Source organism: Streptomyces sp. NPDC006512 (assembly GCF_040611935.1).
In the GTDB taxonomy this organism is placed as follows: domain Bacteria; phylum Actinomycetota; class Actinomycetes; order Streptomycetales; family Streptomycetaceae; genus Streptomyces.
On sequence record NZ_JBEXPG010000004.1, the window covers coordinates 57,672 to 111,056 of the forward strand.

Genomic DNA, 53,385 nt, shown 5'->3' on the forward strand with positions numbered 1-53,385 from the left:
GGATCACCCGGGCGTCGCGAACGCGAACCGCACGTCCGTGAGCCGTTCCGACAGCTCCCACAGCCTGCGGCCGGTTTCCCCGTCGGCCGCCGCCGGAGCCGTCTCCACCCGCGTCGGGCCTCCGCGCAGCTCGGCCGTGCCGTCGGGCCCGATGAACTGCCCGCCCTCCACGTCCGGGGCCGTCGCCGCGTACAGCTGGGGCAGCGCGCCCCGGTCCGGGGACTGGGCGAGCGGGGTGAGGACGCGGCCGAACAGCAGCTTCACCAGGCCGACCGGGCCGTTCGTCTGCAGGTTGGTGGCGGCGTAGCCGGGGTGTGCGAGCACGCTGCGCACCGGGCTGCCGGAGGCGGAGAGCCGTCGGTGGAGCTCCTGCCCGAAGACGGCGTTGGCGAATTTGGACTGGTTGTAGAACCTCATGGGCGCGTAGGCGCGTTCGCCGGAGAGGTCGTCGAAGTGCAGGCGGCCCCGCCGGTGGTTGGCCGAACTGACCGTCACCACCCGGGGCCGGTCGCCCGCGGACAGCAGGTCGAGCAGCAGTCCGGTGAGCGCGAAGTGGCCCAGGTGGTTGGCGGCGAACTGGATCTCGTGGCCCTGGGCGCTGAGCGTGCGGGGCGGTGCCATCACTCCGGCGTTGTTGACGAGGAGGTCCAGCCGGGGACGGCCCGCGCGTACTTCGCGGGCGAAGGCGCGGACCGACTCCAGGTCGGCGAGGTCGAGGCGGAGGACCTCCAGGCGGGCGTCCGGCTGCCCGGCGGTGATCTCGGCGGCGGCCCGGCGGCCCTTCTCCAGGTCGCGGACCGCGAGGATCACGCGGCCACCCCTGCTCGCGAGCGCCCGTGCCGTGGTCAGCCCCAGGCCGCTGTTGGCTCCGGTGACGACGGCGACCCGGCCGCTCTGGTCCGGTATCCGTTCGGCGCTCCAGCTCTGATGCGGTGTCATGCGGCACAGATTGTCGAATGTGGCACTTGGTGTCAAGGATGCTGCTGAACGCCATCTGAGGCATGGGGGTACGATGAGCCGGTGACCTCCCGCCCCGACCTCTCCATGGCCCAGCGCAAACGCCTGCTCGTCTCGAACGAGCTGACCGAAGCGGCACTGCAGTTGCTGGCGCTGAAGGGTTTCGACGTGGTCACGATCGACGAGATCGCCACCACGGCCGGCGTCTCCAAGCGGACGTTCTTCCGCTATTTCGCGTCCAAGGAGGACGTGGTCGTCCAGTTCCTGGCCGACATGGGCGCGGGCATCACCGCGGAACTCGCGGCGCGTCCGCCGCGGGAGCTGCCGTCGGTGGCGCTGCGGCACGCCGTCTCGGTCCCCCTCGGCGCCTGCGGCGACCACTCCGACCGGGCACTTCCGGTGGTGCGGCTGATCCTGCGCACACCGGCCCTGCTCGCCCGCTTCCTGGAGCGCCAGGCCGAATGGCGCGACGGCCTGACGGTGGAACTGGCGCGCCGCCTGGAGCTCGATCCCGAGGCCGATCTCTACCCGCGGCTGGCCGCCGGAATGGCGCTGACCGCCTTCGACGCCGTGCTGCACCGGTGGAGCTCCGGCGACGGGGACGAGGACCCGGCCGCACTGGCCGAACGGGCCTTCGCGATGATGGCACCGGCACTGGACGCCCGGACGAAGTGACCCGTACCGGCACGGACACAGCACGCGGTCAGTTCCGCGCGCCCCGGCGCGCGACCTCGAAGGAGTCGGAAATGAAGCGAAACGCGAACGGCGCGCACGACGCGGACGGCACGAGCCGCACCGCACTGATCGAGGACCTGATGGGCCGTTTCCCCCACGTGCCCCGGGAAGCCGTGATCAAGGAAGACCTCCTGCGGGGCGGCATGGCTTTCGACGAGTCAGCGCTCAGCGGCACCGCCGACGGCGGCAGCGGCGACGTCAAGCCGAAGTCGTACTTCATCTTCTCCTTCGACCACCGCACCCTGCCGGAGCTCGGGGCGGCCGCGCTCAACCGGCCACCCGAGGAGGTCGTGCTCACCGGCGGCCCGTACGACCTGCGCCGCACGGTCGTGTCGGTACGGGTCAACCCGGACTCCCCGTACGTGGTGCGGGGCGGCGAGGACGGCACGCTCGGCCTGTACCTGGACGGCGCGCGGATCGCGGACGTCGGCCTGCCGCCGATGCCGGAGTACTACCGGCACAAGCTGTCGAACGGCAAGTCGGTGATGGAGGTCGCGCCGACCATCCAGTGGGGCTACCTCATCTACCTGACGGTGTTCCGGGTGTGCCAGTACTTCGGCGCCAAGGAGGAGTGCCAGTTCTGCGACATCAACCACAACTGGCGCCAGCACAAGGCGGCCGGCCGCCCCTACACGGGCGTCAAGCCGGTCGAGGAGGTGCTGGAGGCCCTGGAGATCATCGACCGGTACGACACGGCGGGCGCCTCCAAGGCCTACACCCTCACGGGCGGCTCGATCACCTCCCAGGTCGCCGGCCGCGACGAGGCCGATTTCTACGGCCACTACGCGAAGGCCATCGAGGAGCGCTTCCCCGGCCGCTGGACCGGCAAGGTCGTCGCCCAGGCACTGCCCCGTGACGACGTGCAGCGCTTCCACGACTACGGCATCCGGATCTACCACCCGAACTTCGAGGTGTGGGACCGCCGGCTGTTCGAACTGCACTGCCCGGGCAAGGAGCGCTACGTCGGCCGCGACGAGTGGCACCGCCGGATCCTGGACTCCGCGGAGGTGTTCGGCGCCCGCAACGTGATCCCCAACTTCGTGGCGGGCATCGAGATGGCCGAGCCCTTCGGCTTCACCAAGGTGAGCGAGGCGATCGATTCGACCGCCGAGGGGCTGCGGTTCTTCATGTCGCACGGAGTCGTACCGCGGTTCACCACCTGGTGCCCGGAACCGACGACGCCGCTCGGCAAGGCCAACCCGCTGGGCGCGCCGCTCGAGTACCACATCCGGCTGCTGGAGACGTACCGGGCGACGCTGGAGGAGTTCGGCCTGAGCTCGCCCCCCGGCTACGGCCCGGCCGGTCCCGGCCGCGCGGTGTTCTCCGTCAGCTCGTTCATGGACAGCCTGGAGGGGCTGGAGGGCGAACAGGCCTGACGCGTGCGGGAGGGCCCGGCCCCGTCGCATCCTGCGACGGGGCCGGGCCCGTTCCGTGCTACGGCTTCATCTCGTAGGCGCCGGACAGCGCCTCGACGCGCGCCCAGACGCGGGCCGAGCGGTCGGCGTCGACGACCGGACGGCGGACCGCTCCGAGCGCCCAGGTCTGCTGCTCCCCGGTGGCGGAGTCCTTGCCGTGCAGTTCGACCGCGTGCGCGGAGAAGTCCCGGACGAGCACGGCGAACAGCTCGTCGAGGACGTCCTCGTCCAGGTCCGTCAGGCGGGCCTGCTCCAGGATCAGCTGGCCGTGGACGACCAGCGCGAAGAGCTGGCCGACGGCCAGGAGGAGGTCGAGGTCACGGCTCTGCTCCTCGCCGGGGGCGGCGGTCGTGACGAACTCGCACAGCGCGTCGGCCTGCTCGCGGAATCGGGCGACGTTGGGCAGCGCGGCGTACGCGTCGAAGGCGGGGCGCCAGTCGTGGAAGCGTACGGAGCCGAGGCCGCGGGCGGGGCCCTGGCGGAAGAGGAAGTCGTCGTCGGCCGCGTCGAGGCGGGTAGGGACGGGCGCGTACTCGGCCGGCTCCAGCAGGTGGTTGCGCATGAACTTGAGGATCAGGGCGAGGTTGACGTGGACCGTGCCCTCCAGCTTCGGCAGGCCGCGGATCTCGACGGCCGCCTGGGCGAAGTAGGTGTCCTTCTCGAAGCCCTTGGCCGCGATGACGTCCCACATGAGGTCGATGACCTTCTCGCCCTCGGTGGTCACCTTCATCTTGGTCATCGGGTTGAACAGCAGGTAGCGGCGGTCGTCGGGGCCGGCGGAGCGGAAGTAGTCGACGGCCCGGTCGCTGAACAGCTTCATCCCGACGAGGCGGACGTAGGCGTCGGCCAGCTCCCGGCGCACGTGCGGGAAGGCGGTGACGGGACGGCCGTACAGGACGCGGTTCTGCGCGTGGGTGACGGCCTCGTACATCGCGTGCTCGCAGATGCCGATCGAGGCCGTGCAGAGGTTGAACTTGCCGACGTTGACGGTGTTGAGGGCGGCGTCGAAGGCCGCGCGGCCGGTGTGCAGGACGTCATCGGCGCCGACCGGGTAGTCCTCCAGGCGGAACTCGCTGACGTACTTGGAGGAGTCGACGACGTTCTTCACGAGCCGGTACGCCGGGTGGCGGCTGTCGGCGGCGAAGAACACGTAGCCGTCGGCGCCCTCCACGTCGGTGCGGCGGCCGAAGACGGAGACGAGTCCGGCGGCGTTGCCGTTGCCGATGTAGTACTTGGAGCCGGTGGCGCGGAAGCCTCCGTCGCCGTCCGGGGTCAGCAGCATGTCGGTGGAGTAGATGTCGGCGCCGTGGGTCTTCTCGGACAGGCCGAAGGCGAACACCTCGCCCTCGGCGAGGAGTTCGGCGGCGCGGCCGCGGGCGGCGGCGTTGTCGCTCTGCCAGACCGGGCCGAGACCGAGGATGGTCACCTGCCAGGCGTACCAGTAGTCCAGGCCGTAGAAGCCGAAGATCTCGTTGAGGGCGGCGATCCGCGCGGTGTCCCAGCGCTTGTCCGTCTCCTGCGGTCCCGCGGCGGACGCCGGGGTCAGGAAGGCCGCGAAGAGGCCCTCCTTCGCGGAGAAGGCGAGGAAGTCGGCGAGCCAGGCACGGGAGCGGTAGTCCTCGATCAGCCGGCGCTTGCCGCGGTCCTCGAACCAGTCCACGGTGGCGCGCAGCAGCCGGCGGGTCTCGGGGTCGAAGTGCGCGGGGTCGTAGGTGTGCGGGTTGAACAGCAGCGGGTCGGTCATCGGTGTGCGCCTTTCGGGTCGGGGGTCGGGGTGGGGACGCGCGGGCGGCTCAGTGCTCGGCGAGCCGGTGGAGCGTGGCCAGTACGTCCTCCAGCCAGGCGAGCTGCATCCGCTCGTAGGCGATGCCGCCGCGGAGCACGACGTGCTGGAGCTCGCGGCCGGGGTCGGTGCCCTCGGGGGCTTCCGGGCCGGTGAAGTCGCGCCGCTCGCCGGCGAGGTAGTGCGTGAGCCGGTCGGCGTGCGCCCGGTGGTGCCGTTCCACCTCGCGGATCAGGGCGGCCGGGTCGTCGAAGGCCGCGCCGCGGATCTTCACCGCGAGCTCGTGGCGGACGGTGTCGGGCTGGATCGGCTCGCACAGCCAGGCGGAGAGGGCGCTCCGGCCGGCGTCGGCCACGGAGTACTCCTTCTTGTCCGGCCTGCCCTGCTGGGGCACCTCGCGGACGTCGAGCCAGCCGTCGCCCTCCATGCGCTTGAGCACGCGGTAGATCTGCTGGTGGGTCGCGGTCCAGAAGTAGCCGATGGACCGGTCGAAGCGACGGGCCAGCTCGTAGCCGGAGCCCGGCTGCTCCAGCAGGGAGACGAGGATCGCGTGCTCAAGGGCCATGCCCCGAATCTTTCTATGCAACTCGTTGCACATACAAGCGGCACTGCCCGGGTGAGACGCGGCTCACGACGACGAAGGCCCCCGCCGGCTGCCGGCGGGGGCCTCGAAGGGGGAAGGCGGGGAAACTCAGTAGGAGTTGCGGGACACCTTGAGGATCTTGCACTCGATCTTGTCGGACGCCTTCGCGGACCGGGCGACCTCGTAGCCGAGCACGCCGGCCGTGTCGTCGGTGTACTTCTGGCCCGGCGCGAGGTTCTGGCCCAGCGAGGTCAGGTCGGCCTTCTTCTGGCCGTTGACGAGGATCTCGCCCTCGACGAGGTAGGTGTACCGGCGGTCACCGCTGTTGACGTAGTCGACCGCGACGTCCAGTTCCTTGATGTCGTACTCGCCCGTCTGCACCTTGCAGCTGGTGACCTTCACGTCCTGGGTGATGTCCGGGTCCTTGCCGGCCGTGGAGGTGTCGCCGGGCTTGCCCTGGGCGTCGGGGGCGACCGAGGCGGAGTCGTAGCTCTTGTCCAGCTCCTTGCCGACCTCCTCGGCCGCCTCGCCCACCAGCACGGCGCACCCGCCGAGCAGGAGGAGACCGAGGACGGTGGGGATGCCGCAGCCGAGGGCGACCTTCTTCCCGGTGCTCATGCCCGGCTTCGGCGGGGGCGGGAACTGCTGGCCGTAGGGCTGCTGGGAGTGGCCGTAACCCGGCTGCTGGGGCGTGGACATGCAAGGACTCCTGGGGACGCGATGAAGAGCGGCGCTCAGCTTAAACAAAATGTTGAAGTTCCCCCTGCCGTACTCAGAGAGTGAGACGGCCACCTACAACCGGTCACGGGCCGCGTCACCCGAACGGACGCGGCCGGGTGTCAGGAGTCCGCTGCGCCTTGGAGGCTGGTGGTGCGTCCCGTTCGGGCGCTCCGCCGCATGAAGGAGCTTCTCGTGGCACAGCAATCGCCTTCCACCCCTCCCGTCGGCGCTCCGCGCGGCCGGGACGTGTACGACAGCCGGAGCGCATGGGCGTCGGGCGGCACCATGTTCGCCGGCGTCCTCCTCCTGGTGGACGGCGTCCTCGGCATCATCAAGGGCATCGCCGGCATCGCCGAGGACGACGTCTACACGAGACTGGGCGACTACGTCTTCAAGTTCAACGTCACCGCCTGGGGCTGGATCCACCTGATCCTCGGCATCGTCCTCGTGGTGGTCGGCGCCGGACTGCTCAAGCACGCGCTCTGGGCCCGTGCGACGGGCGTGGTGCTGGCGGCCATCAGCATCATCATCAACTTCATGTGGCTGCCCTACACCCCGGTCTGGGCGATCATCTCCATCGCCCTCGCCTGCTTCGTCATCTGGGCCCTGTGCAGCGACTCCAGCCGGTCCCGCTCCGCCGCCGCCTGATTCGGCACCTGACCCGCCCCCGGCCGCGCGCCGGGCCGGGCCGCCCCCGACGGGAAGAACGGCCCGCCGGGGGCGCCCGCCGTTTCGTACGCCGGGCCGATGGGCTAGGTTCCGTGTCGTGACGGAGGATCTGGGGCGGGTGCTGGCCGGGCGGTACCGGCTTTCCGGGTTACTCGGCCGGGGCGGCATGGGTACGGTCTGGCGCGCCCACGACGTACAGCTCGACCGGGAAGTGGCCGTCAAGGAACTCCGCCTCCCCGAGGACCTCGACGGCGACGCCCGGGATTCCTGGATAGCCCGGCTCGACCGCGAGGCGCGCGCCGCCGCGCGGCTCAAGCACCACGGCGTCATCACCGTCCACGACCGGATCACCAGCGACGACGGACGTCCGTGGATCGTCATGGAACTGGTCCACGGCCCCTCCCTGGGCGATCTGATCGCCGCACGGGGACCGTTGCAGCCGGACCAGGTCGCCCACGTGGGCCTCCAGGTCCTGGCCGCCGTACGCGCCGCGCACCGCGTCGGCATCACCCACCGCGACATCAAGCCCTCCAACGTGCTGCTCGAAGGCGAGCGGGTGGTCCTGACCGACTTCGGGATCGCCGTGGTCGAGGGCGACGCGACCCTGACCCGGTCGGGCGCGCTCATGGGAACCCCGGCCTTCATGGCCCCCGAGCAGGTGCGCGGACTCCCGGCGACCGCCGAGTCCGACCTGTGGTCGCTGGGCGCGACGCTGTTCAACGCCGTGGAGGGCAGCCCTCCGTTCCCCGGCAGCACGGCCGGGGCCGTCCTCGTCGCCGTCGCCACCGAGGAACCCGCCCCCGCCGTACACGCCGGGCCGCTGGCCCCGCTCCTGGCCGGCCTCCTCCACAAGGACCCCGCGCGGCGGCTGTCCGCCGAGGCCGCCCACGGACTGCTCGCCGGACTCGCCCGCGACGCGCAGCCGCTCACACCGCTCTCCGCGCCGCCGCCCGGTCCTCCCGTACCGCCCACGGAGCGGCTGACGGACGGCGCCGGCCACGACGACCCCGCGTACGGGGAACCCGCGCGGGAGCCGTGGGCGGGCGGGCGCCGGCCCGACGCCCACGCGCCCGACGCCCGGCAGCCCGACCGCAGGCGGACGTACCGCCTCGGCGCGCTGACGTCGCTCGTGACCGCCGCCGTCATCGCCGTCCCCGCGTGGATCCTGTGGCCGGACTCCTCCGGCGGCACCGGCTCAGGTGCCACCGGCACGGACGCCCGCGGGAAGGGCGCTTCGGCGCCCGCGAGCCCCACCCCCTCGACCGGCCCGTCCTCCCCGGCTCCGGTGCGCACACCCGAAACCCCCGCGTCCTCACCCCCGCCGCCCACCCGCACCCCTTCGCGCCCGGCCCCGTCCCTGCGCACCCCCATGGACCGCGCCGCCATCGACCGGGTCTTCGAGGTCTACATGAACGGGCTGCAGGACCAGAACATGACCGAGCTGCGCCGGGGCACCTGCCCGCGGCTGCGGTCCACGCTGCTCGGATTCGTCCTCAACGACCACTTCGTGGACCGCTGGACGCTCCTGCCGTACGAGATCCCGCCGTTCGTGGACCAGCTCAGCGTGGAGGCGAAGGTCACCCGGCGCGACCTGGAAACCGGGCAGCCGGCGGGCGACGTCCTCTACCAGTGGATCATCGAGCGCGACGCCGAGCAGAACTACTGGGTCTGCGGCTGGCTCAACGGACGCTAGTGCCGTGACCGGAAATGGCCGTGAAAGGGCGACCTGCCCTGGCGGGCGCGGGTGGTCAGCCGAGAGCGGGGGTCGCGAGGTCGAGGATCAGCAGGTTCCCCCAGTCGTTGGTGAAGGTGGCACGCATGCCCTCGTAGCGCACGCTGACGAACGGGTTGGAAACGAACATGACGGCGACCCACCGCAACGACGCGTCGGCGTTGAGACGGGCGAGGTAACCGATGTTGCCCATCCCGCCACCCCCGCCGGACATCCATCCTGATCCGTCCGGCAGCGGGCGGCCCTCGAAGTTGGTGTTCACCTCATCGGTGTTGTGCTCCTCAAGGGCCTGGGCCACGTCGAACGGCCCTCCGATACGAAAGGGAATCAGCTGCCCGGCATCCGGGTGGTACGCCCCCGGGCCGTCGACGTGCAACTCCAAGCCCGTGTCGTCCGGCCGGTACAGGCCGTCGCACAGCGGCATTTCCCCGGCTTTCCAGAGCCCCTCGACCAGTCCCATGACCCACCCCACCGTCCGTCACCAAAGCCCCGGAGCCTGACTGCGCGCGGCCGCCCATGGCCACGGCCGGGTCAGACGTCGTCCCAGGCCATCGAGCTCATCCTCCAGCCTGCGGGCGTGCGGACGAACTGGGTGGTCTTGCGGCCGGAGCCCTCGAACCATTCCCCGTCGAGGAAGCCGGACTTGCGGTACTCGCTGAACCGGTGCGCGATCGACTGGAAGATTTCGGTCCGCTCGGCGACCTCCCATTCCCGGAACTCCGTGAGCGTTCCGTCGGTGAGGATCTTCTCCCGCGGCCCGATGAACCCGTCGAGGTCGTAGACCACGGGCCCGTCCCCCGCGTCCACGTTCTTGATGATCATCCCCTGCGGGATGAACACCTCCCGGACCGCGTCGAGCCGCGGCCGGACACCGCCGACGGTGGTGAACGCGCCGAGGAACGTCCGCATCAGCGCGTCGAGTTCGGTCTTCACGTCGGACACGGACACGGGTACCCCTCCCACGGATGAAAAGCCTCGCACCGATCTTCGCCCACTCCCCCGCACACCGGCAACGCCCCGTCCGGCAGGGCTTCTCACCGCACCCGCCCAGGTATCCGAACGCATTCACTCCATCACTTTCCGTAAGAATCGCGGGTGATTTGGTGCCCCGTGGGCAGATATGGCCCATGGACTCGGACATGCCCGGATGGCTGCGGCGCCTGATGCGCCGCCTCGTTCCCACGGCGGGCGGCGGCGGAGCGTCGGTCTTCACACCGCGCCGCGCCCCCGTCTTCACCGCCGACTTCGCCTCTCCCGCCCAGTGGGTCGCCGGACGCTCGTGGGCGTATCCCGACGGAGGCCCCGTCAACCCGCGCGACAACAAGCTCGACCACCTCACGGCCGACCCCGCCTACAGCCGCAGCGGCGTCTTCAGGGCGACGCTGCGCCCCGACGGCAACTGGGACAGCGGCCTGCTCACCACCGAGGGCAGCGACGAGGGCTTCATGGTGCGCACCGGCGACGTGCTGGAAGCCCGGGTGAAACTGCCCGTGGAACGGGGGGCCTGGCCCGCGATCTGGACCTGGCGGGACGGCGGCCAGGAGATCGACGTCTTCGAGTACCACCCCGACAACCCGGACCTGCTGGAGCTGTCCAACCACGTCCGGGAGGGGCACCGCTACCACCGCGACCCGTCGGTGCGGCCCGGCGGGTGGGTGGACCTGAAGGTCGAGTTCGGGCGGAACTCGGTCGTCTGGTGGGTCAACGGCGCCCGCGTCTTCGGCGACGGCAGGGGGGTGGGGCGCAGTTGGCGGGCCTACCTCATCGTCAACCTGTCGGTCTGCGCGGGGAGGTACCACCCGGCTCCGGACCCCTCGGCCACGGAGATGTCGTACGAGGTCTCCCAGCTGAGGGTGTACCGGCCATAAGGGGGTGTAGCGGCGTCGGGGCGCGCACCGGCCGTCAGGGCGCGCCGGGTGCTCCCACCAGCCGGGCGACGGCGTCCGCGAAGCGTTCCACTCCACCCGGGGCGTAGGTGAGGAAGAGGTCGGGTTCGATCAGTTCCAGTTCCATCACCACCGGGTTGCCGTCGGCGGCCCGCACGAGGTCGACCCGGGCGTAGACGCGGGGAACGCCCGCCGCGGCGAGGGCGGCCTCGGCCACGTCCCGTTCGGCCGCGTCGGGTACGTGCGCGGTCAGGTCCGGGTGCGGTGTGCGGGTGTTGTCGACCCGGCCGGTGTCCGTGAGTACCGGCCCCTTGCGCAGGGCGTGGCTGAACCGCCCGTCCAGGAACACCAGGGCGCGTTCGCCGTCGGCGATCCGGTCCATGTACGGCTGGACCATGGCCGTTTCGCCGGCCGCCTGGAGGGCGCGTACGTGCGCCCTGGCGGCGTCGCGCTGCCCGGGGGTGTAGCGGGCGCTGTTGCGGGCGCCCGCCGACACCGAGGGTTTGACGACGACGTCACCGTGCCCGGGCAGGTCGACTTCGTCGCCGGGCGCGATGAAGCGGGTCGGTACGGTCGGCACCCCGAGGGCGGCGAGTTCCCTGAGGTACCTCTTGTCGCTGTTCCAGCGCACCACCCGGGCGGGGTTGTGCAGGGAGGTCACCGCGTCCACGCGGTCGGCCCAGGCCAGGAACTCCGCCAGCCTCTCGGTGTACTCCCAGGTGGAACGGATGATCACGGCGTCCTGGGCGGCCCAGTCGAAGCCGGTGTCGTCCCAGCCGGCGGCCGTCGCGTCGATCCCCCGCGCCCGCAGGGCCGCGACCAGCACGGGCAGTTCGGTGTCGTGGGCGCTGCCCGACCGGTCGGTGGCGAGGGCGACCCGCCGCGCGGGCGGCCGGCCGTGCGGGGGCGGGGAGGATCCCGCGTTGTCGTTCACGGTGTCGGCCGTCCCGTTCGTTCGTCGTCCGAGGAGGATCCCGTCCATGGTCGCACCCGCGGCCGTACGGCGGTCAGCCCAGGTCGAGGACGAGGTCGGCCCGCTCCCGGCCGGCGGCGACGAGCCGGGCGTTGGCCTCGTCCGAGCGGGCCACCCAGTCCCGGGCGCGGGCGGGGGTCTTGCCGTGGCGCACGTGCCGGTCGACCAGCCGGTCGACGCGCAGGGCGTCGTCGGGGGCGAGGTACCACGCCTCGTCGAGGAGGGGCCGGATCCGGGCCCACTGCCCCGCGTCGTGCAGCAGGTAGTTCCCCTCGGTGATCACCAGGGGGACGGCCGGGGCGACGGGGATGCTCCCGGCGACCGGTTCCTCGATGGTGCGGTCGAAGGCGGGGGCGTAGACCGTGGTGCCGTCGGCTTCGCGCAGGCGGCGCAGCAGGGCGACGTACCCGGACGCGTCGAAGGTGTCGGGTGCTCCCTTGCGGTCGGCCAGGCCCAGGCGGGCCAGTTCGGCGCCGGCGAGGTGGAAGCCGTCCATCGGCACGACCGTGGCGAGTGCCGGTCCGAGGGCGGTGGCCAGCCGCTCGGCGAGGGTGGACTTTCCGGCGCCCGGGGGTCCGGCGATCCCCAGGATCCGGCGGCCGCCGCGGGCGGCGAGCGCCCGTGCCCGGTCCGTCAGCTCCGTCAGCTCGGTCGGCGGCATCGGTTCCGGGTGCGTCGTGTCCACACGTGCATCTTGCCCGACCCGGTGCCGCGAACGGGCGCCGGGCGGGCGGGGGTGGTTGCCGCCGGGGCGGGCCCCGGCGGTGGTGGGTTCAGTCGACGTCGAGGTAGTAGGCGCCGGCCCTCGCGTCGGCGAAGAGGGTGAACTGCACCTGGGGCACCCCCTCCACGCCGTTGATGTCCATCTCGACCGGCTCGGCGTCCACCAGGACGTACTCGCCGTATCCTTCGAAATCTCCGGGCCCGTCCGCGACCCCGATGTGGATCGGCGTTTCGTCGGGCAGGTCTGCGAGGGCTTCGCGCAGGCGTCCTGCGGTCCATACCTGCGGAGTGTGGTCGAACGTCTCAGCCATGCGCCGAGGTTAGAACCACCGGCCCCCGGGATCCCGGTACGCCGCGCCGTGCGCCGAGTGCCCCCGGCGCGCGGACACGGGTGGAACCGGTCGGTGTGACCCCGTGACCACAGGCGTGGCGGATCGTTTCTCTTCATGTCGCGCCAGGTGTACACCCCGCAAACCCCCCGCGGCGCGCGCGACAGGTGAAGGCCATGGGGGCACCATCTCCCCCGTGGCCTTCACCCCCCTGCCCGATCTGGGCCGAAGCGGCCGGTCGGTGTCTTTCCCTGCCCGGAAGTCGCGTTGCCGCAGCCCGATCGGTGCGGATCTCGTCGTGAGCCAACTACGGCCGCCCTGAGGTGAGTACCATCCGGCAGCAACACACCAGGTCTCACAGGAGAGCGAGCCGACATGGCAGACGAGTCCGACACCACGCCCATCCACAGCCTGTACGCGGAGCGTTTCGCCGCTGATCTCGAGACCAACCGCAAGGAGCAGGAGGACGTCTCCGCCCGGATCGCGGAGCTCGACGCACGGCTGAAGCAACTGAAGGCCGACGAGGACTGGCTCACCGGAGTGCAGGGCGCCGTGCCTCCGGGCGGGGTCGCGGGCGGCGCTCCGGCGGTCGGGGGCCGGGCACCGCTCCCCCTCCCCGAGGAGGCCCCGCTGTCCCGGGCCGTCCCCAAGCCCCGCCAGGCGAAGAAGGCGCCGGGTACGGCGACCCGCGCCAAGAAGGCGGCGCCCGCGGCCAGGAAGGCCTCCGGCGCCACGGCCACCGCTACGAAGCCGAAGGCCGCCGCGGCCCCGGCCAAGGCCACCCCGGTGACGAAGCCCAAGGCCGCCGCGACGAAGGCCGCCCCGGCCACCGCCGCCAAGGCCGCTCCGGCAGCGGCGGAGAAGGCCGCCCCGGCGGTCGAGAAGGCCGCCGAACCGGCGCCCGCCAAGCCGGTCAAGCCCGCCGAGCCGCCGCTGCGCGAGCTCGTCCTGGCCTTCCTGACCGGCGCCGCGGAGCCCCGCATGGTGAGCGAGGTGTCCGCCGAGCTCGCCGCGGGCGGCCGGACCACCTCCACCCAGGTGGTGCGCAACACCCTGGAGGGCCTCGCCAAGAAGGGGCTCGTCGAGAAGGAGCACAAGCAGGGTTCGGTGATGTACACCGCGCTCAAGCCCTCGGCGGACCAGCCGGCCGTCGAACCGGCGGCTGAGGAGAAGAAGGACAAGACGGCGGTCGAGGTCTAGCCGGCCCTTCCGACCCCCTGCACCGCCACCGAACCGCCCGCACCGCGCCCGCCGTTTCCCACGGTGGCGCGGGCGGGCGGTTCGGCGTTCGGGGTGCGTGCGCGGGAGTTGGCTCGGGTGCGCGGGAGTTGGCTCAGCGCGCGGACCCGTGCGGTGCGTGGGGGCGGGCCGGGGCGGCGCGGTCGGCGGGGCGGCCGGGGTCCTCGTCGGTGGCTTCGTCGGTGTCCAGGTCGGACAGGCCGGGGAAGCGGTAGGGGTCAAGCGCCCACTCGGGCGTCCGGGACGAGAGTGCGTACGTCGGTGCGGTGTTCATGGAACCTCCCGAAGGTCGTCACTGAACGTCATGACTCATCACTCTCCGCACGCGGTTGCGCGGGGGATCCCCTTCCACCCGAACGCCCCCAATGGCATCTCGTCACATCGCGGGCGCACCGGCCGCCGGACGGAAGGGCTCTGACAGGTCGTCCGAAAGGGGCACAGGGGTGAAGACGTTTCCATCATGACAGGTCAGACGGCATTTTCGTAGGACGAACGGCACAGGCGATTGCCCTTGTTTGGGTACCTGTGCGGCTTTCAGAATCTCCCTCATGAATCACACGGCGCACATCAACCACGACGCGGTACTCCGGGCCCGGGTGGCCCTCCTCGGATCGGGGGCCCTGCCCGTACGTCAGGAGGTCGCCGCCTATCGCGTGCTCGTCCAGGTGAGCCCGCTCGCGTATCTGCCCCGGCTGGTGGAGGCGTTGTACGAGTACAGCCGGCAGGAGTTCGCGGACCGGCCCGGCATAGCGCTGGCCCTCAGGGGCGAGGCCGTGTCCGCCGCGCGCCGCATGTGCGCGCTGGAGGCCGGACGGGAGGAACTGCTCGCGAGGGCGTTGACCGACTACCGGGAGCAGCTGGCGCTGACGGACCGCCGGGACGAACTCGACGCGGTGGACGAGGAGCTCAGGGCCGTGGGGCCCGCTCCCGAACGCCGGCGGCGCTGAAGGGGCGGAGGGTGGCGGTCCGGCCGGACCGCCGCCCCCGCAGGAGCGGGGAGGCGCCGGTTTGACTGATCGGGCTTCCGTTCTGAAGAGTCACGGTATGAACGAGAACCTCCTCGCCCTCCCCGTCGCCGAACAGCTGGCGCCCTCCGTCAGCCTGCGCCGGATCGGAGAGCTCCGCCTGGTCGTCGTCGACCACCCCCGCGTGCGCGCCGCCGTCACCCTCCAGGGCGCGCAGGTCGTCGGCTGGCAGCCCACCGGGGCGGAGCCGGGGCTGTGGCTCAGCGAGAACACCGCGTGGACCGTGGGAAAGGCGGTCCGCGGCGGAGTACCGATCTGCTGGCCGTGGTTCGGGCCGGCCGGCAGCCCCTCCCACGGGTTCGCGCGGACCACCGAGTGGGAGCTCGACACGTACGAGGAGTCCGCGCAGGAGGTACGGCTGACGCTCAAGCTCGTGGCGTCCGAGGAGACCCGGGCGCTGTGGCCGCACGAGTTCACGCTCCTCGCCCGGATCGTGCTCGGCGAAACCTGTGACATCGAGCTGGAGGCGCACGGCGACTACGAGACCACCGCGGCCCTGCACACCTACCTCCACGTCGGTGACATCGACGCGGTGGGCCTCCGCGACCTGGGAGAGCGGTACACCGACAACCTCGTCCACGCGGAGGGCACGGCGGAGAAGGAGCTGCGGCCCGTCGGCCGCGTGGAGCGGGTCTACACCCGGCCGGACGACCTGTCCCTGGTCCACGACGAGGGGCTGCGGCGCACCATCGAGGTGCACCACCGCCACCAGAGCGACGTGGTGGTCTGGAATCCCGGCCCGGAGCTCTCGCACTCGATGGAGGACCTCACGGACGACGGCTACCGGCAGTTCGTGTGCGTGGAGACGGCGCGCCTCGCACGCCCGCTCGTGAGCACGCCCGGCCGGCCCGCCCGGCTGGCGGTGACCCTGCGCACGCGCGCCGAGTAGCGGGGCCGATGGTTCCGGTGTGACGTGCGGGGCCGTACGCCGTTGTTCCGGGCATGGACGAACTGCTGGACGTGCTGCTCGACGGTGTGACCGAGCCGCGCCTGAAGCTGATCAGCGCGGACGAGGCCCGGGCCCTGATGGTCCTCCTCGGCATGCTGGACGACGACCGGCAGACCGAGGAGGTCCGCAGAGCGGCGGGAGAGATGCGCTCCCGCCTGGTGGCCCGCCTGGCCTGAAGCCGGGCGGGTCGGGCCGGCCTAGGGGTTCAGGCGGGTGTTGACCAGGTACCTGGCCTGTTCGGACAGCTCCTTGCGCCGCGCGTCCTCCTCCACCAGCCGCAGTTCCCCCTGGAGGGCCAGCTCGGTGCGCAGCACCGTGCTCCGGGGAACCGGCACGCGCTGCCCCGGCTTCTCGGTGAACGGCTGGAGCTCGGCGGCCAAGGCCTGGGCGTCGTCGGAGGTACCGCGGCGCAGCGAGAGGAACACCCGGGAGAGCCAGTCGGCCGGGATCTTCACCATGAAATCGTCCATGGCGTCACAACGCCTGACGATCCCGGCCCGTCACGGCAAACCACCCGTTCCGGATGAGCCGGTCAGCTGAACTTCTCACCTGACCGGTCCAGCGCACCGGCCCCGCCGCCGTCCGCGACGGTGTGCGGGGCGGTCGGATGAGCGGCGCGTGGAGCGGCACCCGGTTCACGGGAGGCGCGCAGTCCACGTACCCGTCCCTCGCACACCCGTGGCGGCCCCCGGCCGCTGTGGGGAAGGAAGTCATGAACCTGAACCATCTGAAGGCGACGACGGCTCGGCCCCGAGTGCGTTCCCGGGTCCTGCTCGCCTCCCTGGCCGCGGCAGCGGCGCTCACCGGCCAGCTGGTCGCGTTCGCGCCGGCCGCGTCGGCCGACGGTCCCGAACCGTCGGGCCAGAACACGGGACCGTCCGCCCCGGGCAAGCAGAACCCGCCCAAGGACAAGGACCAGCGGCAGGACAAGGACAAGAAGAAGCTCGCGGTCCCGCACGGGCTGCGGCAGTTCACGTCCGACAACACCTTCACCCCGCCGGCCGGCGTCACTTCGGTGTTCGTCCAGGCCTGGGGTGCGGGCGGCGGTGGCGGCGGCGGTGGCGGCGGGGCCGGCGCCCCGCTCACGGGCAGCGGCGGGACCGGTGGCGGCGGCGGTGGCGGCGGCTTCACCTGGTGCGTCGTCCAGGTCAAGCCGCTGACCGACTACGGCGTTGACGTCGGCGAGGGCGGCACCAACGGTGGCGGAGGCGCCGCCGGTGCCCCGGCCGGCCCCGGCGTCAACGGCACGGCCGGCAGCGCCGGTACGTCCACGACGCTGACCCGGTCCGGCGACAACACCGTGCTCCTCACCTCCACGGGTGGCGGCGCGGGCGGCGGCGGTGTCGGCGGCTCGGCCGTCGACGGCGCTCCGGGTACGACCGGCGCCGGCGGCACCGGCTCGTGCTCCACGGGCGGCGTGAACCGCACCGGCGGCCCGGGTACCACCGTCGGCGCCGGCGGCGGGACCGCCGACGGCATCGTCGAACTTCCCCCGGGTGCCGCGGTCGGCGGGGGCGGCGGGGCCGGCGGACCGGCCGGAGTGGCCGGGACCGACGGCCGTCCCGGCGGCGACGGCTTCGTCGTCATCTACTGGTAGTACCGCCCCTGTGCCCGCCCTCCGGCCGTCCTCGGCCGGAGGGCGGGCACGGTCACGAGTAGCATGCGGAGGCTCGGCAGGACGGTACGACAAGGGTGGGGCAGCATGAGCATGTACACGGGCGGCGAACATCACGGCCCCCCGGAGGGACCCGGGGGCCGCGCGCCGTGGCCCGGCCGCGCACCGGTGCCGCCGCCTCCGCAGGGGTATCCGTACCCGCCCGTCCCGCCGCAGGGGTACCCGTACGCGTCCGCCCCGCCGCAGGGGTACCCGTACGGGCCGGTGCCTCCGCAGGGATACCCGTACGGGCCCGGTGGCCACCCTTACGGGTACCCGCCCGTGCAGCGGCCCCGGGTGCTGACGCGGCGCCAGAAGCTGGTCCGGTTCGTCTTCAACCCCTTCTACGCCGCCCAGCGGGTGTTCCGGCCCTCCCGCCCCGACCTCGTCCCCGACCCCCTGGTGCGCAAGCTCCAGCTGTGGCGGACCCTGCTGGGCGCCGCCGCGTGGGTCGTGCTGACCCTCACGTACAAGGCGGTCAGCAGCGCCTCGGACGTCGGGAACCTCGCCAGTGACCGCCTCGAGCAGAGCTGGCACAGCGTGCTCGTACTGGTCTGCACCCTCCCGGTCGTGGTCGGTGTCTTCGTGGCCGCCTCCCGGGGCCCGGTACGGCGCGTGTACCTGCGGCGCGCCCTGCGGTCGGTCGGGGCCGTACTGGCGCTGATGGCCGCCATGTTCACGTTCGTGCTCTCGGTGGTGCCGGAGACGCAGGCGATGCGCGACTTCGTCGGCCTCCCGGGCAAGATCGCGCTGGGGGTGATGTGCGTGTGGGCGCTCGGGTTCGCCGTGTACGGCATCGGGCTGTCGCTCGTCCACGTCTTCCGCACCGCCGACATCCACGAGCTGGTACCGCCCGTCCTCGCCACCGTACTGGTGTGGGAGATGGCGCTCCTGGACCTGACCACCGGCGCCTACGACCAGGTGCCGCCCGGCGTCCGGCTGGTCTTCGTCATGGGCGCGCCGGTCACGGTGACGGTCCTGTCCGTCTGGGAGACGTACCGGCTGCACCGCTACCACCGCCTCACCCTGCGCGGGGCGCTGCGGCGCTGAGGGCCGCCGGGCCGTCGTCAGCGGGTGAGGGCGGTCGCGAGCCGCGGGTAGTGCAGTACCAGGCCGTCGTCGTCGAAGGTGATGTCGCTGCGGAAGTCACCGGACTCGTAGCGGACGACCGCGCCGGGGCCGGTGGACTCCAGCGGGGTGTAGGTCTGCCGGTTCGCGACGACCTCCAGGGCGGGGACGGACACCCAGGCCATCAGGAAGGTGTGCGGCGGGCCGGCCGGGCGGCGGTGCAGCGCGTGGCGCAGGACGGGCATGGTGTTGGTCAGCGGGCACAGGCCGAGGTCGCAGTCGAGCGCGCCGTCGAGGTCGGGGCGGTGGACGCCGTCGGCCGTCCAGCGGCCGGCGTCGTGGCGCAGGTCCAGCGACCGGACGGCGTCCGCCGTCTCGACGGTGACGGACAGGCGCGAGGTCACGTAGTCGTCGACGGTTTCCAGTGCGTACGTCACCCAGTACGGCTCCGGGTCCAGGCCGACGGCCCGCCCCCGCGCCGTGAGGCCCCCTTCGGTGAGGCGGACCCAGGTGGTGGCGTGTCCGCGGTCGGGGAGGATCTCCCAGGTGCGTACGAGGTTGCGCGTGCTCATGGGAGGAGCCTAAGCCGGGCGGGTGCGCGGGGAGATGGGCCGACGAGGTGAGCCGTGGCGTGGCTCTCCCCCAGGTGCGCCGGGGCGGCGCACCGAACGAAAAGTATGACTTCCTGTCCCGGGGGCGGATCCGGTTTCCTCCGGGGCAGAACCCCGGGGTGACCCCGCGTCCGCCCACCCGCGAAGGAGCCCCGCCCCGATGCTCCCTGGTTCCGCCCTGCTGTCCGCCGCGCTGGCGACCTTGCTGCTCGGTGTCCCCTCGGCCTCCGTGCCCGGCTCCGACGGGGAGACCGGGTCCGTCGGGAGAACCGCGTCCGCGTTCCCGCGGACCGGTCAGGGGCGGCACGAATCGGCCCTGTTCGGCATCCGCGCCGACAACAACGCCGCGGCCCAGGAGTTCACGGCCGACGGACCCCGGGTCACCCGGGTCGGGCTGTTCCTCAGCAGCGGAGCGGCGACCGGCACGGTGACCGTGCAACTGCGGACCCGGCTGGGGGACGCGGCGGGCGCGCTCGCCACGCGGACGCTGGACCTGGCGCGGCTGGGCGGGGCGGGGGCGGGCTGGGTGGAGTTCCCGCTCGACGCGCGGACCGTTCCCGGTGCGACGTACTACCTGTTCGCCCAGGCCTCGGTCCCGGCGGGAGGGGCGATCGCCTGGCACGGCACCCGCACGCCGGCGGGCGGGGCGCCGGTCAGCTGGAACTACGACCGGGCCTACTGGGGCGGCTGGGAGCCCTACGAGGCGCGGCTCGCCTTCTACGTCGACCCCACGCCGGCGGAGCGCTGCGGTGAGACCGAGCCCTGTTACGTGCCCGCCTCCGCCCTGTCCGCGCGTACGTCCGGGCTGCTCTCGAACGGAACCTCCACGGAGGCCGTCGCACCGGCCTTCGCCGTGGGGGCGCGGTACGTGGACGGCTCCAACGTCCTGCGGCTGCCGTCCGGCCGGTGGCGCTACCTGCCCCGGGGGGAGTCCGCTTCGGTGGTCGTACCGGCCGGGGACGCGGGGGCGCAGCGGCAGATCACCGAGTCCCGCAACTGGCTGGCCGCCGGGATCACCCCGGGGCGCACGGCCGCGGAACGCAGCGCGGCCGGGCGTGCGCTGCTGTCGATGCGCGCCCTGCTGCGGCCGAACGGTGCGTACGCGGCGGCCTGGGCGCCCGCCTGGCAGTACGCGTGGCCCCGCGACTCCAGCTTCGCCGCGGCGGCCTTCGCGCACACCGGGCACGAAGCCGAGGCCCTCGCGATCCTGCGCTACAGCGCCAGGACGCAGCGTACGGACGGGACCTGGGAGGCCCGTACGAAGCTCGACGGCTCCGGACCGCCCGACGCCCGCGCGTGGCAGCTCGACGCCAACGGCTGGGTGCCGTGGGCGGTCTGGCAGTGGTACCAGAAGGCCCCGCAGGACACCCGCGCCGTGCGGCTCCAGGAGCTCTACCCGATGATCCGCAGGGCGGCAGACCGTTCGGCGGCCTCCCTCGACGGGCGGGGCCTGCCGCCCGCCTCCCCGGACTACTGGGAGCTGCCCACCGGCACGGTCAACATCGGTACGGCGGCGCCGCTGCTGGCCGGGCTCAACGCCTCCGCCGACCTCGCCGGGCGGCTCGGCGAGACGGACGACGCGGCCCGGTGGAACGCCGCCGCCAAGCGGCTGTCGGCCGGGATCGCCGCGCACTTCGCGCCGCTCGGCTACCCGCGCACCCTCGACGCGCCGCAGGGCCGTGACAGCGCCGCGGCCTTCATGGCGCCCCCGTTCAACGCGGCGCCCGCCGGCCTTCCCGCCGCCCTCGACTCGACGGAGCGCGCCCTGAAGCTGCCCAACGGGGGCCTCACCCCGGGCAACGGCCCCGGGCACAGCTGGGGCGCCTACGCCTGGACGGCCAGCACCAGCTTCTTCGCGCTCGCCTGGGCGGGCCTCGGCCGGAGCGCGAAGGCGGACGGCTTCCTCGGCTGGGTGCTGTCCAAGCGGAACACCCTCGGTGAACTGCCCGAAACGGTCAACGGCTCCGGCCGGCCGTCGGCGGTGGCTCCGCTGGGGTGGACCGGTTCCCTGGTGGCGCTGTCCCTGCTCGCCCTCGACGGCAGGGCCCTGCCGACCCCTCCGCTGCGCGGATAGGCCGGTCTTCGTTCCGCCGCCGGGAGGGCGCACCCCTACACTTGTGCCGCCCGGCCGAAGGTGCCGGCTTCAGGGGAGCGAAGTCCTAAGTGAGCAGCACCAGCAGCGACGCGCCGATCTACGACCAGCTCATACGGGAGCGGGGCGATGTACCGGGCCAGGTCCGGCGGGATGCCGAGGAGATCCACCGGGCCCTGGCCCAGGTGATGGCCCGCCGTCCCTCGGCCGGGATGCCGACCTGGCGCACCCCCTAACCGAGGGCGAGTCCTTCGACGGGTTCGGCGCCGGGGAGCCTCGCGAGGAGCGGGCCGGGGACGATGAGCTTGCCGCGGCGGCGGCCGCTGCCGACGAGGACGTACGGCAGGTCCGCGACGGCCGGGTCCACCAGGAGCGGCCAGTCCGCCGGCAGGCCGAGCGGGGTGATCCCGCCGTACTCCATGCCCGTGCGCTCCACCGCGGTCGCCATGGGGGCGAAGGACACCTTGCGGGCCCCGAGGTGGCGGCGGACGGCGCCGTTCACGTCGACCCGGGCGGCGGAGGGGACCAGGCAGGCGGCCAGGGTGGTTTCCCCGCCCCGCTTGGCCGCGACGACGACGCAGTTGGCCGACGTGCCGAGCAGGTCCTGCCCGTAGTGGGCGACGAAGGCCGCGGTGTCGGCGATCGCCGGGTCGGTGTCGACGTAGACGATCTCCTCGACGGGGAGGTCCCCGGCCAGTTCGCGGACGGCTTCGGCGACCGGGAGGATCAGCTCGTCGAGGCAGTCGGGGGCGGGCCGGGCGTGGTCGAAGGGTCCGATGGGAGCGCGCATGTCCGTACGCTAACAGCGGCCGTGCGCGGGCCGGGGGCGCGGAAAGACCGGAATTCCACAAAGTGTTGACGCGGCTCTATCGGAAGCGCCTTCTCCTGACGGACGATTCGCATATCCTCCGCGCCCCCCGTCCGCCGTCAGTGCGGCGCTCCGCCGGCGCGCGGGATGCGAACCCACCCGTGTTCGTTGGGAGGCAATACGACATGGACCGCAACAGCGAGTGTCCCGACGCCGCCTCGACCGACCTGACCGAACTGACCGCGCGCCGGCCCGGAGCGCTCGGCCGCCGGGGCGTGCTGACCGGCCTGGGCGCGGCCGCGGCCGCCCCGTTCCTCCTCGGTGCCGAGCGGCCTCGGCCCGGGCCCGCGGAGCCCTCGGCACGGAGCACGTTGCTCCGGAACGCCGCGCTCGTCCTCACCATGGACCCCGCCCTCGGCGACGGCCCCCTGGGGAGCCTCGGGCACGCGGACGTCCTCATGCGGGACGGCGTCATCACCGCCGTGGGGCGGCGGTTACCGGCCCCGCCGGGCACCCGGACCGTGGACGCCTCGGGGAAGCTGGTGCTGCCGGGGTTCGTCGACGTCCACACCCACCTGTGGCAGTCGTCCATGCGCGGCGGCTGCGCGGACCGCGACCTCTTCGGGTGGCTGGCCGACTGCAACCGGGGGACCTTCTCGCGGATCACCCCGGAGGACATGTACCGCTTCGTCCGCCTCGGGGCGCTCGACTCCGTGCAGTCCGGTGTCACCACGCTCGTGGACTGGGTGGACGCCCTCCCGTACGACACGACGGTGCAGTACGTACGGGCCCTCGCGGACACCGGGGTGCGCTTCACCTACGCGATGTTCCAGGCCGAACGGGACGCGGCGCTGATCACCCGGACGAAGCGGGAGCTCATCGATCCGCTGCCGCTCGCCTCGGCACAGGTCGCCACGCACGCGGCGCGGGCCATCCAGGGACTGAACCGGCTCCACTGGGAGATCGCCCAGGACCTCGGCGTGATGCTCAACTCGCACGTCCTGGAACGCGACGAGCAGCGGGCGGACGACCCCGTGCGCACCCTCACCGACATCGGGGCACTCGGTCCGCGGCTGCTGATGAACCACGCGATCCACCTCGACGACGGGGAGCTGGACGCGCTCGCCGCCCACGACGTGCGCGTGGCGCACTGCCCGCTCAGCAACATGCGCCTGGCCTCCGGCATCATGCGGCTGCCGGAGCTGGCGCGGCGCGGCGTGAAGACCGGGCTCGGCCAGGACGGCGGCACCAACGACACCTCGGACTTCTTCGCCCTGATGAAGACGGCCCTCGGCCTCCAGCGGGCGCGGGCCCTGCGCGCCTCCGTGTTCCCCCAGGTCCACGACGTGCTGCGGATGGCCACGCTCGGGGGTGCCGAGGCGATCGGCATGGCCGGGGAGATCGGTTCGCTGACCCCCGGGAAACGGGCCGACGTCGTCGTGATCGAACCCGCCGCGCTCAACTTCGCGCCGCGCTTCGACTGGGTGAACCAGATCGTGTTCAACGGCCGCCCCGAGAACGTCGACTCGGTGTACGTGGACGGCAGGGCCCTCAAGAGCGGCGGCCGGCTCGTCGGGGCGGATCCCGACCGGGTCGTGCGGGAGGCGGAATCCGCGGCGGCCCGGCTGCGCGCCGCGTCCTGACAGGCCCCACGCGGCTTGCGCCGCCCCGGAGTCCGGGCGCGCGGGGCGGGGTCAGCGGTCGCGCGGGGCCAGGAGTCCGGCCACGAACCGGGTGGTCTTCTGCCCCGCGCGCTGCTTGATCAGGCCTTCCTTCGCCGCTCCGCGCAGGGACGCCGTGGTGGTGCGGGGGCCGGCCCCGGCCAGGGTCACGGTGATCAGGACCGGGTTCATCTGCGCGAACCCGCCGCCGACGAGCGCCCTGACCACGGGTCCGGCGGCCTGGCCGGTCGGGGGCGGAGGGTCCAGGAGGCGGCCGATGCGGGCCAGGGTCGCGGCGACGTGCCGCTCGGCTTCGGCCAGGGGCAGGTCCAGCGTCAGAACGTCCTCGTGGACGTCCTTGCGCAGGTACCGCGCGGCCAGCCTGGCACCGAAACGGCCTCCCGAGCCGCCGCCGACGGCGCCCACCGACCCCAGCGCGTCCGCGAGTATGCGGTCCTCGTCGTTCACCACGGCGACAGCGTAGCGGCCGGCCCCGTGGGCGGGATCGGCGGGACGTGCGCCGAACGAGGGCTCCTCGGCCGGGCGGACGACCTGGTTGGGCGGCCGGGGCCCCCGGCCGCTGCAAGCTGGTGGCCACCCACGAAAGGACCTGGCCCATGGCGAACGTGCGGCGCATCGTCGACGTCGAGACGCGCGAGGTGGAAGTCTTCGAACTCGTCCCGGACGAGGCGGGGCTGGAGGCGATGCGCACCGACCCCGAGGCATACGTGCGGGAGGTGCTCGCCGACGAGATCGGTCACATCAACGGCGTGTCCGTCGACGTGCACGTGCTCGGCGAACTGGCCAAGGCCACGGCCGTCTCCGGCGGGCCGTACGTGGTGCACCACACGGTCAGCGGGAAGTGGGAGTCCTGGGTCGAGGTCACCAACCCGAAGTAGGGCTGCGGTGCCGGGCGGCGGGGTGGGCCGGGGGGCCGTCACCGAGCACTGATGATCTTCCGTAAGCTCTTGGTCGACCAGGCCGCCGACCGTGCCCTCCGGCACGCGCTCAGGCGGCCTCCGGGATACCCCGGAAAGAGGTAGCGACCGAGTTGGGGAACAACGTGCACCTGCCCATGAACCGACGTCTGGCCATCAGCGCCGCCCTGCTGGCCGTGGTGGCCGGTGTGGCTCCGGCCACCACGGCCCACGCCGCACCGGCCGTTTCGGCCGAGGCCCAGGGGGCCGCGTCGGCGCTTCCCGCGCCCGATCTGGAGGCGCTGGTCCAGGCGTTGCAGAAGACGACCGCGGCCGGAGCGCCCGGCGCGATGGCCCGCATCGGCGGGGCCGGCGGCGTCCAGACCAAGACGGTGGGCGTGCGCGACACCGTCACCGGCGCGCCGATGGACACCCGGGCCCGGTTCCGGATCGGCAGCGTCACCAAGACCTTCTCGTCCGTCGTGCTGCTCCAGCTGGTGGCCGAGAAGAAGATCGAGCTGGACGCGCCGGTCAACCGCTACCTGCCCGGGCTGCTGCCGGACGACCGGATCACGGTGCGTCACCTGCTGACCCACCGCAGCGGGCTGGCCGACTACACGAACGCCATGTTCGACAAGACCGTTCCCGGCTTCGAGGCCGTCCGGAACAAGGAGTTCAGCTACCAGGACCTGGTGACGCTCTCGCTGAGCGAGCCGCGGACCACCGAGCCCGGGGTGGCGTACAAGTACTCAAACGCCAACTTCGTCGTCGTCGGCATGCTGATCGAGAAGGCCACGGGGCGTCCGGTCGCGAAGGAGTACGAGCGCCGGATCATCAAGCCGCTCAAGCTGGAGAACACCTCGTACGTCCACCCGAGCACGAAGATCAAGGGGCTGCACGCACACGGCTACCTCACCCCCGACGAGGCGGGCGCGCCGCTGGTCGACTCCACCGAACAGACCGTGTCCTGGGCGCAGTCGGCCGGTGCGATGATCTCGAACGCCGCGGACCTCAACACGTTCGTGTCCGCGCTGGTGACGGGCAAGCTCCTGGCGCCGCAGCAGTTGGACGCGATGCTGACGATGACCCCCACGGACGCGACCAACACCCGCTTCTACGGGCTCGGCCTGCGCCGCTACGACCTGTCCTGCGGCACCTCCGTGTACGGGCACACCGGTACCGTGCAGGGCTTCTACACGTACGCGTTCGCCACCCGTGACGGCAAGCGCAGCCTGACCGCGATGGCCAACACCTCGAACCGGGGTGTGGCGAACACCGAGCTCGGCGGCACGCTGGAGGCCGCGTTCTGCGGGAAGAAGCCCGCGCAGCCCACCGCTCGCGGCTTCTCCTCCGCCCCCGCGGCGTCCGCCGTGACGGCCGCCCCGGCCGAGGTGGACCTGCCGGAGCGCAACGCGCGCTGATCCCCGGCCGCCGCGGCCCCCACGGTCGCGGCGGCCGCACCGGCCCGCGTCAGGGCACGGCCAGGCGTACGGCGGCACTGACCGCTTCGAGTGCGTCGGGGCTCAGTCGCAGCTGCACCGTCTCCACGTAGTGGGCGGCGGGCCGGACGGTGGTGAGGAAGTCCGTCAGGACGTGGCCCCCGACCCCGTCGGGGAGGTGCCCGGGGAGGATCCCGTCGTCGGCCGCTTCGAAGGGGACCGCGGTGGGCCACGTGTCGGAGCCGGTCCCGATCTGGGCGACGACGACGGTGTCCAGCAGGGCGTTGCGGGTGTCGTTCGACACGACGACCCACAGGCCGCCGCGGCCCTCCTCCCCGATGGCGATGACGTCACCGCGGCGGAGTTCCGTCACAGCGTTCCCTCCTGGGCGATCACCGCGAAGCAGGCGGCGTGTTCGGCGGGCGCCGCGCGCTGGCCGGACAGGTTCTCGTGCATGTCCCGGTAGGCGGATCTCAGCTGGTGTTCCCAGGCCTCGGCGAGTGCAGAGCCGCGGACGAACCGGGCGAGTGACTGGCCGCGGTCGGCGGCGGCCAGCCGCAGGAGGGCGAGCTCGTGCTCGGTGAACGTGACGTTGAGGGAGGGCACGGGAGAACGGTACTGATGCACGGTGCACGTGTCCGGTGCCAATCAGGTCATTGCGTGCGGACCGCCGCCCGCACAAGAACTCCGCCCGCGCCGTTGACCCGGGCGGAACGGGACACTCCCAGCTCAGGGGCCCGGTTGACAGCCCCGCGGGGCCTCCCGCTGCCGTAGACATCTCCCCGGCAGGTACGGACCTGCGTACCTGTGACCGCACTCGTACGTGACCGGAAACAAGGGAGAACCCGAACCATGAAGAAGCGTTTGGTCGCCACGGCCCTGGCTTCCGCCGCCATCGCGCTCGGCACCGCGCTGCCGGCCTCCGCCGGTACGACGGACACCACCGGGGGGACCGGGACCCAGAACTGCATCAGCCGCAGCGTCAGCCGCAGCGAGGGGCACGGCTGGGCCCAGACCTGCGACGGGCGCAACGTCTCCGGCTGGATCCAGGACGACAAGGCCGACGGCCGCTGTCCCTACGTGATCGCCTACCACCACGGCGGCGGCGAGACGACCGGCCCGCGCGTCGGACCCAAGGGCAAGCGGATCGACTTCAACTTCTACGCGAACGGGAACGTCAGCGACTTCGGGATCGGCTACATGACCTGCTGACACCCGGGCCCGCCGCCGCGGGCACCGTGTGAGGGGGCGCCGCGTCGGGGACGCGGCGCCCCTGCCCGTCCGCGGCCGCGGGTCAGGGCCCCGGGGCGGGTGCGCCGGTACGGCCGAGGAGTTCGGCCAGGCCCCGTCGGGTGGCGGCCAGCACGACGCGGTCCTCGGGCCTGAGGACGTAGCCGGGGTGGAGGTCCCACACCAGGCCCGGTCCGGGGGCCGAGCCGTCGCGCGGGGCGGAGCCGAGGTCGGGGCGGCGCTCTCCCGGGGAGGTGGTGTCGAGGGCGATGACCCGCCAGGCGCCGGGGCGGAAGGACTCGGTGACCGTCAGGCCTTCGAGCCGGGGGTGGCCCGCCACGTCGAGGGCAGCGAAGAGGAGCACCCGCCGCTCGACCGGTATCGCGCCGAGGATCTGCCGGCCCATCATCGCCCCGGCGAAGGCGGGCGCGGCGAGGTGGGTGACGCTGCGGCTGCGGGTGAGCGCGGACGGGTGGGCGGTGCGCAGCGTGCGGTACACGGCGGTGGCGAAGTCGTCCTCGTACAGGCGCAGCACGGCCCGCAGGTCGGGTTTGACCCCGCGGGCGTAGAGGGCGGCTTCGAGGTTGGTGGTGTCGGAGCTGGTCAGGGCCAGCAGGGCGTGGGCCCGGTGGACGCGGGCGGCTTCCAGGACGCCCTCGTCGGTGACGTCTCCGAGGACGACGGGGACGCGCAGCCGGCGGGCCAGGGCGAGGCCGCGGGCCTGCGGGTCGGATTCCACGCACACGACGGGGATGCCCAGTTCCCGCAGCCGCGCCAGCACCCGGGTCCCGATCTTGCCGAGTCCGAGGAGCACCACGTGCCCGGACAGGCCGCGCGGGGGGCGGCGCAGGGCGGTGGCCGTGCGGAAGGCTCCGAGGGCCTCCATCGCCGCCGCGACCAGGACGGGCAGCAGGAGCAGGCCGACGAAGCCGGAGAGGATCTGGAAGACCTGGCGGACCGTCGGGTCGCCCACCGCCGGGTCGTTGATCGCGAAGATGTCGAGCAGGGTGATGTAGGCGGCGTGCAGCGGGTGGTCCCCCGTGGTGATCCAGGAGCCGACGGCGAGCGCGGCGACGGCCGCCGTGATGCCGGCGAGGGACCAGCGCAGCCTGCGGGAGAAGAGGGAGGCGACCGGGAGGGAGGCGGCGCTCAGCCGGGGCGCCGTCCGGCCGCGGCCGGTGTACGAGACGGCTTCCAGGGCCACGGTGGCGCGTCCCGTGGCGGCGGCCACCGCGCGGTCGTCGGGCAGGAGCCGCAGTCCGCGTTCGCCGCCCAGGACGGAGCTCTCGCTGCCGGCCGGGTCGTTGGTGGTCGCGGACAGCAGGGCCAGGGTGCACAGGCCCGGGTCGGCCACCTCCCCCGGGCCCGGCGGCGTGCGTTCGACCGCGCGCAGCAACAGGCCGTCCGCCTGGATCACCTTGCTGGTGCCCGCGACGGCGCTGGCGGCGAGGGCGGGGGCGGCGGTGTCCGCGTCGGACAGCACGGTGGTGGCGGAATCCGTCGCGCGGGGGCCGGCGTCCGGCCCGGCGATGATCGCCGCCTGGTCCAGGAGTTCCTCCAGGTGCTGGCCGAGCTTGCGGTTGTAGAGCCGGATCACCAGCCGCAGCCTGGGGTTGAGGCGCCTGGCCACCAGGGCGGCCCGTACGTTCCTGTCGTCGTCCTCGTAGACCAGCGCGAGGGCGGCGGCACCCGCGGTGCCCGCGGCGGCCAGCACGTCCTCGTCGGGTTCGGCCGCCCGCACGATCCGCGGTGCCTCCGGCGGCCGGTCGCCGGCCGGTCCCCGGGGCGCTCTCGCGGGCGGGACCCGTCCGAAGAGCCCCCGCCACGCCGTCCGGCCCACGGCGAGCGGCCGGTCGGCGGCGGGCGGTACCACGAGCGTCACCCGCTCGCCGTACACCTCGACGAGCTCGGCCGCGAGCCTGCGGGCCAGTCCGTCGTCTCCGCACACCACCATCGGGCCCGCCGTGTCCGGGACGTGGGTCTGCTGCTGAGTGTCCATCAGGACAGGATGCCCGGCAGGTGCGCGCCCGGTGCGTGCGGACCCGGTCGGTACGGGGCCGACGGTGCGCCGGTCAGGCCGTGTTGCCGTCGTCCTGTGCGGCGGTGGCGCAGGCCTCGTGGCCCCAGCGCTTCCCGTGCTTGGCGATCATCTCGCCCGCCGCGTAGGGCCGTCCGCACGGGCAGGTTCCGGGGAACTTGGCCTTGAGGGGGCGCGGCGCGCCGCTCTTGGCCCGGGCCGCGGAGGCCGGTGCGCCGGTCCTGGCGGTCCGTGCCCGGGCCGGGGCTCCGGTCGCGGGTGCCGGGACGGGGAAGTCCGTCCCGCCCAGGGCGGTGCCCGCGGGCTGCTGGCTGACCGCGGCGTCGCTGGCGGCCTGGTCCGCGATCGCGTTCAGGTGGTCGCCGTCCTCGCGGTGGGCGGGAACGTAGAGGAAGGTCACGTCGCGGTCGGTCAGCAGCCGGTCGATCTCCTCGACCAGCTCGCGGTTGGCGACGGGCTTGCCGCCGGAGGTCTTCCACCCGTTGCGCTTCCATCCGGGGAGCCACTGCGTCACCGCCTTCATGGCGTACTGGGAGTCCATGCGGATCTCCACCGCCTTGCCGGGCAGGATCGCTTCCAGCAGTCGCTGGAGCGCGGTGAGTTCGCCGACGTTGTTGGTGGCACGGCCGAGCGGGCCGGCTTCCCAGCGCTGGGGGTGCCCCTGGGAGTCCGCGATGACCCAGGCCCATCCGGCCGGTCCGGGATTTCCCTTGGAGGCCCCGTCGCAGGCGGCAATGATGCGTTCAGACATCCCCCGATCATGCCTCACCACCGGACCGGCCGGTGACCCCGCCGCCGGAGCCGCAGGCCAGCGCGGCTACCGTCACGCCATGAGAACGCGCTCCGGTGAACACCGGCTGACCAGGGGGAACCGATGAGGAAGGGCTGGGCGGCCGCTCCGCCACACCTCGGTGCCGTCGTGAGCCTCGCCCTGCTGACGGGCTGCTCGCCGGTGGACGAGACCCCCATCGGCCGCACGAGCGGCCACGGGACCTACCGGCCGCTGGCCGTCGTCGGCTACCCGAGCCCGCAGACGCTGGACATCGTCCAGGAGGTGGTCGGGAGGATCGCCGACGAGGACCCGGGCGAACTCACCTTCCTCGCCGGGGACCGGGCGGGAACGGCGCAGGCCAGGGCCACCGCCGAGAACTGGGTCGAGGCGTTCGGCGACGGGGCCCGCGGAAGGGTCACGGCGGACTTCTACGACGAGGGGTCCAAGCGGCAGCTGGTCGTGCTGTACTTCCACAACACCCGGCAGATCAAGGCGATCACGGTCAGCAGCTACGGGAACGCCGAACGCGGCGGCTGGCGCGCGGAGATGGACGAACCCGGCCCCGAGGAGGCCGCGGCGCCGCCGGCCCCCTGGATCCCGGCGGAGCCCGGCGGAGCGGGCTCGAAGACCCCGGTGTGACCCGGCGCGAGCCGCCCTTCGCCCGCGGCCGCGGCAACGGAGCGGCCGGCGGCGGCGCCCGTGGGACGGGTGCCGCCGCCGGCCGCCGGCCGGTCAGTAGGTGTAGCTCAGGCCCGACTTGTAGGGCGTCAGGGTCCGCTGGCTGACCACGCCGCGGTAGGTGTACCAGCCCCACTTCTTGCACATGACCTGGTAGCTCAGGGTGTTGTACGCGCCCGAACCCACGCGCACGCGCGGGTAGATGACGTTGTCACCCCAGTCACCCCCGGCCGGGCCGCTCGAATAGGCGTCCACGCCCCAGTAGACGCCGACGACCGATCCCCCGCCCGGGCAGTTCCAGCTGCCGAAGTTGACCCAGACGTTCCCCCCTGTCCACGCACTGGCCGGAGCGGCACTGAGGCCGACGACCCCCATGGCCATCAGTGAGCCGACCAGCACAGAGCGGCTCTTCCGGAGCAGCGATCCACGCATGAAACCTCCCCTGGTACGGCCGTGCGCGTTCGCGCCTGGCCGTGCGCAGCAGATTCCCATACGAGTCACAGGATTGTCTGAATTTCGGTGGAATAGAGGAAAAGTAGAACTCATGCTTGGAATGAGCCCATATATTCGAATGCGTGTGACCGGACCGGTCCCGACGGAAGGAGGTCCCGTGGACATGGACGCGGGAGACGCCCACGTGCCGCCCGGCGCGGCCCCGGTGGCGTGGGGCGGGACGCCGGAACCCGGCGCGGCCGCCCACCGGTACGGGGTCCTGCGCGTGCTGTTGGGGGCGGGTGTCGACGCCTCCCGGATCCGGGTCTTCCACGACGCGGACGACGGCGGTGCCTACTGGGTCGTCACCCCGGAGGGCGGGCGCGCGGCCGTGCTGACCGACGACACGGAGCGGTACGTCGGCCACCTGGAGGGGCCGTGGCCGTTCAAGGCCGTGTTCCTCGGCCCGGACGGGAGCCGGACGCGGATCGACCACTCGATCGACGCCCTGACGGCGCAGGTGGTCAGGTGGTGCACGGAGGCGGCCCCCGACGTCTGAGCCGCCGGGTCAGTCGGTGCGGCCGTGGTGGGCGAGGGCGGCGTGCGGGCCGGTACCCGCGGGACCGTCATGGGTGTGGTCGGTGTGGACGGTGGCGGCCGTCAGCCGGGGCACGGCGTGGATCAGCGCGTGTTCGGCGGCCAGGGCGAGTTCGTGCGCCCGGGCCACGGTGAGCCGCGGGTCGACGATGATGTCGGCCTCGGCGCGCAGGGTGTGCCCGATCCAGCGCAGCCGGATCCGGCCGGTGCCGAGGATCCCCTCCACCTGGCTCAGGGCGTGCTCCGCCGCGTCGACGAGGGCCGGGTCGACGGCGTCCATCAGCCGGCGGCAGACCTCGCGGGCCGCTTCTGCCAGGACGAACAGGATGGCGAGGGTGATGAGCAGTCCGACGACCGGGTCGGCCGCGGGCAGCCCGAGCGCGGCGCCGCCGGCGCCGAGGAGCACGGCCAGGGAGCCGAACCCGTCGGTACGGGCGTGCAGTCCGTCGGCGACGAGCGCGGCCGAGCCGATGCGCCGGCCGGTGCGGATGCGGTAGCGGGCGACCCATTCGTTGCCGGCGAAGCCGACGAGCGCGGCGGCGGAGACCGCCCACAGGTGCGTGATGTCGCGTGGGTCGAGCAGCCGGTCGACGGCCACGTAGGCGGCGAGGCCCGCGGAGGCCGCGATGGTGACGACGATGACGATCCCCGCGAGGTCCTCCGCCCGGCCGTAGCCGTACGTGTAGCGGCGGTTGGCGGCCCGGCGCCCGAGGAGGAAGGCGATGCCCAGGGGGACGGAGGTCAGGGCGTCCGCGGCGTTGTGGACGGTGTCGCCGAGCAGGGCCACCGACCCCGACAGGACGACGACCAGGGCCTGGACCGCCGTGGTCGCCCCCAGGATGGCCAGGGAGATCCAGAGCGTGCGCAGCCCGTCCCGGGAGGCCGCCATGGCCGCGTCGACCTTGTCGGCGGCCTCGTGGCGGTGGGGCCTGAGCAGGTGCCCGAGCCGGTGCCGCGTCCGGGCGGCGCGGGAGCCGCCGCCGCGCCCGCGCTGGTGCTGGTGCTCGTGGGCGTGGGCGTGGGCGTGGTGGGCGTGATCGTGGTGGTGGCCGGCCGTGTGCTTGCGCTGATTCGCCTCCATGAAGCCCACCGTGGCATACGGAACCCCTTGCGGCTATGGCCGTCGTACCCACTCTGACCAGCTGCGTTTCGCTCGCAGCTACGTCCCGTTCCCAGCCGCGCGCCCCTGGCGAGACGAAACGTCTTGCGACGGGCTGGCGGGTGGGCTAGGTTACGGGGAAGTAGGCGAGACGGAACGTCTCGCCTCGCATCTGGCCCCCATCGGAAGGAACCGCCCTTGCGCACCTCACCCGCGTCCGCCGGCACCCGCATCGTCCTGTCCGAGGTCACCAAGCGCTACGACGCCCATGTCGTCCTGGACCGCGTCAGCACCACGGTCCGGCCCGGCGAGCGGGTCGGCGTCGTCGGGGAGAACGGATCCGGGAAGTCCACCCTCCTGCGCCTGCTGGCCGGTCTCGAACCGCCCGACCACGGAGAGGTCTCCGTCCTGGCGCCGGGCGGTGTGGGACACCTCGCCCAGACCCTCGGCCTGCCGCCCACCGCCCGCGTCGGCGACGCCGTCGACCTGGCCCTCGCCGAACTCCGCGCCCTGGAGCGCCGGATCCGCGCCGCGGAGAGCCGCCTCGACCGGGCCGGCCCCGGCGAACTCGCCGCGTACGACCACCTCCTCGCCGTGTACGAGGCGCGCGGCGGGCGCGACGCCGAACGCCGCGTGGCGAGCACCCTGCGCCGGCTCGGGGAACGGGCCGCGCTCGATCCGGACCGCCGGCTCGGCACCCTGTCCGGCGGCCAGCGCTCCCGGCTGGCCCTGGCCGGGGCCCTCGCCCCGGAGCCGGAGCTGCTGCTCCTCGACGAGCCCACCAACGACCTCGACGACGAGGCCGTCGACTGGCTGGAGCAGCACCTGCGGGCCCACCGCGGCACGGTCGTCACCGTCACCCACGACCGGCTCTTCCTCGACCGCGTCACGACCACGATCCTGGAGGTGGACCACGACCGGCGCACGCTCCACCGCTACGGCAACGGGTACACGGGCTACCTCACCGGCCGCGCGGCGGCCCGGGCCCGCTGGGAGCGCACGTACGAGGAGTGGCGGGAGGAGACCCGAAGGGCCGAGCGGCTCGCCGACAGCCACAGCGGGCGACTCGCCGACATCCCGCGCAAGATGCCGCGCGGCTTCAGCGGGGCGGGTGCCTTCCGGGCCCGCTCCCGCGCCCACGGGGCGATGGGCCGGATCCGCGCCGCCCGGGAGCGGCTGCACCGGCTCGCGGAGAACCCCGTACCGCCGCCTCCGCGACCGCTGCGCTTCACCGGCCGCATCACCTCGGACCTGGGGGCGGGCACCGCTGCCGGGGCCGACGGAGGCGTCCGCGTGGACGGCGCGTCCGTACCGGGACGACTCGCGCCCGTCTCCTTCCGGCTGGACCGCGGCGAACGCCTGCTGGTGACGGGGCCCAACGGGGCCGGGAAGTCGACCCTGCTCGATCTGCTCGCGGGCGAACTGCGCCCGGCCCGGGGAGCCGTGGCCGTCCCGCCCCGGACCGGGTACCTGCGGCAGGGCGATCCCCGGGCGGGCGAGGCCCGCAGCGTCGTCGGGGCCTACGGGGAGGAGTACGCCGAGCGGCTGACGGACCTCGGGCTGCTCTCCCCCGCCGACCTGACCCGCCCCGTACGGGCCCTGTCGGCGGGGCAGCGCCGCAAGCTGGAGCTGGCCGGGCTGGTGGCGGGCCCGTTGGACCTGCTGCTGCTCGACGAACCGACCAACCACCTGGCCCCGGCGGTGGTGGAGGACCTGGAGGCCGCGCTGGCGCACTACACCGGAACGCTGATCCTGGTGACCCACGACCGCCGCCTGCGCGCGGCGTTCCGGGGGCGCCGTCTGGAACTCACCGCTGACGGCGGCGGGCGCGAGCGCGAGCCCGCCGCCTCCGGAGTCCGGCCCGCCCCGGCACCGGACTGACGCCGAGGGCGGGTTACGGAGACCGCTGCGGGCTACCGGGCCTCGTGGCGGCCGACGTTCGCGGCGACCGCGTCCTGGAGCGGCTTCAGCCGGTCGACCAGCTGCTGGTAGTCGGCCGTGCGGCCGTCGGACCACTGGCCCATTCCGACCACCATGACCCGGCCGTCCCCGGCGAAGGACTGCACCATCCCGCTGTCCGCCGGAAGGGTCGGCAGACCCGACCCGGGCGGCGGGCCCTGCGCCGCCACCTGGTAGTCGTCGAAGGCCCGGCTCAGTTCGAACACCAGCGTCACGGTGTCCTGGGGGTCCTTCATCGTGAACAGGGCCAGGTTGAACTGGTTGTCGCGCGCGTCCTTGTAGAGCGCGACCTGTTCCCCGACGCATCCCGCGCTCGCCTCGATGAGGCCGGCGAGCCGCGGCCCCATCGCACCCGGTTCGGGGCAGGAACCCAGCGTGGCCGCGCCCACCTTGGTGTAGGTGCCGCCGGCTCCGTCCGGTACCTCGGCCGGGAAGGCGTCGGCCAGCGGGATCATCGGGCGCCCCGCGGCCTCGTGCGTCGGCACGGCGGCGGGGGCCGCCGGTGCGGCGGCCGGCTTCCCGGTGTCCCGGCCGTCCTCGCCCGAGGGGGAACCCACGAACCGCAGGGCGAGGAAGGCGAGGCCCGCCACCGCCAGGCCCAGCGCGGCGGCACCCGCCCCCAGCCGTTTGCGCGCGGGAGCCACCGGCTCGTGCGGCGCGGCGCCCCCTGCGGACACCTCGCTCAGCAACGCGTTCCACCTGTCGTCGTCCGGTGCGTTCCCGCCCGGCGGTATCTGATCGTTCTGCGGCACGGTGGCACCGTAGCGATCTCCGCCACCGAACAGAACAGCCGCAGGTCACAGCCTCATCACTATGCGAGCCGAGCAGCGGCGGCGTGTGCAGTGGGGGACGGAGGCTGCCACGGCTGTGATCGCTACTTGGACGTCGTCCCTCGGCGTCCGGCTGTCGTCGCGGGGGTGGCGGCGCTGTTCAGGCAGTGGTCGAGGAGTGCGCGTATGCGGGGGACGGGCAGCGATGGGTTGGCCGCAGCGCCCTCCGCGGTGCGGGGGTCGGCGAGGAGAGCCTCCAGGGCTTCCGGTTCCAGGCTCGGGTTGGCGGCGGCTGCCCGGCGCACCGACTCGTCAGGGTCGTCCAACGGGAGGTCCGGCAGGGAGGGATCGGCTGCGGCCAGGGCGCGCACCTCGGGGTCCGGGTGGCCGATGAGGTGGGTGCGGCCGGTGCGGGGGAATCCGGGCAGGGCCAGCAGGTGCGGTCGGTGGGCCGGGCGGGTGGCGAAGACGTCCAGGAGGAGGTGTTGCGGGGCCAGGGGGTGGTGGCAGGCCAGCCGGATCCGTACCTCCTCGTCGTCGTCCCGCGCGAGTGCGCTGACGAGTTCCGCGGGCAGGCCGGGCCAGCTCGCTGCAACCCGGCGGAGTACGGGTTCCTCGGACTCGGCGCAGGCGGCGAACCAGTCGGGGGACGGCTCGGTGGCCGGCTCGGTGATCGGGCAGGTGCAGTCCGGACCGTGCCCAATGACCCCGTGGATCGCCCAGAACTCGGCCCAGGTACGGGGGAAGGGGTGGAGGCGTGCGCGCATCCGCACGTCCTCCTCCAGGTCCTCCCTCAGCTCCGCTACCAGTTCCGGTCCCAGGTCGGGCCGGGCGGCGACCATCGCGCGGACCTTCGCCTCGGGGTGGCGGGCGAGCCGGGCGACGGCGTCGGCCGGAGTGTGGCGGTTCCAGGCCAGGGGGTGCACCGTGCCGTCCGCGAAGCACTGTTCGACGAGCGCGGGTGACAGGGCGCACGTGCCGAGCACGAACGGCTTGCTGTGCGAGCCGATGGACGGCAGTTTGGCTTCCACCGCTTCCGGGTCCAGCTCCCAGCTGCTCTTCCGCGCCGCTTCCCGTACGTCGGGGTCGGGGTCGTGGAGCAGTGCCTCCCGCTCTCCAGGAGTGAGCGACTGCCACCTCCAGGCGGCGCGTATGCGGAGCTCGGGGTGCTCGTGCCCGGCCATGGAGCGGTAGAAGGACAGAGGGATCTGCCGAGAGAAGCTGAGCTCCTGGGTGATCTCGTGTTCGGTGAGCATGCCGTCCTCGCCCCCGTCTTGGGCGGTCAGGAGGGTGACGAGGATGTCGTCCGGCAGCGGTCGGACCCATCGGGGGCGGGGGTGGGGGTTGGCGAGCCGCGCACGGATGATCCCCGACGGGTCCGTTGCCAAGGGGACGAGTCGCGAAGGGTCTACGTGCCGGTTACCGGCGAGCGCGCGGCGGATCCCCCTGGCCGGGTGGCGCAGGGCTGCCTCGATAGCGTCGTCGGGCAGGTCGCGGCCCTCACACATCAGCGGGCCGACCTCACCGGCCGCTCGATCCATCAGTCGTATCAGTACGTCGGAGGGCGCCGCCGGGTTGAAGGCGATGCCGCGCAGCCACGGTTCACGGAGAGAGTCGGACACCGCGTCATCCTGCCACCTCGCCGTGCACAGGCCCCCGGGCCTCGCCTAGAGGTCGATCCAGTAGCGGCGTTTGGGGCCGATGAGGGTTTCGCGGACGTCTTCCAGTTCGCCGCCGGCCCGCTCGATCGTGCGGATCGAGGCGGCGTTGCCGGGGTCGCAGGTCAGCAGGACCCGGTCCATGCCGAGCACCCGGGCCTCGTGCAGCACCGCGGTCAGTGCCCGGCCGGCCACCCCGCGGCGGCGTGCCGAGGGGCGCACGCTGTAGCCGATGTGGCCGCCCGCGTCGAGGAGGAAGGCGTTGAGGTAGTGCCGCAGGTCGATGGCGCCGAGGTAGGTGTCGCCGTCGGCGATCCACCAGTACGTGGCGTGGACGCGGCCCTGCTCGACCGGCACCGTACGGTCCGCGTAGCCCCGTAGCCGCTCCACCCAGGCGGCGAAGCCCTCCGGGGTTTCGACGTCGTCCTCGGAGCCGAGGCCGGCTCCGTCCATGTGGGCTTCCTCGCCCCATTCGGCGCGGGCGGCGAGCCAGGAGGAGTGCAGCCCGGCGGTGGGTGCGATCAGTTCGGGCATGCCCTGCACGGTAGCAGCCGGTCATCCTGCCTGGTCGCGGGGCCTTCGGGCGGCGACGGGTGCGGTGGGGTCAGCGGGCGCGCCGGGGGCCGCCGCGGTGCGGGCGACGGCGGGCGGGTGACGCTTCGGGAGCCGCCTGCGGCGAGGAGAAACCGCCGGGCACCGGGGTACGGGTCTGCTGGGCGGGGGCCGCTGCGACCGGGGCCGCGGCGGTGGTGGCGGCGGGGCGTTGCGCGCGGCCGAGGACGGAGAGGTTGCCGATCAGCGGTGCGCAGGCCTGGCAGATCTCCGCGAGGGTCCACACCTGTCCCACGGCCGGGTTGTGGACGAGGACGAGGAGCGGGGCGCCGGTGCAGGAGGCCCGGCTGTTCTCGTGGAAGGCGCATTCGGCGGCTCCGCAAGCGCACGCGGCGTTCGGGCGCACGGTGGCGAGGCGGGCGTGCGCGCGGGCGTGCTCGGCGGCGAAGCGCCGCATGGCGCCGGTGTCCTTGGACCGGGGCGGCATCCTGCAGGCCTCGACACTGCAGGTGACGGAGACGCTGTGGTCGCCGTGGCCGATCAGCCGGACGGTCCAGGTCCGACCGGGTACGCGGGATCCGGGAATCATCGTCAAGGGAGGGCCGTCCGTTCACATATGAGGTGGTGTGCCGGCTTTTCGACGTCTTCGCGTCCGGGGACGGCGGGTCTCGCGCGAGCGGCCTCGCTCCGGGAGCGGAGCGGCGAGGCGGGCGGGTCGCGAGGTGAACGTCACATCGAGGAGAAGACGGTCAGGGCGATGAGGGCACTGCGGCCGAACGGCCTCGATGTCTTTGTCGCACGCGGCCGGGCGGGCTGTCAACGGGACGTCACCGCGCCGTTCGGCCGGTCGGAGGGTGGGGCCCCGAACCGGAATGGGCCGTTCGGTGGTCTGACGAGCAGCTCGTAGCGTTTATCGTCTGCTTACTCACCGGGTCCTTTCGCGCAGGAGCACCACACCATGCCTCACCTCATACGTCGCCCCCTCCGGTCGGCGGCCCTCGCCACCGCGGTCCTCCTGGCCGTGCCCGCCCTGGCGGCCTGCGACGGAGACCCGAAGGCCAAAGCCGACCCGAAGCCCTCCGGGTCCGCCGCCCCGAGTGCCGCGACGAAGCCGGCCGTCCTGCCCGCGGCACTGACCGGGCAGAAGCCCGACTGGCAGAAGTGCCCGGCGCCGTCCGTCGCCCAGGGCGGCGGCAAGGCCCCCGGCAGCGGCTGGGAGTGCGCCACCATGAAGGCGCCCCTCGACTACGCCAAGCCGGACGGGGAGACCCTGGACGTGGCGCTGATCCGGAAGAAGGCCACGGACTCGGGCAAGCGCGTCGGCTCGCTGGTCTACAACTTCGGCGGACCCGGCGGCTCGGGCGTCCGCTCCCTCCCGGGCTTCGGCGACCAGTACAAGAAGCTGAACACGGTCTACGACCTCGTCAGCTTCGACCCGCGCGGCGTCGGCAACAGCGCCCCGGTGACCTGTCAGGACGACAAGACGCTGGACCAGGCCGCCGACAGCGCGGACCCCCTGGAGGACGTGCGCAAGATCACCGAGGCCTGCAAGCAGAACTCCGCCAAGGTCCTCCCCCACGTCGGCACGGCGAACGCCGCCCGCGACATGGACCTGATGCGGCAGGTCCTCGGCGACCAGAAGCTGAACTACTTCGGCATCTCGTACGGCACCGAACTGGGCGGCGTGTACGCCCACCTGTTCCCGCAGAACGTCGGCCGCACCGTGCTCGACGCCGTCGTCGACCCCACCTCGGACGAGGTGCAGCGGTCCCTCGGCCAGGCCAAGGGCTTCCAGCTGGCCCTGGACCACGCCATGAAGTACTGCCGGGACAAGTACACGGCCAACTGCCCGACCGGCCCGAGCGCGGCCGAGGGCAACAAGCGGATCGCCGCCCTGCTGGAGAAGCTGAAGACCAAGCCCGCTCCCACGCAGAGCGGCCGGAAGCTGACCTCCGAGCTGGCCCTCACCGGCATCGTCGCCACCCTCTACGACGAGGAGGGCTGGGACTACCTCGTCCAGGGCCTCGGCGAGGTGATGCAGGACGGTACGGGCAACAACCTGCTGCTGTTCGCGGACAGCTACAACGGCCGTGACGAGAAGGGGCGCTACGACAACTCCCACGCCGCCCAGATGGCGATCAGCTGCGCCGACACCAACCGCCGCTACACCGTCGAGGAGATGAAGGCCCAGGAGCCCGCCTTCCGCGCGGCTTCCCCGGTGTTCGGGCCGTTCCTGGCCGAGGGTCTGATCGGCTGCGCCGAATGGCCGGTGCGCGGTACGACGGACAAGCCGGTGGTCGGCGCGGCCGGTGCGGCGCCCATCGTGGTCATCGGCAACACCGGTGACCCGGCGACCCCCGTCGAGGGCGCGAAGCGGATGGCCGAGGCGCTGGGCAAGGGTGTCGGCGTCAACGTGACGGTGGAGGGCGAGGGGCACGGTACCTACGGCACCAACGCCTGCGCGACCAAGGCGGTCGACTCCTTCCTCGTGGACGGCACCGCTCCGGCCGACGGCACCGTCTGCAAGTAGCCGCCCCCGCCCCGCGGGACGGCTCCCGCGGGGCGGTCGCCGGATCTTGCCGGGCCGGTGTCGCCCGGCAAGATCCGGAAGCGACGGTCCGGGCCGGCTCGTCCGGCCTACTCCTCGTCCTCCTGCGCCCGGGCCCGCTTCGTGAGCACCGCGGCGGCCGCGAGGGCGCTGCCCGCGAAGGCCAGGCCCAGCGTCCACGGCCGGTCGAAGGTGTGGCCGGTCGCGTGGTCGACGGCGTACCGGCCCGCCCCCGCGAGGCCCACGGCGGCCGCCGTGAACCCCAGGAAGGCGGGGTACTCGTAGCCGCCGTCCTGGGCGAAGAACCCGGCGGGCGCGTGCACCGCCACCGCCCCCGCCATGGCGCCCGCGGCCGCGGCGCCCGCCGCCGGCGTGGCCAGGCCCAGGACCAGCAGGGCCCCTCCCCCGGCCTCGCCCAGGGCGGCGGCGACCGCGCTCGGCCGGCCCGGCGTGAAGCCCATGCGTTCCATCCCGGCCGCCGTGGCGTCCAGGCCGGCGCCCCCGAACCAGCCGAACAGCTTCTGCGTCCCGTGCGCGATCAGCACCGCGCCGGTGCCGGTCCGTAGTGCCAGTAGGGCCAGGTCACGTCGGTTGATGCGGGTCACGGAGCCTCCCGGTGGGTGCCTTGCGCGAAGCGGTACCCGACATCCGTATCCACTCGGGGCGCCGCCTCCCCGGATCGGGCCGCGGATCCGCCATACGGTCCCGGCCAGGGGGTACGGGGCCGCCACGGGCCGGGGGTCCGGATGGAGCACGGCCCGCCGGCGCACGGCCGCGTCGTCGCCCGCCCGCGTCCGGGCCCTGCCATCGTGACCACGCGCCCGATCCCCCAACCCGGAGGTACCGCCATGTCCCCACGGTCGAACGACGACGGCGGCCGAAGCCGCCCGCCGCTGCGCCTGGTCGCGGCCGCCGTGCTGTGCGCGGCCGCGGCCGGTGTGCTGGCCCCGCCCGCGCACGCGGGCACGGACCACGACCCGGGCCGGGGAACGGGCCTCCGGGCGGAACTCCAGGAGCTGGTCGACACCCCCGGCGGCCCCCCTGGGGCGATCGCCGTCCTCACGGACGGGGACCGCACCGAGGTGTACCGGGCGGGGGTGGCCGATCTGGAGACCGGCCGCGAGCCGGCGCCGTCCGACCACATGCGGATCGCCAGCGTCGCGAAGGCGTTCAGCGGAGCGGTGGCCCTGCGGCTCGTCGACCGCGGCCGACTGCACCTGGACGACACCATCGGCGAGGTGCTGCCCGGGCAGCCCGAGGCCTGGCACGCGGTGACGCTCCGTCAACTCCTCAACCACACCAGCGGGCTGCCCGACTACTCGGCCGCCCCGGAGTTCCGCGAGATCGTCACCGCGGACCCCCGGCACCGGTTCGACTCCCGCCGGCTGCTGGAGTTCGTCTCCGGCGAGGAGCTCGCGTTCCTTCCCGGGAGCCGGTACCAGTACTCGAACTCCGACAACATCGCCGTCGCTCTCATGGCCGAGGCCGTCACCGGGCACCGCTACGAGGACCTCCTCGGGAAGCTCGTGTACGAGCCCCTGGGCCTGGAGCGGACGAGCCTGCCGCGGGGCTACCGGCTGCCCGTCCCCTTCCTGCACGGCTACGTGGTCGAGCCGCCGGAGGAGCCCCTGGACGTGAGCGAGGCCATCAGTGCCTCCGGTGCGTGGGCTTCGGGGGGCATCGTCTCGACCCCGAAGGACCTGACGAAGTTCATCCGGGCCTACGCGGGCGGCAAGCTGTTCTCGAAGAACACCCGGCGGCAGCAGTTCACGTTCCTGCCCGGCGGGCTCTCCCAGCCCCCGGGCCCGGGACGTACCGACGCGGGGCTGGCGGTCTACCGGTACACGACCCGCTGCGGGGCGGTGTACGGCCACACGGGCAACACCCCGGGCTACACCCAGCTCGCGGCGGCCACGGCGGACGGCCGCCGCTCCCTGACCTTCTCGGTCACCACGCAGGCCTCGCTCACCTACAAGCCCGAACTGATCGAGCGGATCCGCCAGGTCCAGGAGGACTTCGTCTGTTCCCTGCTCCGTCGGCGCTGACACGGAGCACCGCACGCGCAGCGGCCCGTCCGGTGCCTCACCGGACGGGCCGCGGGGGTTCGGCGGTTCAGCGGGTTCAGCGCGCCGGGCACTTCTTCCAGGTGAAGTGGTAGACGCTGTTGATGCTGCCGTCGGTGGAGTCGAGGGCCATGTAGCTGGTGCTGCTCGGGTCGGAGCTTCCGACCTCGGCGCGCAGCTCCGTGTTGATGTTGAAGTTGCGCAGTTCGCCGCAGGGGGCGAAGACGAGCGCCTCGATGCCCGTGGTGTCGGTGGCCTGCCAGTTGTTGTTGAGCGCGCCGACGTACTTGTGGGTGCGGTAGTCGGTCTGCCGCATGCCCTGGAAGTAGTAGCTGGCCTTCTGCGTGCCGACCGCGCCCCGCGCCAGGTTGCCGAAGCCCCGGTAGTCGACCTGGGCGACCGCGTAGGTGTAGCCCTGCGGGACGTGGACGTTCAGCGAGAGCAGACAGTTCTTGCGGCCGTCGGTGGCCTTGCTGTTGCCTCCCGCCGAGGCGACGTACTCGCTATAGGTGACCGTGAAGGCGGAGTTGTCCGGGGCGACGGCCACGGCGGCGCTGCCGGGCCGGCAGCCCGAGCCGTTGACGGTGGCGACGTCCACGGTCACCCGGTCCGAGGGGGCTCCGGGGGCGGAGGGGATGGAGGTGGCGGCGCCGGCCGAGGGCGCGAGGCCGAGGCTGAGCAGGGTTCCGGTCACGGCGGCGGCGCTGAGCGCTACGCGAAGCGATGTGATCACGGGCCCATGGTGGGCGGGACGGGCGGGACGGCCCGGGTACCGCGCACGGGACCTCACCCCGATGGGTCAGCCGACCCGCTGGAGAAACGATTCGGCACCGCCTCCGGTGCCGCCTCCGGCACGGTCCCCCGCACGGCCCACCGGCCCCGGGTTGAGGCTCCGCCCCATCGGCGTAGCGTGAAATCTGGGCCCGCTCCAGTGGCAGGCGGCAGCGCGGCCCTGCGGGGGCGTCCCACTCCGCCGCCCCGCTGCCACGGAGGCGGTTCCTCCCGCGCGCGCGACGGGCGGGAGCAGGGCACGAGGAGCAAGAGCCATGGGCAAGCTCTCGACCGACCAGCTGCGCGAGCGGGTCCGCGGGATGGTCGTCACCCCGGGTGACGCCACCTACGACGAGGCGCGCAAGGTCCACAACGCCATGATCGACAGGAAGCCGGCCGCCGTCGTGCACTGCGTCAACGCGGGCGACGTCATGGCCGCCGTCGACTTCGCCCGCGAGAACGGCCTGGACCTGGCGGTGCGCGGCGGCGCGCACAGCGTGCCCGGCTTCGGGACCTGCGACGACGGTGTGGTGGCGGACCTGTCCGGGATGCGCGGGGTCCGTGTCGACCCCGTGGGCCGCACCGCGCGCGCGGAGGGCGGGGCGACCTGGGGAGACTTCAACGCGGCGACCCACGCCTTCGGCCTGGCCACGACCGGCGGGATCATCTCCACCACCGGGGTCGGCGGGCTGACCCTCGGCGGCGGTATCGGATACCTCGCCCGCGGCCTGGGCCTGAGCTGCGACAACCTGGTGTCGGCGGACGTGGTGACCGCGGACGGCCGGCTGGTCGTGGCCAGCGAGGAGGAGCATCCCGACCTCTTCTGGGCGCTGCGCGGCGGGAGCGGGAACTTCGGCGCGGTGACGTCCTTCGAGTTCCGGCTCGCCCCGGTCAAGGACATCCACGGCGGGCCCATGCTCTTCGAGCTGAAGGACGCGGGCGCCGTCCTGCGGGGGTTCCGCGAGCTGATCGCCGACGCCCCCGAGCAGCTCGGCGCGTTCCCGGCCTTCCAGATCGCGCCGCCGCTGCCGTTCATCCCGGAGAACCGGCACGGTGACACGTTCATCCTGATCGTGGCCTGCTGGGCCGGGCCGCTCGACGAGGGCGAGGCCGCCCTGCGTCCCTTCCACGAGATCGCGCCGGTGGTCGCCGAGCACGTGGGCCCGATGCCGTACCCCGCCCTCAACTCGGCGTTCGACGCGCTCGTGCCGCCCGGCCTCCAGCACTACTGGAAGGCCAACTTCGTCACCGAGCTCACCGACGAGGCGATCGAGGCGCACCTGGTGCACGGGCCGCGCGTACCGGCGGTGAACTCGACCGTGCACATCTACCCCATCAACGGGGCCTGCCACCGGGTGGCGCAGGACGCCACCGCCTTCGCCTACCGCGACGCCTCGTTCGCGACGGTCATCGCGGGCATGTGGCCCGACCCGGCCGACAACGAGGCCAACATCGCCTGGGTCCGCGACTACTACGAGGCCACCGCCCCGCACTCGCAGGAGGGCGGCTACATCAACTTCATGGCCGACGACGACCAGGACCGGATCCGGGTCAACTACAAGGGCAACTACGACCGGCTGGTCGAGGTCAAGCGGAGGTACGACCCCGGGAACCTCTTCCACCTGAACCAGAACATCACCCCGTAGCGGCCGCGGGCGCTCAGTTCACGAGGCGCGGCAGGCGCAGGCTGAGGAGGGTCGTCAGGGCGATCAGGCCCAGCTGGACGAGCAGGGTGAGCAGGAGCGCGTCGCGCATCCCCACGGACTCGGTCAGCGCCAGGAAGAGGCTGCCCAGGGTCGCGACGCCCAGCGCGAGTGCCGACTGCTGGGTGGTGATCATGACGCCGCCGCCCACTCCGGCCCGGTCGGCCGGTACGTCGGAGAGCACGAGGCGCATGAGCACGGGCAGCTGGAGGCCCTGGCCCAGGCCCGCGACGGCGACGCCGGGCGCGAGTGCGGCCAGGCCGAGGCCGGGCCAGCCCTGCCGGAGGGAGATCAGGAGCAGGACGATGCCGAGGGCCTGGAGCACGCCGCCCGCGGTGACGACCCGGCTGCCGAAGCGTCCGACGAGGCGGGGTCCGGCGAGCGAGGCCGCGAAGAAGGCGACGGCCATGGGGACGAGCGCCAGCCCGGCCCGTACGGGCCCCATCGCCAGCCCCTGCTGGAGTGCGACCGCGATGACGAACATGAACCCGCTGAAGCCGATCGAGAAGGGCACCACCATCACCAGTCCGCGCCGCAGCGACTCCAGCCGCAGCAGGCTCGGCGGCACCAGCGGGGTGCGGCCGAGCCGGTCGGCCCGGCGCTCGGTCAGGTAGAAGGCCGCGGCCGCGAACGGGAACACCGCGAGGGACAGCAGGGTCCACAGCGGCCAGCCGGCCGCCCGGCCCTCGGTCAGGGGCAGGAGCAGGGAGACCAGCGACAGGGCGAGCAGCAGTGTCCCGGGGACGTCGATCGAGGCCGGGCGGTGCGAGCGGGTCTCGGGCACGGCGCGGACGGCGAGCAGGAGGCCCAGGAGCACGACGGGAACGTTGACCAGGAACACGGAGCGCCAGCCCGACCCGGCGAGGTCGGCGGCGACGAGGACGCCGCCGAGGATCTGCCCGGCGACCATCGACAGCCCGGCGGTCGCCCCGTACAGGCTCATCGCCCGGGCCCGGCGCGAGCCCCGTGTGGTGGCCTGGATGGTGGCGAGGACCTGCGGCAGCATGAGCGCGGCCGCGGCTCCCTGCGCCACCCGCGCCCCGACCAGGGTCCAGGCGGTCGGGGCCAGTCCGCAGGCGAGGGAGGTGAGCCCGAAGGCGGCCATGCCGACCAGGAAGAGCCGGCGCCGGCCGACGGTGTCGCCGAGGCGGCCGCCCAGGACGAGGAGGACGGCGTAGGCGACGCCGTAGCCGCCGACGACCAGTTCCAGCATGGCCGGTCCGGCTGCGAGGTCGGCGTCGATGGCGGGCAGGGCCACGTTGACGATGAAGAAGTCGATCAGCGGGAGGGCCGCGCCCAGCAGCACGGTGAACAGTCCCGGCGTGCTCAGCGCCGCGGGCTCGGGGCCGGCCGGATCCGGCGCGGCGGGGCCCGAGGGGGCGGCGGAGGCCGACGGGAACGGTGGGGGTGTGCGTACGGTTGCTTCGGTCACGGGTACGACGATCCTCCGGCCCTCAGCCTGGTACCAGAGTCTCCTCATCCTGGTACAGGCAGTACCTGGCAACCGGCTACGGGGTGCGGCACCCTGGACCCATGACCACCGTGGCCCCCGAATCCGATGTGCGCCGGCACGAGCTGGCGGAGTTCCTGCGCAGCCGCCGGGAGCGGATCACCCCCGAGCAGGTCGGCCTCGTACGCGGCCGGCGGCGCCGCACCCCGGGGCTGCGCCGCGAGGAGGTCGCGCAGCTCTCGGCGGTCGGTGTCACCTGGTACACCTGGCTCGAACAGGCCCGCGAGATCCAGGTGTCCGCGCAGGTACTGGACGCCCTCGCGCGCGCCCTGCTCCTGGACCGGAGCGAGCGGGCCCACCTGTTCTCGCTGGCCGGCAGCCTCGATCCGGCCCCGCACACCCGCTGCCCGAGCGTGACGCCGGAGCTGCGGGCGATGCTCGACCAGCTGGGGCCGATCCCGGCGTGCGTGCAGAACAGCCGCTACGACATCCTCGCGTACAACACGACGTACGGGCGGCTGCTGGGGGACCTGGACCGGCTGCCGCCCGAGGACCGCAACTGCCTGTGGCTGGCGTTCACGGACCCGGACTGGCGGGCGGCGATCGTGGACATGCCCGAGGCGAGCCGGCTGATGGCGGCGAAGTTCCGGGCCTCGATGGCCGAGCATCTGGCCGAGCCGGCCTGGAAGGCGCTGCTGGCCCGGCTGGAGGGGGCGTCGGCGGAGTTCCGGGAGGTGTGGGCGCGGCACGAGGTGGTGGCCCAGGGCGGGAAGACGAAGTACATCCGCAACGCGCACGTGGGGCTGCTGCACCTGCGGCACACCGACCTGTGGCTGGGCCCGGCGGCGGGCCCCCGGCTGGTGGCCTACGTCCCGCAGGACGAGGAGTCCCGCGCCCGTCTAGAGCGGCTCCGGGACCTGTCCCCGGCGGGCGCCGGCCTCGCGTAGGACCTCGGGCGCCCCGCAGGGCCGGCCGGGCCGGTGCCGGTCACGGCACTGGTGCGGTCACGGCACTAGGCGATCCCGGCCAGGGTCTGCAGCGGCAGCAGTTCGAAGAACGTCACCGCCTCCTCCCGCCAGCGGGGCCGCCAGCCGGCGGCCTCCGCCGAGGCGAGTGCGGCGTGGCGCCGGATGCCCGCGCGCAGGCGGTCCTCGGCGCCGCGGCGCCGGCCGATGTCCCGCACCGCGCCGACGGTGTCCGCGGAGCAGTCCGGGTCGCCGAGCGCCGCTTCGACCACGGCCAGGTCCGGGCCGGTGGCCGCGGCGAGGACCGCGGTGACCGCGTAGCTGCGCCGGCCCTCGCGCAGGTCGTTGCCCGCGCCCTTGTCCAGGTCCGGGGCGTCGCCGAACAGGTCCAGGTAGTCGTCGCGCATCTGCCCGCAGATCCCGACCAGGCGCGCGTAGCGGCGCAGCTCCGCGTCGTGCCGCCGGGGGTCGGCGCCGGCCGCCAGCAGGCCCAGCCGGAGCGGGGCGAGGACGGAGTAGCGGGCCGACTTCCACTCGGCGACCTCGTGCAGGGTCGCCTCGTCGGGGAGGGCGGTGAAGTCCCGTTCCAGGTCGGCGATCTGGCCGAGCAGGGTGGCGGTGGCCGCCCCGGTCTGGACCTCCAGCATGGCGTGGCGCAGCGGCAGGGGCGCCGCCGAGCGGAGGAGGACCTGCTGGGAGAGGAACGCGGCGAGGTCTCCGGCGAGGACGGCGAGGCCGAGGGCCGCCCGGGGGTGGTCCGGGAAGCGGGCGCGGTAGGCGTGGTGGGTGGAGGGGCCGGACCGGCGGGTGGGGCTGTTGTCGATGATGTCGTCGTGGATCAGGCCGTGGGTCTGGAGGAGTTCGATGCTCAGCGCGGCGTCGTCCAGCCCCGGGAGGGGGTCGGTGGTGACGAGGCGGGCGGCCTCGTGGAGCAGGGCGACGCGCAGGCGCTTGCCGCCGCGCAGGGACAGGTCCCGCAGGAGGGACAGGCATTCGGGGGCGAAGGCGCTGTGCGGGGGCGCGTCGAGGGTGCCTTCGAGTCCGTCGAAGTACGCGGCGAAGAGCCGGGCGAAGTGGCTCTCGTAGCCGGCGAGACGGCGGGCGATCCGCTCGGCCTGGTCGGCCCCGTCCGGTCGGCCGGTCTGCTCGGTCTGGTCGGCGGTGCCGGTCATGCGCGGGTCTCCTGGGCGGTGGCACGGGCGGGGGCGGGGGCGGACGGTCCCGGACCGGGTCCGACGGAGGATGATCATACGTTCGGGCGTACGGCCGGCCGGGTCCGGTCGCTCCGCCGTCCGGGGGCGGGTCCGTTCCCCGGTGATCCTTTGCTCGTTGGGCGGTAGGCGCCGCGGCCCCGCGGTGCCCCGTCCTCGTGAGAAGGAGCTTCCCATGCGCGCTCGCGCCCTCGCTTCGCCCGGCCTCAGCCGCCGGATGGTCCTGGCCGGCGCGCTCGGGCTGGGGGCGGCGGCCGGGTGGCCGGGGGCCGGACGTGCCCACGCGTCGGCCGCCACCGGTCCCGCGGTCTTCGGCTGTGAGGCGTGGGGTGCCCGGGAGCCGTCCGAGTCCGTCGTGGTCCTGGCTTCCGCGCCGCGGCGGATCGTCGTGCACCACACGGCGACGAAGAACGTGACGGACTACTCGCAGCAGCGCGCGTTCGCGCTGGCGCGGGCGATCCAGAACTACCACATGGACGTGCAGGGCTGGATCGACACCGGTCAGCACTTCACCATCAGCCGGGGCGCCTTCGTCACCGAGGGCCGCCACCGTTCCCTCGCCGAGCTGACCTCGGGCCTCCGGCAGGTGCGGTCCGCGCACTGCGTGGGCCAGAACGACGTGTCCGTCGGCATCGAGAACGAGGGCACGTACACCAGCGAGGAGCCGCCGGCCCAGCAGTTCGAGGCCCTGGTGGCGCTGTGCACGCACGTCTGCGACCGGTACGGCATCGATCCGTCCGAGATCCACGGGCACCGGGACTTCAACGACACCGCGTGCCCGGGCGACCGGCTGTACGCGCTCCTCCCCCGCCTGCGCAAGGACGTGGCCGTCCGGCTCGGCGTCCGGCTGGGTGAGCCCGGCTACCCCGGTTTCCCGGGGATCCCCCCGTACGAGGACCGGGACGCGTGGAACGGTCCGGCGGAGTACCTCCCCCCGGGCGTACTGGACCAGGAGATCGCCCGGTGGACGGGACGCGGAGCCGGCCGGCCGTCCCGCTAGGTCGGTGGCCGGTGGACCTTTCCGGTCACGGCACTAGGCTGCGGTTCGCGCGACGCCCCGTAGAGACAAGGTGAACATGTTCGATCCGGTGCAGGAAAATCCTTACCCCGACACCCACGTCCTCGGTGAAGGACCGGCCCCGCATCCGCAGTTGACTCCGGTGCTGCCGCTGCTGGGCCGCTGGCACGGACGGGGCGAGGGCGAGTACCCGACCCTCGACGCGGACTTCCGCTACGAGCAGGAGATCACCTTCAGTCACGACGGGCGCCCCTTCCTGCGGTACGAGGCGCGGGCCTGGCTGATCGACGGCTCCGGTGCCCCGGTGCGGCCGGCGGGCCGTGAGGCCGGCTGGTGGCGGGTGCTGCCCGACGCGTCCCTGGAGGTCGTGCTCGCCCACCCCACGGGGATCGTCGAGACGTACGTCGGGCAGGTGACCGGCTCCGAGATCGAGATCGCGACGAAGGAGGTGGCGCTGACCCCGCGGGCCAAGGAGGTCACCGCGACCCGGCGCCACTACACGCTGGGCGAGGGGGAGCTGACGGTGCTGCAGGACATGGCGGCCGTGGGGCAGCCGCTCCAGCACCACCTGACGACGCGTCTGCGCCGCCGCCCCTCCTGAGGACGGAGGACCGGAGGCCGCGCGGGGACCGGATCACGGGTACCGGTTCCCCGCGCGTCCCGGGCGCGGGCGGCGGGCCGGTGGTTGACTGGACGGCATGCCACTAGACGCCTACGGCGTGCTGTCAGGGACGCTGCACCGCCATTTCCGCGACCGGCCCGACACCCAGGGCGCCTGGTTCCACGTCAATCTGGAGGTCGACGCTCCCGCCGGGCGCTACCGGTGCGCCGTCGACGTGGACAGCAAGGAGTCGGCCACCGGGGTGCGGTGGAAGACGCTCGTGCTCGCGCCGTCGGTGCTCGATCCGGTGCCGTCCCTGGCTCCCGGGTACCACGACCTCTCCATGAGCTCCGGTTCGGGCGCCCTGGACTACCTGCGGCACCCGGCGCTCGCGGACCGGTCCGGCTGCCTCTTCCTGCGCCGCCCTCCGGCCCTGCTCCGGGCGCTCGCGGACCGGTGGAGCCCGCAGCGGCCGTGGACCTCCGGTTCCAACCTCGACGCCGCCCGCGCGCTGGAGCCGATCCTGGTACCCGGGAGGGAGATCCTGGTCTTCGGGGAGCCGTTCCGCCACCACGGCCTGGGGATGCACAACATCCACCAGAACCAGGGCGACCCGTACGACAGCCAGTGGTGGGATGACAACGGCACCTGGCAGGACGGCGCGACCCTGACCCGGCGGCCGGACGGCTGGTACGACGCCTTCCTGAACCGGTTCTCCAGCCAGCTCGACCCGACCGACGACGACGGCCATCCGCTGCCGTCCGCGGGCTGAGCGGCGTCCGACGGGCTGAGCGGCGTTCCGCGGGCGGCTCCGGTCAGCCGAGGAAGGCCCGTACCGCCGCCGTGAACCGGTCGGCGTCGTCGATCCACGGGTAGTGCCCGGCCCCGGGCTGTACGACGAGCCTCGCGTCGGGGAACAGGCCGGCGAACGCGGCCACGGTCCCGGGGGGACTGTTCAGGTCGTACTCCCCGGCCAGCAGCAGCGTCGGCACCCCGCAGCCGGCGAGCGCCTCCCGGGCGCCCGGCGGGTCGAAGGCTCCCTCCGCTCCGAATCCGGCGACGGCCTGCCCGTTGGCCGGGCGGGCGGCCGCCTGGTGTGCGCGCGCCGCGTCGTCCCACCGGCCGCAGAAGAAGGGGCTGACGGCCTCCCAGTCGCCGCCGGTGCCGCGGGTGATCGCCTCCAGGGCGGCGAACGCCCCGGGGAACCAGGGTTCGTCCGCGCGCAGCCGGGCGAGCGCGCGCCGTTCCTCGCCGGTGGCCTCGATGCCGACGGCCCGGCTGCCCGGGGTGATCAGCGCGAGCCTGCCGAGGCGCTCCGGGTGGCGGATCGCGTACTGGGTGGCGACGTTGGCGCCGGCGGAGTGGCCGAGCAGGTCGGTGCGGTCGAGACCGAGGTGGACGCGCAGGGCCTCGACGTCGTCGACGATCCGGTCGCAGCGGTAGGAGGAGGGGTCTGCGGGGACTTCGGAGCGGCCGGTGCCGCGCAGGTCCAAGGCGATGAGGCGGCGGTGCGCGGACAGTCCGCCGAGGTCACCGAGGTAGCGGGAGTCGGCCGGTCCGCCCGGGACGCAGAGGAGCGGATCGCCGTCCCCGAGTACGCGGTAGGCGAGGCGGGTTCCGTCGGTGGTGGTGAAGGTGGGCATCCTGGGACCCTGTCAGCGGGGGCCCCGGGAGGCAACCGGAATACTCCCCCGGGCGCGTCAGCCGATGCCGGCGTCCTCCAGCAGCCGGGAGACCGTGTCCCAGGCGGGGTCGACGGGTTCCAGGGGTTCGGCGCCCACGCCGAGGCCCTTGAAGCCGCTGGATGTGGACACGCACACCACGGGCCCGTCGAACTCCTCTCCGGCGGCGGTCCGCTGCCGCAGCCCCGCCAGTCCGGCCGCGGCGGACAGCTCCGCCCAGATCCCCTGGGCGGCCAGGGCCGCCTGGGCGCCGGACAGCTCGGCGTCCGTCACCAGCAGGGCGGCCCCCCGGCTGTCGAGGACGGCGCGGACCCCCCGGTGTCCGCCCGCCGCGCAGCTGATGGCGTACGCGTCGGTGGGGCCGACCGGTACGACGGCGGCGGGGGTGCCGGAGCGGATCGCCGCCGACAGCGGGCCGCCCGCGGCGGGTTCGCAGCCGATCATGCGGGGCACCCGGTCGGTGACGCCGAGCCGGCGCAGTTCCGCGAAGCCCTTCCCGATGCCGAAGAGCATCTCGGCGTACCCGGTGGGGGCGAACACGGCGGCGGGGACGCCGATCTCGGCGTGGATCTCGTAGGCGATGGTCTTGTACCCCTCCGCGCCGAAGGGGTGTCCGGTGTGCGTGCGCGTCAGGTTGCTGACGGGGTGGAAGCCGAGCCGGTCGGTGATCTCGTTCAGCAGCGGCCAGCGGTCGGGCGCCGGAACGGGCAGGACGACGGCGCCGTACGCCCGCAGGAACGAGGCGACGGCGGGCGGGGCGCCGGCGGAGGCGAGCACCACGCACCGCAGGCCGGCGCGGGCGGCGTAGGCCGCGGCCGAGGCGCCGTGGTTCCCGGAGGAGGCCACGGCGATGCCCGGTGCTCCCTCGTGGACGGCCGCGCTCACCGTGACCCGGTTGAGCCGGTCCTTGTGGCTCCACGTGGGGTTGCGCGACTCGTCCTTGATCCAGACTCCGTCGCCGAAGGGGAGCAGCGGGGTGGCGCCCTCCCCCAGCCCGGGTGCGTCGAGCGGGGGCAGGAGCGGCGCCCAGCGTTCCAGTCCGGCGCGCACCGGTGCGTCGAAGAGGCCGGCGGGGGTGTCCTCGTAGGCGTAGTCGACCTCCAGGGGGAAGTCCGTCCGCTCCGTCCGGGTACCGGGGCAGCCGCGCGGCAGCGGCGGCCACAGCGGGTACTCCAGCCGTGGATCGCCCAACGACCGCTGGGACCTGGCCAGCGAGCCGCCGTGGTTCCTCGGGGCGGGGGCGGCCGTCGGGCCGGGGGAGGCAGCAGTCATGCGGCCATCCTAGGCGGGGCCGGGGGCGGGGAGCCGGGGGCCGCTGCCCGGGCTCCAGCGGGCCTCCGGCCGGGTTCGACGGGTGGTCAGAGCGCCCGGGCGGTGGTGACCACCAGGGGCGGGTCCGCCCGCTCGGCCCGCCACGGGCGGCTGCGGACGAGGTCCGGGTCCGCGACGTCGAGCGCCTCGTCGACGGTGGGGTGGTGCTGGACTACGTCCCCGAAGCCGGCGCGGTCCAGCAGGGCCGGCAGGACGCCGACGGGCCAGGCGTGGTTGCTCATCTCCTGCCAGGAGCCGTCGGTGCGCAGCAGTCGTACGGTCAGCGGGTCGCCGGGCCCGTACTCCTCG

Annotated in this window: 59 protein-coding genes (2 of these 59 running past the window's edge); 28 read left to right on the plus strand and 31 right to left on the minus strand. The window is 73.4% G+C overall.

The features are described from left to right. On the plus strand, positions 1–41 hold the final stretch of the coding sequence (locus ABZZ17_RS04020; RefSeq protein WP_356871706.1) for a VanZ family protein. Its footprint begins 703 nt before the window's first position; only the last 41 of its 744 coding nucleotides appear in the window; the start codon falls outside the window, past its left edge; it ends in the stop codon at positions 39–41. On the opposite strand, the gene ABZZ17_RS04025 is transcribed toward ABZZ17_RS04020, so the two are convergent. After that, entirely contained in the window at positions 4–939 is a 936-nt protein-coding gene (locus tag ABZZ17_RS04025) for an oxidoreductase (protein WP_356871708.1), read from the minus strand. The two genes, ABZZ17_RS04020 and ABZZ17_RS04025, sit on opposite strands and share 38 nt — an antisense overlap. 81 nt (positions 940–1,020) lie before the next feature. Here ABZZ17_RS04025 and ABZZ17_RS04030 point away from each other — a divergent pair, with 81 nt between their 5' ends. Beyond that, positions 1,021–1,632, plus strand: a complete 612-nt coding sequence (locus ABZZ17_RS04030; RefSeq protein WP_356871710.1) for a TetR family transcriptional regulator — start codon at positions 1,021–1,023, stop codon at positions 1,630–1,632. Between the two features lie 71 nt (positions 1,633–1,703). Then, the gene (locus ABZZ17_RS04035; RefSeq protein ID WP_356871712.1) at positions 1,704–3,068 is read left to right on the plus strand and encodes a radical SAM protein; all 1,365 of its coding nucleotides are present in this window, start codon (positions 1,704–1,706) and stop codon (positions 3,066–3,068) included. A 58-nt stretch (positions 3,069–3,126) separates the two neighbouring features. On the opposite strand, the gene ABZZ17_RS04040 is transcribed toward ABZZ17_RS04035, so the two are convergent. The 3 genes from ABZZ17_RS04040 to ABZZ17_RS04050 form a co-directional block, all read right to left on the minus strand. Then, on the minus strand, positions 3,127–4,851 hold the full coding sequence (locus ABZZ17_RS04040) for an acyl-CoA dehydrogenase family protein (RefSeq protein WP_356871714.1): 1,725 nt from the start codon (positions 4,849–4,851) through the stop codon (positions 3,127–3,129). A 49-nt stretch (positions 4,852–4,900) separates the two neighbouring features. Beyond that, complete coding sequence (locus ABZZ17_RS04045) at positions 4,901–5,455, minus strand: PadR family transcriptional regulator (protein WP_356871716.1); 555 nt, start codon at positions 5,453–5,455, stop codon at positions 4,901–4,903. Between the two features lie 126 nt (positions 5,456–5,581). Next, the gene (locus ABZZ17_RS04050; protein WP_356871718.1) at positions 5,582–6,172 is read right to left on the minus strand and encodes a hypothetical protein; all 591 of its coding nucleotides are present in this window, start codon (positions 6,170–6,172) and stop codon (positions 5,582–5,584) included. A 213-nt stretch (positions 6,173–6,385) separates the two neighbouring features. On the opposite strand from ABZZ17_RS04050, the gene ABZZ17_RS04055 reads away from it, so the two are divergent. Further along, the gene (locus tag ABZZ17_RS04055) at positions 6,386–6,841 is read left to right on the plus strand and encodes a hypothetical protein (RefSeq protein WP_356871720.1); all 456 of its coding nucleotides are present in this window, start codon (positions 6,386–6,388) and stop codon (positions 6,839–6,841) included. A gap of 118 nt (positions 6,842–6,959) precedes the next feature. Beyond that, positions 6,960–8,555, plus strand: coding sequence for a serine/threonine-protein kinase (locus tag ABZZ17_RS04060; RefSeq protein WP_356871722.1), 1,596 nt, complete (start codon positions 6,960–6,962; stop codon positions 8,553–8,555). 55 nt (positions 8,556–8,610) lie between these two features. Here the strand turns inward: ABZZ17_RS04060 and ABZZ17_RS04065 are convergent, their stop codons facing one another. Together ABZZ17_RS04065 and ABZZ17_RS04070 are read right to left on the minus strand one after the other, a co-directional pair. Next, positions 8,611–9,054, minus strand: a complete 444-nt coding sequence (locus tag ABZZ17_RS04065; RefSeq protein WP_356871724.1) for a hypothetical protein — start codon at positions 9,052–9,054, stop codon at positions 8,611–8,613. Positions 9,055–9,125: 71 nt separating this feature from the next. Next, positions 9,126–9,503: a DUF4440 domain-containing protein gene (locus tag ABZZ17_RS04070; protein ID WP_356872026.1), complete on the minus strand. Its 378-nt coding sequence runs from the start codon at positions 9,501–9,503 to the stop codon at positions 9,126–9,128. Positions 9,504–9,721: 218 nt separating this feature from the next. Here ABZZ17_RS04070 and ABZZ17_RS04075 point away from each other — a divergent pair, with 218 nt between their 5' ends. Continuing rightward, positions 9,722–10,462, plus strand: coding sequence for a beta-glucanase (locus tag ABZZ17_RS04075; RefSeq protein ID WP_356871726.1), 741 nt, complete (start codon positions 9,722–9,724; stop codon positions 10,460–10,462). A gap of 34 nt (positions 10,463–10,496) precedes the next feature. On the opposite strand, the gene ABZZ17_RS04080 is transcribed toward ABZZ17_RS04075, so the two are convergent. The 3 genes from ABZZ17_RS04080 to ABZZ17_RS04090 form a co-directional block, all read right to left on the minus strand. Continuing rightward, entirely contained in the window at positions 10,497–11,462 is a 966-nt protein-coding gene (locus tag ABZZ17_RS04080; protein WP_356871728.1) for a hypothetical protein, read from the minus strand. A gap of 25 nt (positions 11,463–11,487) precedes the next feature. After that, the gene (locus ABZZ17_RS04085) at positions 11,488–12,114 is read right to left on the minus strand and encodes a nucleoside/nucleotide kinase family protein (RefSeq protein WP_356872028.1); all 627 of its coding nucleotides are present in this window, start codon (positions 12,112–12,114) and stop codon (positions 11,488–11,490) included. Between the two features lie 112 nt (positions 12,115–12,226). After that, complete coding sequence (locus ABZZ17_RS04090) at positions 12,227–12,487, minus strand: DUF6225 family protein (protein ID WP_356871730.1); 261 nt, start codon at positions 12,485–12,487, stop codon at positions 12,227–12,229. A 393-nt stretch (positions 12,488–12,880) separates the two neighbouring features. Here ABZZ17_RS04090 and ABZZ17_RS04095 point away from each other — a divergent pair, with 393 nt between their 5' ends. Beyond that, entirely contained in the window at positions 12,881–13,705 is an 825-nt protein-coding gene (locus ABZZ17_RS04095; RefSeq protein ID WP_356871732.1) for a hypothetical protein, read from the plus strand. 133 nt (positions 13,706–13,838) lie between these two features. On the opposite strand, the gene ABZZ17_RS04100 is transcribed toward ABZZ17_RS04095, so the two are convergent. Further along, positions 13,839–14,018 (minus strand): hypothetical protein, encoded by a 180-nt coding sequence (locus ABZZ17_RS04100; protein ID WP_356871734.1) that lies wholly within the window; start codon positions 14,016–14,018, stop codon positions 13,839–13,841. A gap of 274 nt (positions 14,019–14,292) precedes the next feature. Between ABZZ17_RS04100 and ABZZ17_RS04105 the strand changes: the two genes are divergently transcribed. From ABZZ17_RS04105 to ABZZ17_RS04115, 3 genes are all read left to right on the plus strand, one after another. Next, positions 14,293–14,691: a hypothetical protein gene (locus ABZZ17_RS04105; RefSeq protein ID WP_356871736.1), complete on the plus strand. Its 399-nt coding sequence runs from the start codon at positions 14,293–14,295 to the stop codon at positions 14,689–14,691. Between the two features lie 97 nt (positions 14,692–14,788). Then, the gene (locus ABZZ17_RS04110) at positions 14,789–15,658 is read left to right on the plus strand and encodes a D-hexose-6-phosphate mutarotase (protein ID WP_356871738.1); all 870 of its coding nucleotides are present in this window, start codon (positions 14,789–14,791) and stop codon (positions 15,656–15,658) included. A 53-nt stretch (positions 15,659–15,711) separates the two neighbouring features. Beyond that, on the plus strand, positions 15,712–15,894 hold the full coding sequence (locus ABZZ17_RS04115) for a hypothetical protein (protein WP_356871740.1): 183 nt from the start codon (positions 15,712–15,714) through the stop codon (positions 15,892–15,894). Positions 15,895–15,915: 21 nt separating this feature from the next. Here the strand turns inward: ABZZ17_RS04115 and ABZZ17_RS04120 are convergent, their stop codons facing one another. Next, positions 15,916–16,188, minus strand: a complete 273-nt coding sequence (locus tag ABZZ17_RS04120) for a hypothetical protein (RefSeq protein WP_356871742.1) — start codon at positions 16,186–16,188, stop codon at positions 15,916–15,918. 242 nt (positions 16,189–16,430) lie between these two features. Between ABZZ17_RS04120 and ABZZ17_RS04125 the strand changes: the two genes are divergently transcribed. Both ABZZ17_RS04125 and ABZZ17_RS04130 read left to right on the plus strand, forming a co-directional pair. After that, entirely contained in the window at positions 16,431–17,315 is an 885-nt protein-coding gene (locus ABZZ17_RS04125; RefSeq protein ID WP_356871744.1) for a hypothetical protein, read from the plus strand. Positions 17,316–17,654: 339 nt separating this feature from the next. Beyond that, positions 17,655–18,422: a hypothetical protein gene (locus ABZZ17_RS04130; RefSeq protein WP_356871746.1), complete on the plus strand. Its 768-nt coding sequence runs from the start codon at positions 17,655–17,657 to the stop codon at positions 18,420–18,422. A gap of 17 nt (positions 18,423–18,439) precedes the next feature. On the opposite strand, the gene ABZZ17_RS04135 is transcribed toward ABZZ17_RS04130, so the two are convergent. After that, positions 18,440–19,012 (minus strand): putative glycolipid-binding domain-containing protein, encoded by a 573-nt coding sequence (locus ABZZ17_RS04135; protein WP_356871748.1) that lies wholly within the window; start codon positions 19,010–19,012, stop codon positions 18,440–18,442. A gap of 199 nt (positions 19,013–19,211) precedes the next feature. On the opposite strand from ABZZ17_RS04135, the gene ABZZ17_RS04140 reads away from it, so the two are divergent. After that, on the plus strand, positions 19,212–21,125 hold the full coding sequence (locus ABZZ17_RS04140) for a hypothetical protein (protein ID WP_356871750.1): 1,914 nt from the start codon (positions 19,212–19,214) through the stop codon (positions 21,123–21,125). Between the two features lie 89 nt (positions 21,126–21,214). Continuing rightward, positions 21,215–21,379, plus strand: coding sequence for a hypothetical protein (locus ABZZ17_RS04145; RefSeq protein WP_356871752.1), 165 nt, complete (start codon positions 21,215–21,217; stop codon positions 21,377–21,379). On the opposite strand, the gene ABZZ17_RS04150 is transcribed toward ABZZ17_RS04145, so the two are convergent. Further along, positions 21,376–21,933 (minus strand): YbaK/EbsC family protein, encoded by a 558-nt coding sequence (locus tag ABZZ17_RS04150; RefSeq protein WP_356871754.1) that lies wholly within the window; start codon positions 21,931–21,933, stop codon positions 21,376–21,378. The two genes, ABZZ17_RS04145 and ABZZ17_RS04150, sit on opposite strands and share 4 nt — an antisense overlap. A gap of 203 nt (positions 21,934–22,136) precedes the next feature. Here ABZZ17_RS04150 and ABZZ17_RS04155 point away from each other — a divergent pair, with 203 nt between their 5' ends. Further along, on the plus strand, positions 22,137–23,594 hold the full coding sequence (locus ABZZ17_RS04155; RefSeq protein ID WP_356871756.1) for an amidohydrolase family protein: 1,458 nt from the start codon (positions 22,137–22,139) through the stop codon (positions 23,592–23,594). Between the two features lie 51 nt (positions 23,595–23,645). Here ABZZ17_RS04155 and ABZZ17_RS04160 read toward each other — a convergent pair whose 3' ends face one another. Continuing rightward, positions 23,646–24,083 (minus strand): hypothetical protein, encoded by a 438-nt coding sequence (locus tag ABZZ17_RS04160; RefSeq protein ID WP_356871758.1) that lies wholly within the window; start codon positions 24,081–24,083, stop codon positions 23,646–23,648. Between the two features lie 146 nt (positions 24,084–24,229). Between ABZZ17_RS04160 and ABZZ17_RS04165 the strand changes: the two genes are divergently transcribed. Continuing rightward, positions 24,230–24,511, plus strand: coding sequence for a hypothetical protein (locus ABZZ17_RS04165; protein WP_356871760.1), 282 nt, complete (start codon positions 24,230–24,232; stop codon positions 24,509–24,511). Positions 24,512–24,687: 176 nt separating this feature from the next. Then, positions 24,688–25,950, plus strand: a complete 1,263-nt coding sequence (locus ABZZ17_RS04170) for a serine hydrolase domain-containing protein (RefSeq protein ID WP_356871762.1) — start codon at positions 24,688–24,690, stop codon at positions 25,948–25,950. Positions 25,951–25,999: 49 nt separating this feature from the next. Here ABZZ17_RS04170 and ABZZ17_RS04175 read toward each other — a convergent pair whose 3' ends face one another. Then, on the minus strand, positions 26,000–26,341 hold the full coding sequence (locus ABZZ17_RS04175; RefSeq protein ID WP_356871764.1) for a type II toxin-antitoxin system PemK/MazF family toxin: 342 nt from the start codon (positions 26,339–26,341) through the stop codon (positions 26,000–26,002). Next, positions 26,338–26,574, minus strand: coding sequence for a hypothetical protein (locus ABZZ17_RS04180; RefSeq protein WP_356871766.1), 237 nt, complete (start codon positions 26,572–26,574; stop codon positions 26,338–26,340). Before ABZZ17_RS04180 ends, ABZZ17_RS04175 begins: the two co-directional genes overlap by 4 nt. 246 nt (positions 26,575–26,820) lie before the next feature. On the opposite strand from ABZZ17_RS04180, the gene ABZZ17_RS04185 reads away from it, so the two are divergent. After that, complete coding sequence (locus ABZZ17_RS04185) at positions 26,821–27,180, plus strand: hypothetical protein (protein ID WP_356871768.1); 360 nt, start codon at positions 26,821–26,823, stop codon at positions 27,178–27,180. Positions 27,181–27,262: 82 nt separating this feature from the next. Here the strand turns inward: ABZZ17_RS04185 and ABZZ17_RS04190 are convergent, their stop codons facing one another. Both ABZZ17_RS04190 and ABZZ17_RS04195 read right to left on the minus strand, forming a co-directional pair. Then, positions 27,263–29,197 carry an NAD(P)-binding protein gene (locus ABZZ17_RS04190; protein ID WP_356871771.1) on the minus strand — a complete coding sequence of 645 codons (1,935 nt, stop codon included), beginning with the start codon at positions 29,195–29,197 and terminating at the stop codon, positions 27,263–27,265. A gap of 73 nt (positions 29,198–29,270) precedes the next feature. Beyond that, positions 29,271–29,987 (minus strand): RNase H family protein, encoded by a 717-nt coding sequence (locus ABZZ17_RS04195; protein ID WP_356871773.1) that lies wholly within the window; start codon positions 29,985–29,987, stop codon positions 29,271–29,273. A 123-nt stretch (positions 29,988–30,110) separates the two neighbouring features. Here ABZZ17_RS04195 and ABZZ17_RS04200 point away from each other — a divergent pair, with 123 nt between their 5' ends. Then, positions 30,111–30,647 (plus strand): hypothetical protein, encoded by a 537-nt coding sequence (locus ABZZ17_RS04200; protein WP_356871775.1) that lies wholly within the window; start codon positions 30,111–30,113, stop codon positions 30,645–30,647. 93 nt (positions 30,648–30,740) lie between these two features. On the opposite strand, the gene ABZZ17_RS04205 is transcribed toward ABZZ17_RS04200, so the two are convergent. Beyond that, positions 30,741–31,118, minus strand: a complete 378-nt coding sequence (locus tag ABZZ17_RS04205) for a hypothetical protein (protein ID WP_356871777.1) — start codon at positions 31,116–31,118, stop codon at positions 30,741–30,743. A gap of 184 nt (positions 31,119–31,302) precedes the next feature. On the opposite strand from ABZZ17_RS04205, the gene ABZZ17_RS04210 reads away from it, so the two are divergent. Further along, on the plus strand, positions 31,303–31,677 hold the full coding sequence (locus tag ABZZ17_RS04210; protein ID WP_356871779.1) for a hypothetical protein: 375 nt from the start codon (positions 31,303–31,305) through the stop codon (positions 31,675–31,677). Positions 31,678–31,686: 9 nt separating this feature from the next. On the opposite strand, the gene ABZZ17_RS04215 is transcribed toward ABZZ17_RS04210, so the two are convergent. After that, on the minus strand, positions 31,687–32,796 hold the full coding sequence (locus ABZZ17_RS04215) for a cation diffusion facilitator family transporter (protein WP_356871781.1): 1,110 nt from the start codon (positions 32,794–32,796) through the stop codon (positions 31,687–31,689). Positions 32,797–33,012: 216 nt separating this feature from the next. Between ABZZ17_RS04215 and abc-f the strand changes: the two genes are divergently transcribed. Then, complete coding sequence (gene abc-f, locus ABZZ17_RS04220; protein ID WP_356871783.1) at positions 33,013–34,695, plus strand: ribosomal protection-like ABC-F family protein; 1,683 nt, start codon at positions 33,013–33,015, stop codon at positions 34,693–34,695. 32 nt (positions 34,696–34,727) lie between these two features. Here abc-f and ABZZ17_RS04225 read toward each other — a convergent pair whose 3' ends face one another. From ABZZ17_RS04225 to ABZZ17_RS04240, 4 genes are all read right to left on the minus strand, one after another. Then, positions 34,728–35,525 (minus strand): hypothetical protein, encoded by a 798-nt coding sequence (locus tag ABZZ17_RS04225; RefSeq protein WP_356871785.1) that lies wholly within the window; start codon positions 35,523–35,525, stop codon positions 34,728–34,730. A gap of 122 nt (positions 35,526–35,647) precedes the next feature. After that, on the minus strand, positions 35,648–37,165 hold the full coding sequence (locus ABZZ17_RS04230) for a hypothetical protein (RefSeq protein WP_356871787.1): 1,518 nt from the start codon (positions 37,163–37,165) through the stop codon (positions 35,648–35,650). A 45-nt stretch (positions 37,166–37,210) separates the two neighbouring features. Further along, the gene (locus tag ABZZ17_RS04235) at positions 37,211–37,735 is read right to left on the minus strand and encodes a GNAT family N-acetyltransferase (protein WP_356871789.1); all 525 of its coding nucleotides are present in this window, start codon (positions 37,733–37,735) and stop codon (positions 37,211–37,213) included. A gap of 70 nt (positions 37,736–37,805) precedes the next feature. Further along, positions 37,806–38,342 (minus strand): hypothetical protein, encoded by a 537-nt coding sequence (locus ABZZ17_RS04240; protein ID WP_356872030.1) that lies wholly within the window; start codon positions 38,340–38,342, stop codon positions 37,806–37,808. A 369-nt stretch (positions 38,343–38,711) separates the two neighbouring features. Here ABZZ17_RS04240 and ABZZ17_RS04245 point away from each other — a divergent pair, with 369 nt between their 5' ends. Beyond that, positions 38,712–40,283, plus strand: coding sequence for an alpha/beta hydrolase (locus ABZZ17_RS04245; RefSeq protein WP_356871791.1), 1,572 nt, complete (start codon positions 38,712–38,714; stop codon positions 40,281–40,283). Positions 40,284–40,390: 107 nt separating this feature from the next. On the opposite strand, the gene ABZZ17_RS04250 is transcribed toward ABZZ17_RS04245, so the two are convergent. Further along, entirely contained in the window at positions 40,391–40,906 is a 516-nt protein-coding gene (locus ABZZ17_RS04250; protein ID WP_356871793.1) for a DoxX family protein, read from the minus strand. A gap of 243 nt (positions 40,907–41,149) precedes the next feature. On the opposite strand from ABZZ17_RS04250, the gene ABZZ17_RS04255 reads away from it, so the two are divergent. Beyond that, positions 41,150–42,346 carry a serine hydrolase domain-containing protein gene (locus ABZZ17_RS04255; RefSeq protein ID WP_356871795.1) on the plus strand — a complete coding sequence of 399 codons (1,197 nt, stop codon included), beginning with the start codon at positions 41,150–41,152 and terminating at the stop codon, positions 42,344–42,346. A gap of 76 nt (positions 42,347–42,422) precedes the next feature. Here the strand turns inward: ABZZ17_RS04255 and ABZZ17_RS04260 are convergent, their stop codons facing one another. After that, on the minus strand, positions 42,423–43,097 hold the full coding sequence (locus ABZZ17_RS04260) for a DUF4360 domain-containing protein (RefSeq protein WP_356871797.1): 675 nt from the start codon (positions 43,095–43,097) through the stop codon (positions 42,423–42,425). A gap of 313 nt (positions 43,098–43,410) precedes the next feature. Here ABZZ17_RS04260 and ABZZ17_RS04265 point away from each other — a divergent pair, with 313 nt between their 5' ends. Next, a complete protein-coding gene (locus ABZZ17_RS04265; RefSeq protein ID WP_356871799.1) occupies positions 43,411–44,781 on the plus strand; it encodes an FAD-binding oxidoreductase in 1,371 nt (456 codons plus the stop codon). A 13-nt stretch (positions 44,782–44,794) separates the two neighbouring features. Here the strand turns inward: ABZZ17_RS04265 and ABZZ17_RS04270 are convergent, their stop codons facing one another. Then, positions 44,795–46,318 carry an MFS transporter gene (locus ABZZ17_RS04270; protein WP_356871801.1) on the minus strand — a complete coding sequence of 508 codons (1,524 nt, stop codon included), beginning with the start codon at positions 46,316–46,318 and terminating at the stop codon, positions 44,795–44,797. A gap of 53 nt (positions 46,319–46,371) precedes the next feature. Between ABZZ17_RS04270 and ABZZ17_RS04275 the strand changes: the two genes are divergently transcribed. Further along, complete coding sequence (locus ABZZ17_RS04275; RefSeq protein WP_356871803.1) at positions 46,372–47,235, plus strand: helix-turn-helix domain-containing protein; 864 nt, start codon at positions 46,372–46,374, stop codon at positions 47,233–47,235. A 65-nt stretch (positions 47,236–47,300) separates the two neighbouring features. Here ABZZ17_RS04275 and ABZZ17_RS04280 read toward each other — a convergent pair whose 3' ends face one another. Then, the gene (locus tag ABZZ17_RS04280; RefSeq protein WP_356871805.1) at positions 47,301–48,425 is read right to left on the minus strand and encodes a polyprenyl synthetase family protein; all 1,125 of its coding nucleotides are present in this window, start codon (positions 48,423–48,425) and stop codon (positions 47,301–47,303) included. 214 nt (positions 48,426–48,639) lie between these two features. Here ABZZ17_RS04280 and ABZZ17_RS04285 point away from each other — a divergent pair, with 214 nt between their 5' ends. From ABZZ17_RS04285 to ABZZ17_RS04295, 3 genes are all read left to right on the plus strand, one after another. Further along, on the plus strand, positions 48,640–49,464 hold the full coding sequence (locus tag ABZZ17_RS04285) for a peptidoglycan recognition family protein (RefSeq protein WP_356871807.1): 825 nt from the start codon (positions 48,640–48,642) through the stop codon (positions 49,462–49,464). Between the two features lie 76 nt (positions 49,465–49,540). Then, a complete protein-coding gene (locus ABZZ17_RS04290) occupies positions 49,541–50,083 on the plus strand; it encodes an FABP family protein (protein WP_356871809.1) in 543 nt (180 codons plus the stop codon). A gap of 97 nt (positions 50,084–50,180) precedes the next feature. After that, positions 50,181–50,855 (plus strand): DUF2278 family protein, encoded by a 675-nt coding sequence (locus tag ABZZ17_RS04295; protein ID WP_356871811.1) that lies wholly within the window; start codon positions 50,181–50,183, stop codon positions 50,853–50,855. A 43-nt stretch (positions 50,856–50,898) separates the two neighbouring features. On the opposite strand, the gene ABZZ17_RS04300 is transcribed toward ABZZ17_RS04295, so the two are convergent. From ABZZ17_RS04300 to ABZZ17_RS04310, 3 genes are all read right to left on the minus strand, one after another. Then, a complete protein-coding gene (locus tag ABZZ17_RS04300) occupies positions 50,899–51,726 on the minus strand; it encodes an alpha/beta hydrolase (RefSeq protein ID WP_356871813.1) in 828 nt (275 codons plus the stop codon). A gap of 57 nt (positions 51,727–51,783) precedes the next feature. After that, positions 51,784–53,037 carry a pyridoxal-phosphate dependent enzyme gene (locus tag ABZZ17_RS04305; RefSeq protein WP_356871815.1) on the minus strand — a complete coding sequence of 418 codons (1,254 nt, stop codon included), beginning with the start codon at positions 53,035–53,037 and terminating at the stop codon, positions 51,784–51,786. 86 nt (positions 53,038–53,123) lie between these two features. Then, positions 53,124–53,385 carry the 3' end of a class I SAM-dependent methyltransferase gene (locus ABZZ17_RS04310; RefSeq protein WP_356871817.1) on the minus strand. It continues 530 nt past the right edge of the window, so only the last 262 of its 792 coding nucleotides appear in the window; its start codon lies beyond the right edge, outside the window — the gene reads right to left on this strand; the stop codon is at positions 53,124–53,126.

Excerpts from the sequence above, each read along its gene's own strand:
- ABZZ17_RS04025 (WP_356871708.1), bottom strand. The coding sequence starts at position 939 with ATGACACCGCATCAGAGCTGGAGCGCCGAACGGATACCGGACCAGAGC.
- ABZZ17_RS04035 (WP_356871712.1), top strand. The coding sequence starts at position 1,704 with ATGAAGCGAAACGCGAACGGCGCGCACGACGCGGACGGCACGAGCCGC.
- ABZZ17_RS04040 (WP_356871714.1), bottom strand. The coding sequence starts at position 4,851 with ATGACCGACCCGCTGCTGTTCAACCCGCACACCTACGACCCCGCGCAC.
- ABZZ17_RS04045 (WP_356871716.1), bottom strand. The coding sequence starts at position 5,455 with ATGGCCCTTGAGCACGCGATCCTCGTCTCCCTGCTGGAGCAGCCGGGC.
- ABZZ17_RS04050 (WP_356871718.1), bottom strand. The coding sequence starts at position 6,172 with ATGTCCACGCCCCAGCAGCCGGGTTACGGCCACTCCCAGCAGCCCTAC.
- ABZZ17_RS04065 (WP_356871724.1), bottom strand. The coding sequence starts at position 9,054 with ATGGGACTGGTCGAGGGGCTCTGGAAAGCCGGGGAAATGCCGCTGTGC.
- ABZZ17_RS04070 (WP_356872026.1), bottom strand. The coding sequence starts at position 9,503 with ATGCGGACGTTCCTCGGCGCGTTCACCACCGTCGGCGGTGTCCGGCCG.
- ABZZ17_RS04075 (WP_356871726.1), top strand. The coding sequence starts at position 9,722 with ATGGACTCGGACATGCCCGGATGGCTGCGGCGCCTGATGCGCCGCCTC.
- ABZZ17_RS04080 (WP_356871728.1), bottom strand. The coding sequence starts at position 11,462 with ATGGACGGGATCCTCCTCGGACGACGAACGAACGGGACGGCCGACACC.
- ABZZ17_RS04085 (WP_356872028.1), bottom strand. The coding sequence starts at position 12,114 with ATGCCGCCGACCGAGCTGACGGAGCTGACGGACCGGGCACGGGCGCTC.
- ABZZ17_RS04090 (WP_356871730.1), bottom strand. The coding sequence starts at position 12,487 with ATGGCTGAGACGTTCGACCACACTCCGCAGGTATGGACCGCAGGACGC.
- ABZZ17_RS04095 (WP_356871732.1), top strand. The coding sequence starts at position 12,881 with ATGGCAGACGAGTCCGACACCACGCCCATCCACAGCCTGTACGCGGAG.
- ABZZ17_RS04100 (WP_356871734.1), bottom strand. The coding sequence starts at position 14,018 with ATGAACACCGCACCGACGTACGCACTCTCGTCCCGGACGCCCGAGTGG.
- ABZZ17_RS04105 (WP_356871736.1), top strand. The coding sequence starts at position 14,293 with ATGAATCACACGGCGCACATCAACCACGACGCGGTACTCCGGGCCCGG.
- ABZZ17_RS04110 (WP_356871738.1), top strand. The coding sequence starts at position 14,789 with ATGAACGAGAACCTCCTCGCCCTCCCCGTCGCCGAACAGCTGGCGCCC.
- ABZZ17_RS04115 (WP_356871740.1), top strand. The coding sequence starts at position 15,712 with ATGGACGAACTGCTGGACGTGCTGCTCGACGGTGTGACCGAGCCGCGC.
- ABZZ17_RS04120 (WP_356871742.1), bottom strand. The coding sequence starts at position 16,188 with ATGGACGATTTCATGGTGAAGATCCCGGCCGACTGGCTCTCCCGGGTG.
- ABZZ17_RS04125 (WP_356871744.1), top strand. The coding sequence starts at position 16,431 with ATGAACCTGAACCATCTGAAGGCGACGACGGCTCGGCCCCGAGTGCGT.
- ABZZ17_RS04135 (WP_356871748.1), bottom strand. The coding sequence starts at position 19,012 with ATGAGCACGCGCAACCTCGTACGCACCTGGGAGATCCTCCCCGACCGC.
- ABZZ17_RS04140 (WP_356871750.1), top strand. The coding sequence starts at position 19,212 with ATGCTCCCTGGTTCCGCCCTGCTGTCCGCCGCGCTGGCGACCTTGCTG.
- ABZZ17_RS04150 (WP_356871754.1), bottom strand. The coding sequence starts at position 21,933 with ATGCGCGCTCCCATCGGACCCTTCGACCACGCCCGGCCCGCCCCCGAC.
- ABZZ17_RS04155 (WP_356871756.1), top strand. The coding sequence starts at position 22,137 with ATGGACCGCAACAGCGAGTGTCCCGACGCCGCCTCGACCGACCTGACC.
- ABZZ17_RS04165 (WP_356871760.1), top strand. The coding sequence starts at position 24,230 with ATGGCGAACGTGCGGCGCATCGTCGACGTCGAGACGCGCGAGGTGGAA.
- ABZZ17_RS04170 (WP_356871762.1), top strand. The coding sequence starts at position 24,688 with ATGAACCGACGTCTGGCCATCAGCGCCGCCCTGCTGGCCGTGGTGGCC.
- ABZZ17_RS04185 (WP_356871768.1), top strand. The coding sequence starts at position 26,821 with ATGAAGAAGCGTTTGGTCGCCACGGCCCTGGCTTCCGCCGCCATCGCG.
- ABZZ17_RS04190 (WP_356871771.1), bottom strand. The coding sequence starts at position 29,197 with ATGGACACTCAGCAGCAGACCCACGTCCCGGACACGGCGGGCCCGATG.
- ABZZ17_RS04195 (WP_356871773.1), bottom strand. The coding sequence starts at position 29,987 with ATGTCTGAACGCATCATTGCCGCCTGCGACGGGGCCTCCAAGGGAAAT.
- ABZZ17_RS04200 (WP_356871775.1), top strand. The coding sequence starts at position 30,111 with ATGAGGAAGGGCTGGGCGGCCGCTCCGCCACACCTCGGTGCCGTCGTG.
- ABZZ17_RS04205 (WP_356871777.1), bottom strand. The coding sequence starts at position 31,118 with ATGCGTGGATCGCTGCTCCGGAAGAGCCGCTCTGTGCTGGTCGGCTCA.
- ABZZ17_RS04210 (WP_356871779.1), top strand. The coding sequence starts at position 31,303 with ATGGACGCGGGAGACGCCCACGTGCCGCCCGGCGCGGCCCCGGTGGCG.
- ABZZ17_RS04215 (WP_356871781.1), bottom strand. The coding sequence starts at position 32,796 with ATGGAGGCGAATCAGCGCAAGCACACGGCCGGCCACCACCACGATCAC.
- ABZZ17_RS04235 (WP_356871789.1), bottom strand. The coding sequence starts at position 37,735 with ATGCCCGAACTGATCGCACCCACCGCCGGGCTGCACTCCTCCTGGCTC.
- ABZZ17_RS04240 (WP_356872030.1), bottom strand. The coding sequence starts at position 38,342 with ATGATTCCCGGATCCCGCGTACCCGGTCGGACCTGGACCGTCCGGCTG.
- ABZZ17_RS04245 (WP_356871791.1), top strand. The coding sequence starts at position 38,712 with ATGCCTCACCTCATACGTCGCCCCCTCCGGTCGGCGGCCCTCGCCACC.
- ABZZ17_RS04255 (WP_356871795.1), top strand. The coding sequence starts at position 41,150 with ATGTCCCCACGGTCGAACGACGACGGCGGCCGAAGCCGCCCGCCGCTG.
- ABZZ17_RS04265 (WP_356871799.1), top strand. The coding sequence starts at position 43,411 with ATGGGCAAGCTCTCGACCGACCAGCTGCGCGAGCGGGTCCGCGGGATG.
- ABZZ17_RS04270 (WP_356871801.1), bottom strand. The coding sequence starts at position 46,318 with ATGAGGAGACTCTGGTACCAGGCTGAGGGCCGGAGGATCGTCGTACCC.
- ABZZ17_RS04275 (WP_356871803.1), top strand. The coding sequence starts at position 46,372 with ATGACCACCGTGGCCCCCGAATCCGATGTGCGCCGGCACGAGCTGGCG.
- ABZZ17_RS04280 (WP_356871805.1), bottom strand. The coding sequence starts at position 48,425 with ATGACCGGCACCGCCGACCAGACCGAGCAGACCGGCCGACCGGACGGG.
- ABZZ17_RS04285 (WP_356871807.1), top strand. The coding sequence starts at position 48,640 with ATGCGCGCTCGCGCCCTCGCTTCGCCCGGCCTCAGCCGCCGGATGGTC.
- ABZZ17_RS04290 (WP_356871809.1), top strand. The coding sequence starts at position 49,541 with ATGTTCGATCCGGTGCAGGAAAATCCTTACCCCGACACCCACGTCCTC.
- ABZZ17_RS04295 (WP_356871811.1), top strand. The coding sequence starts at position 50,181 with ATGCCACTAGACGCCTACGGCGTGCTGTCAGGGACGCTGCACCGCCAT.
- ABZZ17_RS04300 (WP_356871813.1), bottom strand. The coding sequence starts at position 51,726 with ATGCCCACCTTCACCACCACCGACGGAACCCGCCTCGCCTACCGCGTA.
- ABZZ17_RS04305 (WP_356871815.1), bottom strand. The coding sequence starts at position 53,037 with ATGACTGCTGCCTCCCCCGGCCCGACGGCCGCCCCCGCCCCGAGGAAC.